The sequence below is a fragment of the Luteibacter sp. RCC_6_2 genome (assembly GCF_041360655.1).
Classification (GTDB): Bacteria; Pseudomonadota; Gammaproteobacteria; order Xanthomonadales; family Rhodanobacteraceae; genus Luteibacter.
In genome coordinates this window covers 1-57671 of sequence record NZ_JBFUPQ010000018.1, presented here as the reverse complement: position 1 = coordinate 57671, position 57671 = coordinate 1, and the positions used below count along the sequence as shown (strand labels likewise).

43 protein-coding genes (1 of these 43 running past the window's edge) are annotated in these 57671 nt (G+C 66.3%); 15 read left to right on the top strand and 28 right to left on the bottom strand.

All coding sequences use genetic code 11. The features are described from left to right. From AB6730_RS17190 to ispA, 5 genes are all read left to right on the top strand, one after another. Window positions 1-764, top strand: the 3' portion of a protein-coding gene (locus tag AB6730_RS17190; protein WP_371024825.1) for an acetyl-CoA carboxylase carboxyltransferase subunit alpha. The gene continues 196 nt to the left of window position 1, outside the view; 764 of the gene's 960 nt are visible here — the last part of the coding sequence; its start codon lies beyond the left edge, outside the window; the stop codon is at window positions 762-764. 78 nt (window positions 765-842) lie between these two features. Next, a complete protein-coding gene (locus AB6730_RS17185; protein ID WP_371024824.1) occupies window positions 843-1586 on the top strand; it encodes an NYN domain-containing protein in 744 nt (247 codons plus the stop codon). After that, on the top strand, window positions 1583-2872 hold the full coding sequence (tilS, locus tag AB6730_RS17180) for a tRNA lysidine(34) synthetase TilS (protein ID WP_371024823.1): 1290 nt from the start codon (window positions 1583-1585) through the stop codon (window positions 2870-2872). The genes AB6730_RS17185 and tilS overlap by 4 nt, the downstream gene beginning before the upstream one ends. 32 nt (window positions 2873-2904) lie before the next feature. Continuing rightward, the gene (locus AB6730_RS17175) at window positions 2905-3165 is read left to right on the top strand and encodes an exodeoxyribonuclease VII small subunit (protein WP_371024822.1); all 261 of its coding nucleotides are present in this window, start codon (window positions 2905-2907) and stop codon (window positions 3163-3165) included. After that, entirely contained in the window at window positions 3146-4051 is a 906-nt protein-coding gene (gene ispA, locus AB6730_RS17170; RefSeq protein ID WP_371024821.1) for a (2E,6E)-farnesyl diphosphate synthase, read from the top strand. The genes AB6730_RS17175 and ispA overlap by 20 nt, the downstream gene beginning before the upstream one ends. Before the next feature lie 164 nt (window positions 4052-4215). On the opposite strand, the gene AB6730_RS17165 is transcribed toward ispA, so the two are convergent. Together AB6730_RS17165 and pmbA are read right to left on the bottom strand one after the other, a co-directional pair. Next, window positions 4216-4620 carry a DUF4870 domain-containing protein gene (locus AB6730_RS17165; RefSeq protein WP_371024820.1) on the bottom strand — a complete coding sequence of 135 codons (405 nt, stop codon included), beginning with the start codon at window positions 4618-4620 and terminating at the stop codon, window positions 4216-4218. 98 nt (window positions 4621-4718) lie between these two features. After that, window positions 4719-6068 (bottom strand): metalloprotease PmbA, encoded by a 1350-nt coding sequence (gene pmbA / locus AB6730_RS17160; RefSeq protein WP_371024819.1) that lies wholly within the window; start codon window positions 6066-6068, stop codon window positions 4719-4721. Window positions 6069-6188: 120 nt separating this feature from the next. Here pmbA and AB6730_RS17155 point away from each other — a divergent pair, with 120 nt between their 5' ends. Next, window positions 6189-6434: a DUF1653 domain-containing protein gene (locus AB6730_RS17155; protein ID WP_371024818.1), complete on the top strand. Its 246-nt coding sequence runs from the start codon at window positions 6189-6191 to the stop codon at window positions 6432-6434. Then, window positions 6431-6973, top strand: a complete 543-nt coding sequence (gene yjgA, locus AB6730_RS17150) for a ribosome biogenesis factor YjgA (RefSeq protein WP_371024817.1) — start codon at window positions 6431-6433, stop codon at window positions 6971-6973. The genes AB6730_RS17155 and yjgA overlap by 4 nt, the downstream gene beginning before the upstream one ends. Window positions 6974-7196: 223 nt before the next feature. Here yjgA and AB6730_RS17145 read toward each other — a convergent pair whose 3' ends face one another. Together AB6730_RS17145 and tldD are read right to left on the bottom strand one after the other, a co-directional pair. Beyond that, window positions 7197-14081, bottom strand: a complete 6885-nt coding sequence (locus AB6730_RS17145) for a beta-1,3-glucanase family protein (protein ID WP_371024816.1) — start codon at window positions 14079-14081, stop codon at window positions 7197-7199. A 532-nt stretch (window positions 14082-14613) separates the two neighbouring features. Further along, the gene (tldD, locus tag AB6730_RS17140; protein WP_371024815.1) at window positions 14614-16053 is read right to left on the bottom strand and encodes a metalloprotease TldD; all 1440 of its coding nucleotides are present in this window, start codon (window positions 16051-16053) and stop codon (window positions 14614-14616) included. 121 nt (window positions 16054-16174) lie between these two features. Between tldD and AB6730_RS17135 the strand changes: the two genes are divergently transcribed. Next, a complete protein-coding gene (locus tag AB6730_RS17135; RefSeq protein ID WP_371024814.1) occupies window positions 16175-17371 on the top strand; it encodes a sterol desaturase family protein in 1197 nt (398 codons plus the stop codon). 6 nt (window positions 17372-17377) lie between these two features. Here the strand turns inward: AB6730_RS17135 and AB6730_RS17130 are convergent, their stop codons facing one another. The 14 genes from AB6730_RS17130 to AB6730_RS17065 all read right to left on the bottom strand — a co-directional run bounded on the left by AB6730_RS17130 (window position 17378) and on the right by AB6730_RS17065 (window position 33650). Next, window positions 17378-17719, bottom strand: coding sequence for a HigA family addiction module antitoxin (locus tag AB6730_RS17130; RefSeq protein ID WP_371024813.1), 342 nt, complete (start codon window positions 17717-17719; stop codon window positions 17378-17380). A 104-nt stretch (window positions 17720-17823) separates the two neighbouring features. Next, on the bottom strand, window positions 17824-21696 hold the full coding sequence (locus AB6730_RS17125; protein ID WP_371024812.1) for a YhdP family protein: 3873 nt from the start codon (window positions 21694-21696) through the stop codon (window positions 17824-17826). A gap of 30 nt (window positions 21697-21726) precedes the next feature. Continuing rightward, window positions 21727-23214 (bottom strand): ribonuclease G, encoded by a 1488-nt coding sequence (gene rng / locus AB6730_RS17120; protein WP_371024811.1) that lies wholly within the window; start codon window positions 23212-23214, stop codon window positions 21727-21729. A gap of 55 nt (window positions 23215-23269) precedes the next feature. Next, entirely contained in the window at window positions 23270-23827 is a 558-nt protein-coding gene (locus AB6730_RS17115; RefSeq protein ID WP_371024810.1) for a nucleoside triphosphate pyrophosphatase, read from the bottom strand. 10 nt (window positions 23828-23837) lie between these two features. Next, entirely contained in the window at window positions 23838-24308 is a 471-nt protein-coding gene (gene rlmH, locus AB6730_RS17110; protein ID WP_371024809.1) for a 23S rRNA (pseudouridine(1915)-N(3))-methyltransferase RlmH, read from the bottom strand. Window positions 24309-24315: 7 nt separating this feature from the next. Next, window positions 24316-24702, bottom strand: a complete 387-nt coding sequence (gene rsfS, locus AB6730_RS17105; RefSeq protein WP_371024808.1) for a ribosome silencing factor — start codon at window positions 24700-24702, stop codon at window positions 24316-24318. Between the two features lie 219 nt (window positions 24703-24921). Beyond that, window positions 24922-25563 carry a nicotinate-nucleotide adenylyltransferase gene (nadD, locus tag AB6730_RS17100; RefSeq protein WP_371024807.1) on the bottom strand — a complete coding sequence of 214 codons (642 nt, stop codon included), beginning with the start codon at window positions 25561-25563 and terminating at the stop codon, window positions 24922-24924. Beyond that, a complete protein-coding gene (holA, locus tag AB6730_RS17095) occupies window positions 25560-26570 on the bottom strand; it encodes a DNA polymerase III subunit delta (RefSeq protein ID WP_371024806.1) in 1011 nt (336 codons plus the stop codon). The genes nadD and holA overlap by 4 nt, the downstream gene beginning before the upstream one ends. A gap of 8 nt (window positions 26571-26578) precedes the next feature. Then, window positions 26579-27130, bottom strand: a complete 552-nt coding sequence (lptE, locus tag AB6730_RS17090; protein ID WP_371024805.1) for an LPS assembly lipoprotein LptE — start codon at window positions 27128-27130, stop codon at window positions 26579-26581. A gap of 2 nt (window positions 27131-27132) precedes the next feature. Further along, on the bottom strand, window positions 27133-29874 hold the full coding sequence (gene leuS / locus AB6730_RS17085; protein ID WP_371024804.1) for a leucine--tRNA ligase: 2742 nt from the start codon (window positions 29872-29874) through the stop codon (window positions 27133-27135). Between the two features lie 281 nt (window positions 29875-30155). Beyond that, the gene (locus AB6730_RS17080) at window positions 30156-30749 is read right to left on the bottom strand and encodes a membrane integrity-associated transporter subunit PqiC (RefSeq protein ID WP_371024803.1); all 594 of its coding nucleotides are present in this window, start codon (window positions 30747-30749) and stop codon (window positions 30156-30158) included. Continuing rightward, a complete protein-coding gene (locus AB6730_RS17075) occupies window positions 30746-32425 on the bottom strand; it encodes an intermembrane transport protein PqiB (RefSeq protein WP_371024802.1) in 1680 nt (559 codons plus the stop codon). Before AB6730_RS17075 ends, AB6730_RS17080 begins: the two co-directional genes overlap by 4 nt. Further along, a complete protein-coding gene (locus AB6730_RS17070) occupies window positions 32422-33042 on the bottom strand; it encodes a paraquat-inducible protein A (RefSeq protein ID WP_371024801.1) in 621 nt (206 codons plus the stop codon). The genes AB6730_RS17075 and AB6730_RS17070 overlap by 4 nt, the downstream gene beginning before the upstream one ends. Further along, window positions 33039-33650: a paraquat-inducible protein A gene (locus AB6730_RS17065; RefSeq protein ID WP_371024800.1), complete on the bottom strand. Its 612-nt coding sequence runs from the start codon at window positions 33648-33650 to the stop codon at window positions 33039-33041. The genes AB6730_RS17070 and AB6730_RS17065 overlap by 4 nt, the downstream gene beginning before the upstream one ends. Window positions 33651-33821: 171 nt before the next feature. Here AB6730_RS17065 and trxA point away from each other — a divergent pair, with 171 nt between their 5' ends. Further along, window positions 33822-34694 (top strand): thioredoxin, encoded by an 873-nt coding sequence (trxA, locus tag AB6730_RS17060; RefSeq protein WP_371024799.1) that lies wholly within the window; start codon window positions 33822-33824, stop codon window positions 34692-34694. Here trxA and AB6730_RS17055 read toward each other — a convergent pair whose 3' ends face one another. Then, window positions 34695-35138, bottom strand: a complete 444-nt coding sequence (locus AB6730_RS17055; protein WP_371024798.1) for a DUF4442 domain-containing protein — start codon at window positions 35136-35138, stop codon at window positions 34695-34697. Between the two features lie 165 nt (window positions 35139-35303). Between AB6730_RS17055 and AB6730_RS17050 the strand changes: the two genes are divergently transcribed. After that, window positions 35304-37187 carry a M61 family metallopeptidase gene (locus AB6730_RS17050; RefSeq protein WP_371024797.1) on the top strand — a complete coding sequence of 628 codons (1884 nt, stop codon included), beginning with the start codon at window positions 35304-35306 and terminating at the stop codon, window positions 37185-37187. 148 nt (window positions 37188-37335) lie between these two features. Here AB6730_RS17050 and AB6730_RS17045 read toward each other — a convergent pair whose 3' ends face one another. The 3 genes from AB6730_RS17045 to AB6730_RS17035 form a co-directional block, all read right to left on the bottom strand. Further along, the gene (locus AB6730_RS17045; RefSeq protein ID WP_371024796.1) at window positions 37336-37857 is read right to left on the bottom strand and encodes a Dps family protein; all 522 of its coding nucleotides are present in this window, start codon (window positions 37855-37857) and stop codon (window positions 37336-37338) included. 82 nt (window positions 37858-37939) lie between these two features. Continuing rightward, window positions 37940-39328, bottom strand: coding sequence for an ATP-binding protein (locus AB6730_RS17040; protein WP_371024795.1), 1389 nt, complete (start codon window positions 39326-39328; stop codon window positions 37940-37942). Further along, window positions 39325-39990 carry a response regulator gene (locus tag AB6730_RS17035; protein WP_371024794.1) on the bottom strand — a complete coding sequence of 222 codons (666 nt, stop codon included), beginning with the start codon at window positions 39988-39990 and terminating at the stop codon, window positions 39325-39327. The genes AB6730_RS17040 and AB6730_RS17035 overlap by 4 nt, the downstream gene beginning before the upstream one ends. A 247-nt stretch (window positions 39991-40237) precedes the next feature. On the opposite strand from AB6730_RS17035, the gene AB6730_RS17030 reads away from it, so the two are divergent. Continuing rightward, a complete protein-coding gene (locus tag AB6730_RS17030; protein WP_371024793.1) occupies window positions 40238-42058 on the top strand; it encodes a M14 family metallopeptidase in 1821 nt (606 codons plus the stop codon). A gap of 22 nt (window positions 42059-42080) precedes the next feature. Here the strand turns inward: AB6730_RS17030 and AB6730_RS17025 are convergent, their stop codons facing one another. Beyond that, window positions 42081-43700 (bottom strand): multicopper oxidase family protein, encoded by a 1620-nt coding sequence (locus AB6730_RS17025; protein WP_371024792.1) that lies wholly within the window; start codon window positions 43698-43700, stop codon window positions 42081-42083. After that, window positions 43693-45399 (bottom strand): phospholipase C, encoded by a 1707-nt coding sequence (locus tag AB6730_RS17020; RefSeq protein WP_371024791.1) that lies wholly within the window; start codon window positions 45397-45399, stop codon window positions 43693-43695. Before AB6730_RS17020 ends, AB6730_RS17025 begins: the two co-directional genes overlap by 8 nt. Before the next feature lie 237 nt (window positions 45400-45636). Between AB6730_RS17020 and AB6730_RS17015 the strand changes: the two genes are divergently transcribed. From AB6730_RS17015 to rapA, 4 genes are all read left to right on the top strand, one after another. Continuing rightward, window positions 45637-47781 carry a M13 family metallopeptidase gene (locus AB6730_RS17015; protein WP_371024790.1) on the top strand — a complete coding sequence of 715 codons (2145 nt, stop codon included), beginning with the start codon at window positions 45637-45639 and terminating at the stop codon, window positions 47779-47781. Window positions 47782-48232: 451 nt separating this feature from the next. After that, window positions 48233-50551, top strand: coding sequence for a catecholate siderophore receptor Fiu (locus tag AB6730_RS17010; protein ID WP_371024789.1), 2319 nt, complete (start codon window positions 48233-48235; stop codon window positions 50549-50551). A 20-nt stretch (window positions 50552-50571) separates the two neighbouring features. Further along, the gene (locus AB6730_RS17005) at window positions 50572-51252 is read left to right on the top strand and encodes a Fe2+-dependent dioxygenase (protein ID WP_371024788.1); all 681 of its coding nucleotides are present in this window, start codon (window positions 50572-50574) and stop codon (window positions 51250-51252) included. Window positions 51253-51335: 83 nt separating this feature from the next. Then, window positions 51336-54167 (top strand): RNA polymerase-associated protein RapA, encoded by a 2832-nt coding sequence (gene rapA / locus AB6730_RS17000; RefSeq protein ID WP_371024787.1) that lies wholly within the window; start codon window positions 51336-51338, stop codon window positions 54165-54167. Window positions 54168-54169: 2 nt separating this feature from the next. Here the strand turns inward: rapA and AB6730_RS16995 are convergent, their stop codons facing one another. The 4 genes from AB6730_RS16995 to AB6730_RS16980 all read right to left on the bottom strand — a co-directional run bounded on the left by AB6730_RS16995 (window position 54170) and on the right by AB6730_RS16980 (window position 57482). Continuing rightward, on the bottom strand, window positions 54170-54826 hold the full coding sequence (locus AB6730_RS16995; protein ID WP_371024786.1) for a rhomboid family intramembrane serine protease: 657 nt from the start codon (window positions 54824-54826) through the stop codon (window positions 54170-54172). Window positions 54827-54836: 10 nt separating this feature from the next. Further along, complete coding sequence (gloA, locus tag AB6730_RS16990) at window positions 54837-55367, bottom strand: lactoylglutathione lyase (RefSeq protein ID WP_371024785.1); 531 nt, start codon at window positions 55365-55367, stop codon at window positions 54837-54839. A gap of 73 nt (window positions 55368-55440) precedes the next feature. After that, window positions 55441-57030, bottom strand: coding sequence for a hypothetical protein (locus AB6730_RS16985; protein ID WP_371024784.1), 1590 nt, complete (start codon window positions 57028-57030; stop codon window positions 55441-55443). Then, a complete protein-coding gene (locus AB6730_RS16980; RefSeq protein WP_371024783.1) occupies window positions 57030-57482 on the bottom strand; it encodes a DUF3574 domain-containing protein in 453 nt (150 codons plus the stop codon). Before AB6730_RS16980 ends, AB6730_RS16985 begins: the two co-directional genes overlap by 1 nt. Window positions 57483-57671: the final 189 nt, after the last annotated feature.

The window sequence follows — 57671 nt, the reverse complement described above, 5'->3', positions numbered from 1 at the left end:
ATCCGGCGCGTCCCTACACGCTGGATTACATCCAGGCGATGTGCGAGGAATTCCACGAGCTCAAGGGCGACCGCATGTTCGCCGACGACCAGGCCATCGTCGGTGGCCTGGGCCGGATCAATGGCCGCTCGATCATGATCGTCGGCCACCAGAAAGGACGCGACACCAAGTCCAAGGTGAAACGCAACTTCGGCATGCCGCGTCCCGAGGGCTACCGGAAGGCGCTGCGCCTGTTCAAGCTCGCGGAACGCTTTCACATCCCCGTGTTCACCTTCATCGATACGGCGGGCGCATGGCCAGGCATCAATGCCGAGGAACGCGGCCAGTCGGAGGCCATCGCGCGCAACCTGCTCGAAATGGCCGACCTTCGCGTTCCGGTCATCTGCACGGTCACGGGTGAAGGCGGTTCCGGTGGCGCGCTGGCCATCGGCGTGGGCGATCGCACGCTGATGCTGCAGTACTCCACCTACTCGGTCATCACGCCGGAAGGCTGCGCTTCCATCCTGTGGAAGAGCGCCGACAAGGCCAAGGACGCCGCCGAGGTCATGGGCCTCACGGCGCCGCGCCTGCTCGAGAACGGCCTGATCGACAAGATCGTCCGTGAACCGCTAGGTGGCGCGCACCGCAATCCCCAATCGATGGCGATCCGCCTGAAGGCCGTCCTGCTCAACGAACTCGACGCGCTGGAAACCCTGTCCACCGACGAACTGCTGGAAAGGCGTTACAAGCGCCTGCGTGCCTACGGTGCTTTCAGCGAGGGCTGAAACAGGGCGGGGAGCCGAAGGGAGCGAGTGGCACGGCTAGCGCGTACCATCGGCTGACCGCCGACACCGGAGCCCGCCATGGCCAATGACGTCACCCAGAAGCTCGCCGTGTTGATCGACGCCGACAACGCGAGGCCGGCCATCGTCGACGGGCTGCTCGCCGAGGTAGCGAAATACGGCACGGCGCACGTCAAGCGCATCTACGGCGACTGGACGGGACCCAACCTCAACGGCTGGAAAACCGCCCTGCTCGATCATTCGATCCAGCCGATCCAGCAGTTCGCGTATACCACGGGCAAGAACGCCACCGACTCGGCGATGATCATCGACGCGATGGACCTGCTCTATGCGGAACGCTTCGACGGTTTCTGCATCGTCTCCAGCGACAGCGATTTCACGCGCCTCGCGTCGCGCATCCGCGAGGCCGGCCTCATCGTCTACGGCTTCGGCGAGCAGAAGACACCGAAGGCCTTCGTTTCCGCGTGCGACAAGTTCATCTACACGGAAGTGCTGGTGGGCACCGAGCAGAACGAGAACGAGGTCGTGTCCGCTCCCAGGAGCGCGCACGAACTTCGCGGCGACACCAAGTTGATGAACCTGCTGCGCAACGCGGTGGAAGCCGCCTCGGACGAAAACGGCTGGGCCGCGCTCGGTGGCATCGGCAGCATCCTCAGCAAGCGCTCGCCCGATTTCGATTCACGCAACTACGGCTATTCGAAACTGAGCGGGCTCATCAACGGCATCGGCCTGTTCGACGTCGAGGAACGCCAGTTCGGTAACGCGAAGCATCTCTACGTGCGCATGCGCGGCAAGGCGAAATGAGCGCATCGCTGGCCGATCATCTCGATCGCTCGCTGCGCGAAGCGGGAAATCAACCACTCGTCGTCGCCTACAGCGGCGGCCCCGATTCCACCGCGCTGCTGCATGCGCTCGCCGCCCGGATGCCCCGCCCGGCGCTGCGCGCCCTCCACATCGACCATGGACTGCATGCGGAGAGCGGTGCGTGGGCGCTGCATTGCCGGCGGTTCTGCGAATCGCTGGAAGTGCCCTGCGACGTGGTTCGCGTGGCGGTCGACCTGACGCGGGGCGAAGGTGTCGAAGCGGCGGCACGTCGTGCGCGGTATGCCGCCTTCGCGGCATCGCTCCGGCCGGGCGAGCGGCTGGCGCTGGCCCATCATCGCGACGACCAGGTGGAAACCGTCCTGTTGAAGCTGCTGCGCGGCGCCGGTCCGGAAGGCCTCGCCGGCATGCGCGAACGACGCGCTCTGGGCGCGGGCATGTTGTGGCGTCCCTTGCTCGACCTGCCGCGTGCCGCCCTGCTCGACCACGTCGCGGAATATCGGCTGGGTGTCATCCACGACCCGTCCAACGACGATCCACGTATCGCGCGCGCCTATCTGCGCGCCACGATCGTTCCCGCGCTGACCGCGCGCTGGCCCCAGGCGGCCACCAGCATCGCGCACGGTGCCCGCTTGTGCCAGGAGGCGGCGGACACCCTCCGCGAGGCCTGGATGGACGCCCTGCTTCGCCTGGGCGACGAGCACGACACGCTGGACGCCAGCGGCTGGCTCGCCCTGCCGCCGGCATGGCGAGCCCCATTGCTGGAACACTGGCTCCACGAGGCGGGACTGTCCGCACCGACCACGGCGCAGCGCGAGGCGCTGGAACGCCAGGTCCGCGAGGCGGCCGCCGAGCGCCTGCCGCTGGTCGCCTGGGGTGGCACCGAAGTGCGCGTCTGGAAGGGCCGCCTCTGGGCCATGCCTCGGCGCGGCGACTTCGACAGCGGCTGGTCGTCCCCATGGCACGGCGAGCCGCTCGCGCTTCCCGGCGGGGGCATGCTCTCCTTGTCCCATGGCAGGCTGGCCCGCGCCGTGACGGTGCGTTACCGGCGCGGAGGCGAAACCCTGCGCCCCCACGGCGACAAGCACACTCGCGAGCTGCGGGACCTCTTCCAGCAAGCGGCCATACCCCCTTGGGAACGTCCCCGAATTCCACTGGTGGAGACCGATGGCCGCCTCGTCGCGGTCGCCGACAAGTGGCTAAGCGATGAAGGAAAAAGCCTGTTCGACGAGGTCGGCGGACGACCGGTGTGGCACCGCGGCGATTGATCGAAACCGCCATGTGAGCTAGCTTTGCGGCCATGCCGAAGTCCCCCGCCACCCCCGTTCCCGCCTCCTCGATTGCCGAATTCGAGCACTCGCTGGACGAGCTCGAACAGCTGGTCACCCGCATGGAAGGCGGCGAGCTCAGCCTCGACGAATCCCTGAAGTCGTTCGAGCGCGGGATCGGTCTCTACCGGCACTGCCAGACCGCGCTGGAACAGGCGGAACTGCGTGTACGCCTGCTGCTCGATCCTGAAGCCCCCGATACCGCCGAACCCTTTGACTCCCACATCGACTGACCTGCCGGCACCGCTGAAGGCGCTGGTCGTCCGGGCGGACGAAGCGCTCGCGCGCGTCCTTCCCGGCGAAGACCTCCCGCCCGTCGACCTGCACAAGGCCATGCGCTACGCCGTGCTCGGCGGCGGCAAGCGCCTGCGCCCCCTGTTCGTCTACACCACCGGACACGCGCTCGGCTGCGACGGCCCGATCCTGGATGCGCCGGCTTGCGCAGTGGAAATCATCCACGCCTATTCGCTGGTGCACGACGATCTGCCCGCGATGGACGATGACGATCTTCGCCGTGGCCGGCCCACGTGCCATATCGTGTTCGGCGAGGCCATGGCGATACTCGCCGGCGACGCCCTGCAAGCCCTCGCCTTCGAGATCCTCGCCGCCTCGTCCGGTGACGACGACGATGCGCCGCGTCGCATCGCGATGCTGCGGGCACTCGGCGCGGCCTGTGGCGCGGAAGGCATGGCGGGCGGCCAGGCGTTCGACCTTTCCGGCGTGGGACGCCGGCTATCGCTCGAAGAACTCGAGCGCATGCATGCCTACAAGACAGGTGCGTTGATCCGGGCGTCGATCCGCCTGGGCGCGCTCGCCGCGGGCTGCGATGACGAGACGACCCTGGAACGGCTCGACCGCTACGGTCACGCCGTCGGGTTGGCTTTCCAGGTCCGCGACGACATCCTGGACATCGAAGGCGAATCGGCCGTGATCGGCAAGACGGCGGGCAAGGACGCGGCCGCCGACAAGCCCACCTTCCCTTCGATCATCGGCCTCGATGCCTCACGCGTGCGCCTCGCCGATCTTGTCGACGAGGCCCTCGAAGCCATCGAGCCGCTGGGTGAACGCGGCGAATACCTGGCCGAACTGGCCCGCTATTCCGCACACCGCGGCCACTGATCTCCGTTTCGCCTGTGGGAGCCGCTCAAGATGGGAAGCCGACCCGTGGTGGGAGCCGACCCTGTCGGCGATCCCGCGGCAGCGGGCCAGATCGAGGCAAGCACCCATCGCCGACAAGGTCGGCTCCCACAAAAGCCTCCCACAAACGCCTCGAGGCACGGCACTCAAGCAATCAAGCGCAACGCGAACGGATACCGATAGGTGCCGTTCTGGCTCACCCGTATCGCCGCGATGATGCAGAACACGAGGTTGAACAACCACAGCAGCGGCGTAAGGAACGCACCGATGATGACGAAGGCGAGCACCCAGCAGATCACATAGCCGATCAGCACGGTGATCTGGAAGTTCAGCGCCTCCTTGGCCTCGGTCACCAGGTAGCTCTTTTCGGCGCGGTCCTTATGAACCAGCCAGACGATGAGGGGCACGATGATGCTGAAGATGATCCCCGAGAGATGGGTCAGCATCGCGATGTTCTTGTCGTCGGTATTGGGCGCCACGGGATCGGTGGACTCGTACGGCGGCGGGGACGGCGGGGGCGACGGCGGGACTTGATCGGACGGCGTACTCATGGCGGAACTCCGTGGGCGATGTCGCGCCCACTGTCCGATTCGGCCGGCCGCCTGTCAAGCCGACTTGCGGCACATGGGCGGCCCGCCCTTCCCGGCGATCACTCGCCGGCGATCGTCATCTTCTCGACCAGCCAGGAACCGGTGAGGATATGCGAACGGCGGTCGACATCCGCGCCCACCGCCACCAGGTTCGCGTACATGTCGCGCAGGTTGGCGGCGATGGTGATCTCCTCGACCGGATAGGCGATCTGGCCGTTCTCGACCCAGAAGCCCGATGCGCCGCGCGAGTAATCGCCGGTGACGATGGACACGCCCTGCCCCATCACCTCGGTCACCAGCAGGCCGGTGCCCAGCTTGCGCAGCATGCCGGCGAAGTCGTCGTCACCCGTTTTCACGAAGAGGTTGTGCACGCCGCCCGCGTTGCCGGTGGACTTCAGGCCCAGCTTGCGCGCGGAGTAGCTGCCGAGGATGTAGCGCTGCAGCACGCCGTCGACCACGAGGGGTGCGTCGAGCGTGGCCACGCCTTCGGCATCGAACACCGACGATCCCAGGCCACGCGGAATCAAGGGCTTTTCGTCGATGCGGAACCACGACGGCAGGATCTGCTTGCCTTCGTGATCCACCAGGAAGCTCGAGCGGCGATACAGCGAACCCCCGCTCACGGCGCCCAGCAGATGGCCGAGCAGCGATCGCGCCACCTCCGGTGCGAACAGGACCGGCGCCTGACGGGTACCGATGCGCCGTGAACCGAGGCGCGACAGCGTGCGTTCGGCGGCCTTGCGGCCGATCGCGGCGGCGTCCATGAAATCGCCCGCATGGCGCACGCTGTCGTACCAATAATCGCGCTGCATGCCATCGTCGTCGCCCGCGATCAGGGCCACCGAGAGCGAATGCCGCGTGCCACGCTCGCGGCCGAGGAAGCCGTGGGAATTGGCGTACACCGAGAGACTTTGTCCCGCATTCACGCTGGAACCATCGGAATTCGTGATGCCGGCGACGGCGCGGCCGGCCTCCTCGATCTCCTGGCCCAGGGCGATGGCCCCGTCGACGTCGATGTCCCATGGATGCCAGAGGTCGAGGTCGGGGAACGACGTGGCCATGCGATCGGCGTCCGCAAGGCCGGAAGCAGGGTCTTCTTCGGTGAACCGGGCGATGGCGCAGGCTTGGTCGATGGTGGCCTGGATCGAATCCAGGTTGAGGTCGGCGGTGCTGGCCGAGCCCTTGCGCTGGCCGAAGTACACGGTCAGGGCAAAACCCCGGTCGCGCGTGTGTTCCACCGTCTCCACCTCGCCCAGGCGCACGTTCACGTTCAGGCCCACGTCGACACTGGCGGAAACCTCGGCCTGGGTCGCTCCCGCGGCGCGGGCACGGCGGATCGTGTCCTCGGCCAGGCTGGCAAGGCGATTGAGGTCCTGGTGGCTGGTGTCGAGGGTGGAAACTTGGCTCACGTGGGCATCCCGGGGGCTGGCGGTTAGAATGGCAGGCCGCACGCGGCCAACCCGATACAGATGGGGTCGCGTCACCCGATCAAAAGCAACGCACCGCGCATGGTGCCATGGAAATACCGTATGAGCGTCCGTGTCGGCTATTACCGCCACTTCAAGGGCATGCCCTACCGAGTGCTGGGTACCGCCCTGCACAGTGAGTCGATGGAGGAAATGGTCGTCTACCAGGACCTCTACGACCAGCACCGCCTGTGGGTGCGTCCCGCCGCGATGTTCGCCGAGACGGTGGAGCGCGACGGCAAGACCTTTCCCCGTTTCACGTTCGAGCGCGAAGCGGATTTCAAGCCCATCACGGATGCCCAGCCATGAAGCCTGTCGACGACCGCCCGCACGACGGGGACGAAGAGGACTTCGGTCCGAGCCGTAGCGAAAAGCGCCGCAATGCCCTGGACATCCTGAAGCTGGCCGGCCAGCTCATGGAATTGCCACCGAGCCGCATTCCGAAATTGAACCTGCCCGACGACATCGTCGAGGAGATCGGGCGGACGCGGAAGATCACCGCGCATATCGCACGCAAGCGCCAGCTGGCCTTCCTCGCCAAGCAGATGCGCCGGCATGGCGACGAGGCCTTCACCGATGCACGTGCCGCGTTGGGCGAGGATCGCGACCGCCAGCGGCAGGAAGCCGCGCACATGCATCGTCTCGAAGCGCGGCGCGAACGCCTGATGGAAGGTGGCGATGTCGCCCTCGGCGAATTGTTCGACCAGTACCCGGATCTCGACCGCCAGCACCTGCGCTCGCTGGTCCGCCAGGCCAAGGCGGAGCGTGAGGCGAACAAGCCGCTGCACGCGTTTCGCGAGTTGTACCGGATATTGAAAGAGCTGGAAGCCGCCTCCCCAGAGGAATAAGGGCCCGATGGAAAGGCTCTGTTGGAATGATCTGGTGGGAAGCCGCTTCAGCGGCGATGGGTGCTTGCCTTAACCCGGCCCGCTGCCGCGGGATCGCCGACAAGTCGGCTCCCACAGGTCTCTACCGGCTACCACCGGGTTATTGGCTCTCGCCGGGTCATGAAAAAGGGCGGTGGATTTCTCCACCGCCCTTTCCTTTTCGCCGGATTTTACCGCTTATCGCTTAGAAGCCGATCCCGAGTTCGAGATGCTCCGGTTGGGTCTCGATCAGCGTCGAGCTCTGGTCGGAAACGTCGTCGTACGCGAAACCGTAAGCCTTGCCATTCACGCCGTGCAGGTGCCAGAAGCGTGAATAGTAGTTGGCCGGCGACTGCTGGTAGAACGAACCGGCATCTTTCCATAGCGTGGTGTCTTCCATCACATGACGGTTGAACGCGGCACAGATCTGCGCTTCGAGCTGTCCTTCCACTCCCCAGGGATCGCTCGACCGGGCCAGCGCGCCCTTGCCTTCGAGTACGTCCTGCGTGTTGGGCTTGGCCACCTTGAACAGCATGCCTTCCGGCTCGTCCTGTTCGTGCGTGTCCGCCCAATTGGCGTGGGTGAAGGTCAATACGCCATCGATCACGGTGCCTTCGAACTGCTTGTTGCCGATCGTCATCTGCAGCACGTGGTCCTGGTAATACGTCCACGACCGGTCGATGTAGTCGTCGAAGTAGTGGCCCTGCGGCTGCCCGGCATCGAACGCCGCCTTGCCCGGTGCGAGGATGCGGATCGGGTCGGCTTCCGCCAGCTGGAACTCGGCCGGCACCTCCTGGTTGTACTGGGCGAAGATCTGCGCGCGCGTCTGCGTGATGCCCGACGACTCGTGCCTTGTCTTGTCCCCGCCATACACATCGAGTGACAACGGGATCGAGAACTGGTCGACCTGCGTCGTGTTGATGAAGATGGCGTTGTCGTTCCAGGTGAACTCATACCAGTCGTAGTACACGCCGATGTTCGGGTCGGTACCGTTGAGCGGGTTCGGACCCGCGAAGCCGATCGAACCGTCGGCCGCCTTCAGGATCTTGATGTACATCGGCTCGCCGACCGACACGAAGATCCGTCCCGAGTCCATCTTCGGCAGCTTGAGCAACTTGGCCTGCGCCAGGGTGAAGAAGTAGTTCGGATAGTTCTGGCCGTTCTTGGTCAGATGCCCCGGACCATCGTTGTCCTCCACCGCGGCGGCGGTCAGCGTGCCGTCCGGCTTGACCCACGAGAACACCTGCGAGGCCGGATCGCGGCCGATCACGGCGACGTAGATCTGGTCGTCGCGATATTTGCCGTTGGTCGTGTTGCGCAGCTGCGTACCGATGAAGCCCGGGTACGTCTCGTAGTTGAAGCCCTGCGACGGATCGTTGGCCTGCGGGTTCTCCGGCGGCGTGCCGGTGTCGCCGCTTCCATCGGCTGCATAGACGCCCATTTCCCACAGCGAGTACCCATAGGGGCTCGAACGCTTCAGGCCCGTCATGCGCACGTACTGTGCCGACCTGGCCGGGAAGGTGACGGTTTCCACACCACCCTGGCTGTTCTCGTTGTCGTAAGCCGGCGTCCAGGTCTTGCCATCGATCGAGGTGTCGATGCGGTAGGCGAGCGCATGCGCGTTCTCCCACGACAACACCACCTTGCCGATCACCTGCACCGAACCGAGGTCGACCTGGATCCACTGGTCGTCGGTGAAGCCCGACGACCAACGCGTGCCAGCGTCGCCGTCATTGACGTTCCCGGGCTTGAAGGCGACCGGGTTCTCGCTGTCGGACGCGAGCACCGTTTTCTTCAGGGCGAGATTGCCCGTGGCGGGAACGCCTACGTCGGGCTGCTGCGGCTGGGTCTGCTGCGGCTGGTCGTTCACCGGCTGCTGAGGCTGCGACGTGGCAGCCGCCTGGTAGACCTCGAACTCGAACAGCGAGTTGCCGTAGCCGGTGGCGCGCGCCGTGCTGTTGATGCGCACGTACTGGGCGGTCACCGCCGTGAACGTCTGCGTGTCCACGCCACCCTTGCCGGCGATCGGGTCCTTGAACACCGGCGTCCAGGTGGTGCCGTCGTTGGACGTATCGAGCGTGTACGAACTCGAATACGCGTTCTCCCAGCGCAGGATCACGTGGTCGAAGGTCTTCGGGGCACCGAGGTTCAGCACCAGGTCGGTCGGGTCGATATCCGGCGCGGAGCTCCAGCGGGTCGTGAAATCGCCATCGACCGCCTTGGACGCATCCAGGTCGCCTCGCTCGGGATCGACGTGCGACGACGCGATGGCGCCGAGGGCGATGTTCACGCCACCCTTGCCGTCGCCCGGCGTACCCGGACTCGGCGGGTTGCTGCCGCCACCATCACCCGGTTGTTGCGGTTGTTGCGGCGCCGGGCCAGCCCATGCCGGCGGGTCGAAGCCGTCGGTGGAGTTGTCGACGGTCAACGTCACATCGTCGCTCGCCGTTGTGATCCCCTGGGCGCTGACCACGTTCACACGCAGGACGCTGCCGTTCTGCGCGGCCGTGAGGGCACGCGTCGCGTAGCTGCCATCGGCCGTGCTCGACAGCAGGGACAGGACGTCCTGGTCGTTGGCGTCCTTGGTCACGGTGTACCAGTCGTACGTCAGCGGACCCACGCCCGTCGCGGTCACCGCGAAGTGCGCCGAACGGCCCACGCCCGCCTTCTGGGAGGACGGCTGCCCGGTGATCACCGGAGCGATCGCCTTGGTCCCCTTCACGCACAACACGTGGCCCGGGTTGTTCTCCGCCACTTCGCGATGCACGTCGCCGGTCGAGTTCACCTGGAAGGCGAACGTCGAATCCTTCGGGTCCTTGCCTTCCGTCCAGGTGGTCCAGGCACCCGGGAACGCCGCCGTCGAATAGTTCTGGCCGGCGATGGCCAACGCCTCGGCGACGGTCGGCAAGCGCATGCTCGCCGCGGTGCAGGTCGAGATCGCCACGGACTGCGTGAACTGCGCGCCCTGGTCGGAGAAGCCGCGCTGGATGCGGTCCCACTGCAGGCCACTCAGGGTGTCGGTCACGAGGTTGGAGCCGGTCGTCGTCGTGTAACGGTCGGCCAGGTTGCAGCAGGTGGGTGAGTTGTAAACCTCGAATTCGTACAGCGAGTACCCATAATCCGTCGCACGGGCGAGGCCCTGCATGCGGACATACCGCCCCGTGACGGGCTTGTCGAAGGTGACATCCTCGGTGCCGCCGATGCTCGTGTCGGTGTGGTACGCGACATGGGTATCGAAACCGGTGTTCGGGTCATCCGAGTACTGGATTTCGTACGCGCTGGCGTGCGCGTTCTCCCACTTCAACACGACGCGGTTGAACGTGCGCGAGGCGCCGAGGTCGACCGTGATGAACGCCTTGTCGTCGCCGATCTTCGAACCCCAGCGCGTGGTCTCGTCCCCGTCGACGGCTTGCCACGCCGCCGTGCCCTGCGGATTTTCCACTTCCGAGGCGAGCGTCGCCTTTTCACGCGCCAGGTTCGCACCCGGCGGAGCCAGCGTGAGCTTGGCGGAGGTGGTCGCCGCCGTGCCGGTGATGTTGCTCACCGAGACGGTGTACGTGCCGATATCGCCGGGCTGCACCGACGGAATCGTCAGCGTCGGCAGGTCGTCGCCGACCGGCGTTCCGTCGTGCGACCACTTGTAGTGGAACGGCGAGGTACCGGCCACCAGCGTGGATGCATCGAAGATGGCCGGCTGGCCGGGGTTGGCGCGAACGTCGGCCATCGTTCCGGTGATCACCGGCGGACGCGCCGCGTTCACGGTGAGCGGAGCGGTGATCGACGGCACGGAACTGCCGAAATTGCTGACGACCACGGAGTAACCGACGTTGTTATCGGCCACGCTCAGCGTCGGCGTGTCATAGGTCGGGTTCGTCGCACCCGGAATAGGCGCGTTGTTCTTCATCCACTGATAGGCGAGCGTCGGCGATCCCGATGCCGCGACCTGGAAGCGGGCGCTCTGACCCTCGTCCACGTTTTGCGGCTGCGGCTGGGCCGAGATCACGACCTGGCTGAAGGGAAACACCTTGAGCGTGGCCGGCGCCGATGCCTGGTCCGGCCCCTGGCCGTGGACGACGACGGAATACGTGGAACCGTCATCCGCCAGCGTCGTCGCTGGCGTGGTGTAGCTCGCACCCGTCGCACCCGGGATCTCGACGCCATTCTTCTTCCAGGTGAAGGTCAGCGGCGGAGCGCCCGAGGCCGTCACGGAGAAACGCCCGGAGTCGCCGACGGTGATCTGCTGGCCGATGGGTTGCGCGATGATGGCCGGCGGACCGGAGACGGTCGGCGCGGCGGGCACATCGACGATGTCGAACGTCGCGGAGCCCGCCAGGAGACCCGGTGCCGAGGCGGTCACCGTGACCTGGCCAGCCGCGAACTTCGAACGCAACGCGATCTTCTGCAAGCCGCCTTCGAACTGCAGTTCATGCGAACCCGGCGAGTGGTAGCTGTGCAGCGGCTCCGGAATGTAGACGCCCGGGTTGGCCGGCTGCTCGCCCGGCTGGAGACCGGCGCTGTAGTCGACGTACTGCTGTGTGCCACCTTGATACGTGACGATGCTCGCACCCGATACCACGTCGAACGTCACCTTCTGCGACGCGTCCGGCACGACGACGCCGTTGGCATCGACCACCTTGGCGACGACGAAGGCGGCGTCCGAACCGTTCGCGGTCACCTGGAAGCGGGTGCCGTCCGGCCTGACCACCGCCGGCACGACATCCAGTTCGATATGGTCGGCCGCACCCGCGGTCGTCACCGTATCGGCCACCGGGTGGCCGCTGTCGTCGGTACGCACGTTGCCCACCGCGTCAAGGCACTGTGCGGTCGCGCTGCCCTGCTGCCACGTCACGTTCCAATGGACCTGGCCCGGCAGCTTCGTGGTCGTCTGCGCCTTGTCGGAGCCGACGATCTTGCCGGTCAGTTCGTCCGTCGCGCCGTTCTCGGCGTTATAGGACGCCTCGTCGATCGTGTCCCAGGTGTTGGGGGTCTGGTCGAGCCCCTGCGGCACGCCGTTGATCAGCAGGCGAACCTTCGGGCAATTGCTGAACGCATTGACCTGGATGTCGCCAGCGCGGTTCCAGTGGTGCGCCAGCTTGACGACCGGACGGAGCTCGTAAGGAACCCAGACCGATTCGTAGATGTAGTACAGCATGCGTGGGAAACGGTTCGCGTCGGTCATCGACGCGTTGTTGCCACGAACGTTGTGACGGAACGCCTTGATGGGATTTCCATCGGGATGGTTCGCGATGTTGCCGTTCGCATCACGCTGGTACACCCAGTGCGTGTTGTCCTCGAGGCCTTCCACCATCTCGATGACTTCGCCCGGGGTATCGGACATGTACCACTGCGCCATGCCGAAGGTACCGACCTTGCGCGCCTGCGAATACGGCACGAGGTAGTTCAAGGCGAACGCGAGTTCGTGGTCGTACGAATGGCGCAGCGTGCCCGGCCCCCAGTATTCCGCGCCCCATGCGGGCTTGTTCGGGAACTCCGTGGAATGCAGGTAGGTCTCACAACCCGCCTTCGAGCAGCTGAGGATGTCGCCGTTGGCGGCATCGGGCGTGCGGTCGGCGGCGGCGCGCGGGGCGATGTTGTCCCACGCGCGCGCGAGCGCCCGCAGCTCCACCGCGAAGGGCGTGAACATCGCGCCGTTATCGTGTTCCCAGGCCAGGATCGACGGATGGCTGCGATCGCGGATCACGATGTCGCGATGGACCTCGCGCTTGATCGTCCACATGTCGTTGCAGGCCTTGTCACCGGCCGCGCAGGGATTGGCGAAACCGTTCTCGCCGTCGCCGCTGGGCTGCACGATGAACACGCCCAGGGCGTCGGCGGCCTCGACGAACTCGGGGCTCGACGGCGAGTGGCCGGGACGCCAGAGATTGCCACCACCGGCGGCAAGCTGCTGCAGGTCGCGCCACTGCTGTTCCTCGGGCACCGAGGAACCGAGCGCCGGATAGTCGTAGCGACCCGAGCCACCCCACATGTACTGCTTCTTGCCATTGACGTAGGGGAAGTCCTTGTCCCACGTGATGGTGCGAATACCGAGCGTGCTCTGCTTCGCATCCACCACGACGCCATCGATGCTGACCGTGTGCAACACCTTGTAGAGGTACGGCTTGCCGTCCAGGCTGTTGTTCGGATACCAGAGCGTGGGATGCGGGACCGTCAGCGTCTCGTCGAAGACTGGGGTCTGGTCGCTGGGAACGAAGTTCGGCGCAAGCGTCTTCTGCTGCTGGTCCGATACGACGACGTTGCCCTGGGCGTCGACGATCTGCGTGGTCAGGATGACGGACTTCGGGTCCTTCGTCTCGTTCACGACATTGGTCTGTACGCGAACGGTGGCGGTGCTGTGGTCGGCGGCGATGCTCTGCGTGCCGACGTACGTACCCCACGTGTTCTGGCCTGCGTACACGTTCTCCGGAATATGCACGAAGTTCGTCACGTGCAGTTTTACCGGACGGAACAAGCCGGCCTCGGCTTGGCCGAAGCGGAACGAGCCGGAGAAACCGGGGTCCTCGAAGAAGCCGCCGCCACCGCGGCTGACCTTGACCGCCAACACGTCGGTACCGTCGAACTTCATGAGCGGCGTCAGGTCGACGATATGCGGCAGGAAGCCGATGACGTGGGTGGCGTTTTCATTGGGCTGGCCGGCCTGGTTGAGCACGCCGGTGCCGTGGATGAACTGGCCGTTGAGGTAGACACGGTCACCCGTATGCGCACCCTCGAACTCGACCATCACCTTCTTGCCGGCGAACTTCGCCGAGTCGGTCAGCTTGACGCGATACCAGCTGGTCTCGCCGTCCAGGCTACCCTGGCCGCCACCCGACTCCTGGTTGATGAAGGTGGTGAAGTCGTTGGCCGCGTGCGGGATGCCGACGGTCAGCCAACTGCTGTCGTTGAACGTCGGACTGGCTCCGTCGTCGCCATTGGGCACCGGTGCGTACACCACCGGGTCGTTCGGGTTGACGATGGCCTGCTTGGTGTACTTCCAGGGCCGTGCGCCGAGGTTGATGTCCTGTCGGTCCGACGGCGCGAGCGTGACGGCCTGGGCCGTCGCGGTTACGCCGACGAACGTCAGGGCGAGCAAGGCGCAGAGCCTCGCTCGCCTTTGCGTACTGCCGGGTGATGTGGGTTGTCGTGTCATTGGAGCGGGGTCCCCTGTTTGTGCCGCGTGGGAACAGCGCGATGCTCGACGCGCACGACGCCATGAGCCGGCGAACATGCCGCCGGCTGCCTGGTCGTTCTGCGGTGAGTGGACTGTGAACCCTGATGCCGGTCTGTGCGAGCCCCTGCTGCGCTGCCGGGTTTAGCCATCCATACGCTGTCTTCGCGGATCATCCGCCTGCGGAATGACAGTCACAATACCAAATAGGGTTACCGACCCCGGAACGTCGACCATACGCTCGCGTTCCGTGACATGCGTCCGGTTTAGCGCAAGTGGATAGGTTTGGACAAGACGGCTTTTCAGCGTCGAGGCAGGGGAGCCGTCGGGTGCCGTTCTCTGAGCGATTCCGCAAGGAGGCGAAGGCCGGACGAGGACTTAGCGAACGAGAACGGCACCCGACGGCTCCCCCACCTCGACACGCAAAACGCGATGGCGAAGCCGAGCCAAACTAAGATCAGGCCGCGGTGCCGCCGACGGTCATGCCGTCGACCCGCAGGGTCGGCTGACCCACGCCCACCGGCACGCTCTGACCATCCTTGCCGCACACGCCCACGCCTTCGTCGAGCGCGAGGTCGTTGCCGATCATCGACACGCGCGTGAGCACCTCGGGGCCCGAGCCGACCAGCGTGGCGCCCTTCACCGGTCGGGTGACCTTGCCATCCTCGATGAGGTACGCCTCGCTCGCAGAGAAGACGAACTTGCCGTTGGTGATGTCCACCTGCCCGCCACCGAAGTTCACCGCGTAGATGCCGCGCTTCACCGAGCGGATGATCTCCTCCGGCTCACGGTTGCCTGCGAGCATGTACGTGTTGGTCATGCGCGGCATCGGCAATTGCGCGAACGATTCGCGGCGGCCGTTACCCGTGGACTTCACGCCCATGAGGCGCGCATTGAGCTTGTCCTGCATGTAGCCCTTGAGGATGCCGTTCTCGATCAGCGTGGTGCATTCGGTGGGCGTGCCTTCGTCGTCGATGCTGAGCGATCCGCGCCTGCCCGGCAGCGTGCCGTCGTCGACCACGGTGACGCCCTCGGCCGCCACGCGCTGGCCGATGCGGCCCGCGAACGCGGAACTGCCCTTGCGGTTGAAGTCGCCCTCGAGTCCATGACCGATGGCCTCGTGCAGCAGGATGCCGGGCCAGCCCGGGCCGAGCACGACCGTCATGCTGCCCGCCGGGGCGTCCACGGCCTCGAGGTTGACCAGCGCCTGGCGCACGGCTTCGGCGGCGAACGCATGCGCGCGGCCGTTCTCGATCAGCTCACGGTAGCCATAGCGACCGCCACCTCCCGCGTGGCCCTGCTCGCGGCGTCCGCCCTGTTCGGCGATCACCTGCACGTTCAGGCGCACCAGCGGACGCACGTCGGCGGCGAGCGTGCCATCGGAACCGGCGACCAGGATCGTGTCCATCGTCGCCGCCAGGCTTACCACCACCTGCTTCACCCGCGGGTCCCGCGAACGCGCGTAGGCGTCCACCTCGCGCAGGAGCGCGATCTTTTCCTCGTTCGGAAGGCTTTCCACCGGATCGATGGCCGGATACAGGCCACGTCCCGTGGCGATCGCCAGCGGCTTGCCCGCCCCCGCACCACCCTGGGCGATGGCACGCGCGGCGCGCGACGCCTCCAGCAGCTGCGGCAGGACGATTTCATCCGAGTACGAGAAGCCGGTCTTCTCCCCGGATATCGCCCGTACACCGACGCCCTGCTCGATCGAATGGCTACCATCCTTCACGATGCCTTCCTCCAGCACCCAGGACTCGCTGCGCGAGTGCTGGAAATACAGGTCCGCGGCGTCGATCGAGGGGCCCATCAGCTGGGAAAACACCCGGTCCAGGTCGTTAGAGGCAAGGCCGCCCGGCGTGAGCAGGCGACGTTCGGCGAGGGAAATCAGGGAATCCATCTGGGCAGCCGGTAGGGAAAGCGGGAGGCCCTTTATCTGGGGCCGAGGGTGTCCAGCTTAAACCCCGCCGCCTTTGTCGTGAATGGTAGGATGTGGTGGGCTTGACGGATAAGGATGCTCCATGAGCGAGGGAAGAAAGCGGGCATTCGCCCGGCGGTTGGCCAAGGCGCCAATAGACCGCGCCGAGTCCGTGGTCGACGAGACGCGCGACTTGCTGAAGCGGAGCGGCGAACTGGATCCTCGCAAGGCGATGGTCAGTACGGCTATCGCGCTCTCACTCGGCGTGCTGTCCCTGCTGGCCGTCCTGGCCTTTCACTTTCCGCAGTACCTCACGACACCGGACCTCAGGCACAAGTACTCCGTGGACGTGCTGCGCCAGATACTTCTGGGTGGCCTCCTGGTGGCGGGAGGCCTGTCGCTGGCCAACGTCGTGCTGGGACGCAAACGCAATCTGAACATCGCCGCGTTCCTGCTGGTGCTCGTCGCCGTCGTGCTGGGTGGGTCCCGCGTGCCCGTGGGCAATTTCCCTGCGCACACGCCTTATATCGGGCTCGACTGGTTCATCCTCGACCTGCTCGGGTCGACGGTACTGTTCGTGATCATCGAGAAACTGTTCCCGTTGTATCGCGGGCAGACGCTGTTCCGGTTCGAATGGCAAACCGACATGAAGCACTTCGCCGTGAACCATTTCATCGTCGGCCTCGCGCTGCTGATCGTGAACTTCCTTATTCACCACGCCTTCGGCTGGCTGGTGAACAGCGAGTTCCAACGCATGATCGCGAGCATCTGGTTCGTGCCACAGCTGCTGCTATGCGTATTGGTGGCGGACCTGGCCCAGTACTGGACACACCGCGCTTATCACGAAGTCCCTTTCCTCTGGCGGTTTCATGCCGTGCACCACAGCGTGAAGACGATGGACTGGCTGGCGGGGTCGCGCCAACACATGCTGGAATTGATCGTCACGCGCGTGCTCGTTCTTGCGCCCCTCTATGTTCTCGGCTTCAGCGAGGCGGTGATGAATGCATACATCATCGTCGTAGGCTTCCAGGCCGTGTTCAATCATGCCAACGTCCACCTGCCATGGGGACCTTTGAAATTCGTCCTCGTCACCCCGGACTTCCACCATTGGCATCACGCGTCGGATGACGAGGCGATCGACAAGAACTACGCGGCGCACTATGCCTTCCTCGATCACATCTTCGGCACCGCTGTGAGATCGACGAAGCGGTTTCCGGAGAAATATGGCGTCGTCGGCGATTACATGCCCGACGGCTTCGTTTCCCAACAGTTATTTCCGTTCCGGCGGCAGAAGCGTTGAGGACGATCAGGTCCTTTCGGAAGAAGGACGACGTTTCGATGAAGGGGCCTCCACGGAAAGCTCCGCCCACGGCACGATCGCCGCGAGTGCTTCCGCCATTCGTGGCCTGGTCATCTCACGATCGTAGTCAGCCTGCAGTCCTGTCCAGAATTCGTCGGACATGCCGAAGAAGCGCGAAAGGCGAAGTCCCGTGTCCGCGGTGACGGCACGTTTGCCCGCGATGATTTCACCGATCCTCACGGCCGGAACGCCGATGGACTTGGCCAGCCGATATTTGGTGATACCCATGGGTTTCAGGAACTCCTCGAGCAGAATCTCTCCCGGGTGCGGGTAGGGAACCTCACGCATCTCGTGCTCTCCTTTCATGGATAGTAACGCCGCTCGATAATAACGAGCTACGATACTATTCGCAATGATTTTACCGATCTGCCAGCGCGCGGCGCTGGCTGGCGTCAGCGCGCTTCAGTCGAGGTCGAGGGGCCGCCCTTGTCGATGGGCGTGAAGACAGGTTTATCCCAACTGCCGGTGACGTGGTAACGCTTGCGCGCCGCCTGGTTGAGGCCCCTGCCCAGGATGCCTTGCACGGCCAGGCCCGCCGCCGCACCCACCGGGCCGCCCGCGAGGGCGCCCACGACCGGAAGGCTGCTACCGAGGTGCGGAACGACCAGCACCTCCTGGTCGTAGTCGCGCGCCTTGAGGCCGGCGCGGCCGGTGATCGTGATCTCCGCGGCGGGTGCGCGGATCTTCAGGTTCTGCGTCGTGGCGTTGCCGTCGGCGAAACGGAAATCGCCCGTGATCGAGTCGAAGGCGAAGCCCTTGCCCAGGACATCGCCGAAATCCAGCGACAGGCGCCGTGGGAGTTCGGTGACCGAGACGAGGCCGAACAGCCGGCCCACGCCGGGCTGTACTTCGAGGATGCGTCCGTTGGCGACGTCGACCCTCAGGGTGCCATCCATGTTCGCCAGCGCCAGCGCGGAAGGGCCGCCGGGCCACGCCGCATCCAGCCGTGCTTCGGCACGGCCACCCTGCAAGATACCGGCGAAGCCGAGCGCATCGAACATGCGTGCGACGTCCTCGGAAGCGAAGTCCATCGACAGGTGGGTGCGGCTGCGCTTCTCGTCACCGTTCCAGTCGCCCGTGGCGGTGATCTGGATGTTCTTCGACTGCGCCCGCAGCTGGTCGATGTGCATGCCTTCGTCGGTCGGCCAGGTTTCCAGCCGTGCCTCGCCGAGGCGCGCCTTGCCCAGCCGCATGTCGGTCACTTGCAGATGCAACGGCGGCAGGCTGGCGGGAGCCACGCCGGCTTCGTTCGCATCCGGCGGCTTCTGCGCCTGCGGGGGTATTGCTTTCGCCTCGTCCGCCTTGGCCACCGTGGCGGCGGTGACCGTGGCGGCACCCGCCGCCGTCTTGCCTTTCTTCGCGGCATCGGCCGCGTCGTCGGCGGCGGGCCACCACAGGCGATCCATGCGCGCGGTGATGCCACGGCGGCGCAGTTCATCGTTCGGCACGGTCATCTGGCCGACCATGGCGTCGCTGTCCACGCGCAATGACAGTGCTTGCGGACCGGGACGGGCGACGAGGTGCATGTTGGCGAAATGCTGGCCGAAGACTTCGCCGTCGTCCGCGCTCACGTCCAACGCCGACAAGCCGGGCCCGCTGCCGCCGGTGGAAAGACCGACCACGTACTGGACCCAGCCGGACACATCGAGCCTTGGAGCGTGCCCGCCGATCAGGTAACCCTGCGCGGGCATCGTCGCGGGCACCGTGCTGCCGAGATTGAACGCCGCGGCGATAGGAGCCGTGTCGGTCGGCAGCCGCAGGCGTCCACGCACCACGTCGCCCAGGGCGACATCCAGGCGCGCGCCATCCACGGGAAGCCCGACACGTACCGAGAGCGGCGTGGCGGTGTTCGCCGGCTTCTTCACCGGCGTGGGCATCGTCAGTTCCACGCCTCGCAGGTCGGAATCGACGCGCAGCATCTGCGCGGTGGTGTCGCCCTGCCCCGTCTTGCTCAGGTCGAAGCCGATGCGGAACGTGCCGCGTCCCTTCGCGACGTCACCCAACCATTTCAGGTTTTCGAAACCGCCGACCATCTCGTCGACCGTGAAGGCGCCCGTGAGCGATGCATCGACGATCTTCGCCGGATCACCCGTCGCACCCGCGATGGCGACGTCGAGATCGGCTGGCTGGCCGCGATAGGCGGTCTTCAGGCCTTTCGCGGAGAAGCCCGTGCCGTCGAACGTCATGGGCCCGGTGATCTTGTCGAGACGCAGCTTCCACGCGTCGGCGACGAGATCCGCGTCCTTGATGGTGGCCTTGCCTTCCAGCGTGAAGTCCTTCGCGCTCTTCAGGGGCATCAGCAGGTTGAAGCCGAATTCGCCGGTGCCGCCGAGCTTCATCGCGTCGAGCGCCTCGCGGCTGCGACTGGCGACCGGGCTGTTCTTGATGAAGTCGAGGTAGCTGCCACCCGTTCCCGCGCCACTCACCTTGAGATCGAGGATGCCATCGGCGAAGTCGGGAATGGCCGCCGACGCGGAACTCACGGCGTTGCCGAGCGAGTGGCCTTCGGTCGCCTCGACGTACATGCCGTTGCCGATGAAGTTGGCGACGGCGGCGACGCCCTCGGCGCGCGGCCATCCCGTGCCGTATTCGAGCACCAGGTCGGCGATCGCGGCGCGTGCCTCGAAGCGCCCTTCCTGGTTCTTGAACGGAAACTCGCGCAGGTTGCCGCGTAGCAACGCCGAGCCTCCCTCGATGCGACCGGACACGAGGCCGCGGTTGAGCCAGTTCTGGGCGCCTTCGGACATCGAGTGGATCGGCCAGAAGAGTTTGGCGGCCGGCACCTCGCCTTCGCCGAGCGCGACATATATGTCCATGAACGGGCCGGTGTCGGCCGCCGGCAGGACGAGCTCGCCACGCATCTGGCCGCCATATCCCTCGCCGCGGAAATCGAGCGGGTCGACACCGACGTGCCAGTCACCTTCGTCCTTGTACACCGCGATGTCGCCGCCGAGGGAGGCCATGACGAATGGTTTGCGGAACACCCCCGTGGCGTCGATCGTGGTGGGCTGCTTCGGCAGGCTGAGCGCCAGTGCCTCGCCATCGCCGAACACCTCGCCTTTCAACGAGGACACGCCAGGCAAGCCGCCACTGGCGTCGATGCCCACGCCGGAAAAGGTGCCGTGAGCGAAGCTCACGCCGTCGACGGAGTTCCAGTCGGCGCGTAGCTGGTCGAAGCGTCCATGCGGATGCCCTTCGCCGAGCCAGCGCGCCAGCGATGGCGACACCTGCGGCAAGACGCCTGCCCAGGGCAGCAAGGGCGCCAGGTCGAGCGTGCGTCCGACCAGCGTACCGTCGCTGCGCTCCCCGGACTTGCGCAGCACGAGGGCGAGGTCGCTGCCATCATTCCCTGCCCAGTCGATACGTTGCCCATCCGCGGTACGGTGCAAATCGACGATGCCATGCAAGCCCGCGGTGCTGACCGTGCGTGCGGGACCGCGGATGGCGAGGTTGTCGAGGTCGAGCCGCGACGTCGCGCGCACCACGTGCGCATCGCGCCAATCCAGCCACGTTTCGAAACGCCCCTTGCCGCCTGCCAGGGCATAGCCGTCGGCGTCGAAATCGCCGGTGAGCGCCGCGAAATCGACGTCGGCGCCCTTCACGTAGACGCGTCCGTTCGAGCCGTCGTCGGCGAACCGGCCCGCGGCGCTGAGCAGACCGCCGACATGTTCGCGACGCAAGGTGCCTCCAAAACGGATGGTCCGGCCTTGCAGGCTGATCCGCAGTTTGTCGGCCACCAGGCCGTAGTGCCGCTGGCTGGTGTCGTCGGCGATGTCCAGGTGCAGGTTGCCGAGCCAGAGGTCGGCCGACAGGTTGCCCAGGGAGACCTTCTGGGTGCCGCCTCCCGCACCGAAGCCGTCGATGCTCCAGCGGCCGTCGACGGCCCGGCGCAAGCCGAGGCGAAGATCGCTCAGGCGCAGGTTGATGAGATGTCGCGATGGCAGCACGAACGCACCGAAATCGAGCTTCACCGCCGCCTGCGGCAGGTGCAGCGGTTCACCGCCCTCCACGGGCGCGATGGTCACGTCGCGCATCACGAACAGTGGGCCGGACGGTCGCCAGAAGCCTTCCAGCGAGGCGAAACGCACCGGACGATGCAGGCGCTCGCTGAGCATGGCGGCCACGCGTTCCGGATAGCGTGCCGCCAGGGGCAGCAACAACTGGCCGAGCGCCATCACGATCGCGAGGGCGACCAGGAGGCTCGCGACCAGACCCAGGAAGAAGAACCGCAGGCGTCGTGCGCGATGGCGCCAGTGCGGATTCACCGGCCTGGGTTCCGGCGGTGCGCGCCGGGTTCAGAGGAGGACGACATCGAACTGTTCCTGCGAATAATGCTCTTCCGCCTGGAAGCGGATGCTCTTGGCGATGAATTCTTCCAGTTCCGCGACAGCCGCCGATTCCTCCTCGAGGATGCGGCCGACCACCTTGGGGCTGGCCATCACCAGGAGTTTCTGCGCGTTGAACTGGCGCACCGCACGCGTGATCTCACGGAATATCTCGTAGATCACCGTCTCGGCGGTCTTCAGCGTGCCGCGGCCGCTGCACGCGGGGCACGGTTCGCACAACTGGCGTTCCAGGCTTTCGGTGGTGCGCTTGCGGGTCATCTCGACCAGGCCCAGGGCCGACATCGGATAGACCGTGGTCTTCGCGTGATCCTTCGCCAGGCCCTTCTCGAGCATGCGCAATACCTGGCGCTTGTGCTCGTCGTCGATCATGTCGATGAAGTCGATGATGATGATGCCGCCGAGGTTGCGCAGCCGCAGCTGGCGAGCCGCCGCCTGCGCGGCCTCGAGGTTCGTGCGGTACACGGTTTCCTCGAGGTTGCGGGTACCGAGGTAACCGCCCGTGTTGACGTCGATGGTGGTCATCGCTTCGGTCTGGTCGACGATCAGGTAGCCGCCCGATTTCAGCGGCACTTCCTTGCGCAGCGCACGCTGGATCTCGTCCTCCACGCCATAGAGGTCGAAGATCGGCCGTTCGCCCGCGTAGTGCTCGATGCGGTCGGACAGCACCGGCATGAACTTGTGCACGAACTTGACCGTTTTCTCGTAGGTTTCGCGTGAATCCACGCGAACCTTCTCGATGCCGTCGTTGAGCGAATCGCGCAGGGAGCGCAGCGGCAGCGAGAGTTCCTCGTACACGCGTTCGCCGACCTTGGCCTTCTGGATGTTCTCCTGCACCACGCGCCAGACCTTGCCGAGGTAGGTCACGTCGAACGCGAGCGATTCCTCCGACTGGCCTTCCGCGTTGGTGCGCACGATATAGCCCAGGTGGTTCTCGCCGATCAGCGGGTTGAGGATGTCCTTGAGCCGCTGGCGCTCGGTTTCTTCCTCGATGCGCACCGACACGCCCAACGTGCGCGAATGCGGCAGCAGGACGAGGTAGCGCGACGGGATCGACAGGTGCGTGGAAAGCCGCGCGCCCTTGCTGCCGATCGGGTCCTTGACCACCTGCACGACGATTTCCTGTCCCTCGTGCACCAATTCGGAGATCGACGGCACCGGCCCATGGCCGTTGCCCTTGCCGTCCACGGGCGCATCGGTCGGCGGCAACGGCGGACGCACGATGTCGGAGGCGTGCAGGAACGCGGCACGCTCCAGCCCGATCTCCACGAACACGGCCTGCATGCCGGGCATCACGCGCTGGACGCGGCCTTTGTACACGTTGCCCACGTAGCCACGCTTCTGCGCACGCTCCACGTGGACTTCCTGGAGCATGCCGTTCTCGACGATCGCCACCCGCGTCTCACGCGGCGTGACATTGATCAGTATTTCCTCGCTCACCGGCGCCCCTTTTCCTTGAGTCATCGTGCTTTATAGCCCGCGCGTCGACAGCCTGTCACTGACCGTGGAGGAGCTGGAAGGTTTCGAACAAGGGCAGGCCCATGACGCCGGAGTAGCTGCCCGAAAGATGTTCCACGAAGGCCGCCGCGGCTCCCTGGATCGCATAGGCGCCCGCCTTGCCGAAACATTCGCCGGTGGCCACGTAGGACGCGATGGCGCGCTCGGAGAGGGGCGCGAAGCGCACTGTCGATACCGATACCGCCTGTCGTTCCCCGCCGGCCTCCACCAGCCATACGGTCGAGAGCACGCGATGCTCGCGTCCGGCAAGGCGGCCGAGCATGGCCACGGCGTCCGCGGCATCACGGGGTTTGCCGAAGACCTCGTCGCCGAGTACCACCTCGGTGTCGGCCCCCAGCACCCGTGCGCCCGCTTCGCCCGTCACGCGCGCGAATCCCGCCCGCGCCTTGTCCCGCGCCACGCGTGACACATAGGCGTCCGCCGGCTCGCCGGGTTCGCGGATCTCCTCCACGTCCACCTCGATGATCCGGTGGTCTTCGCCGATCTGGGCCAGGAGTTCGCGGCGGCGGGGCGATTGCGAGGCCAGGTACAGCACGGCGGTTCCTTCAGGCGCGGTGATAGGGATGGCCGGCCACGAGGGTCGTGGCGCGGTACAACTGCTCGGCCAGCACGAGGCGAACGAGCATGTGCGGCAACGTCAACGGCCCCAGCGACCAGGTCTGGTCCGCCCGCGCCAGTACGTCGGGCGCGTGGCCGTCAGGGCCGCCGATGAGGAAGGCGACATCACGCCCACCCATGCGCCATTGCTCCAGCTGCCGGGCGAGATCTTCGCTGGACCATGTCTTGCCACGCCCATCGAGGGCGACGACGTGGATGTCGCGTGGCAGCGTCGCCAGGATGGCGACGCCCTCGTCGAGGGTCGCCCGCGCGTCGTCGCGGCCCTTGCCGCGTACACCGGGCTTTATCTCGACCAGTTCGAGGGGAAAATCGTGGGACAGCCGCTTCCGGTATTCGGCGAAGCCTTCGGCCACCCAGGCCGGCATGCGTTCGCCGACCGCGATGAGGCGAGCCCGCACGGCGGGCTCAGGCGTTCGCGGCTTCGGCGCCGTCGTCGCCGACGGTCCAGAGACGCTCCAGGCCGTAGAACTCGCGGATGCGCGGCATCATCACGTGGACGATGATGTCGCCGAGGTCGACCAGCACCCATTCGGCTTCGGTCTGTCCTTCGACGCCGAGCGGCATCACGCCCGCTTCCTTGGCGAACTTGATGACTTCGTCGGCGATCGACTTGACGTGACGGGCGGAGGTGCCCGATGCGATGAACAGGATGTCGGCGATGGAGGTCTTGCCGCGGACATCGATTTCACGGACGTCCTTGGCCTTGAGGTCTTCGAGGGCGGCAACCACGCGCTGACGCAGGTGTTCGTTGGTGGCGGCGGACTTGGCCTTGCGGGATGCGGTCGAACTCAAGATACGGAAACCTCATGCGGCGGAATGCCGGGGTTGTGGCGAGTATAACCCCCGGGGGTCTGGGGTGCGTCAAATGCCTGGACAGGTAAAACCATCGCCGACAGGGTCGGGGTGCCTGCCGCCGGGCAAGAGCATCGCCGATGGAATCGGCTCCCACCAGAGCAGGCAGCGCCGCCCCGGTGGGAGCGATGCCCTGGTGGGAAGCCGACTTGTCGGCGATCAGCGCCCGAGGGCGCGATACGGCGCCAGCAGGGCCTCGTCCGCGAAGCACGCCGTGGGCATCAGGAAGCGCGGTTCGCCGCCCGCCGCGAACGACTCGCGGATCGCCGTGGCGGCGATGTCGAGCGGCGTGATCGCGATGTCGACCACCTGCCCGGCCGGCCCCTGCAAACGCTCCACCCGGCGCCCGGCGATGAAAGCGGCCAGTTCACCCGACAACGGATGGGTCGTCCCGGGCCGCGTCAACACGCCCACGTGGGCGAACGCGAACAGATCACGCCAGAGGTGCCAGGACGCCAGTCCGGCGAACGCATCGGCGCCCACCAGGAGCACCAGCGACCGGTCCGGCCCGATGTCGGCACGCAGCGAGGCCAGCGTATCGACCGTATAGGAGGGGCCATCGCGGTCCAGTTCACGGGTATCCAGGGCGAGGCGATCCTGCCCCGCGAGCGCCGCGCGCAGCAAGGCGACACGGCCGCTGGCGTCGGCGACCGGCGGCGGCCGGTGCGGCGGCGTGCGCGCGGGTACCAGGCGCACCTCGGCGTCGAGCGCCTCGGCCGCCTCCCAGGCGGCCCGCAGGTGCCCGTGATGGACCGGATCGAAGGTGCCACCGAGGATGGCGAGCGGGCGCGGCCGGCTCATGCGAACACGGTGGCCGCGCGCGGCTCGGCGATGGCGGCGACCAGGCGCTCGGCTTCCAGCCAGGGATCGCCCTGCTCGCGGCCCTTCGCCATGCGGTCGATGCGCGCGGCCCGGGCAAGGCAAGCCATCCAGTGCTCGCGCGGCGCGCGGCGCAGCGCCTTGCGGAAGAGTTGCTCACGCGCGGGCCAGAGACGTTCGGCCTTGGCCTGCGCGCCGAAATCACGGGCATTGGCCAGGCGCATGGCGAGTTGCAACTGGTTGACCAGCCAACCCATCAACGCGATGAGTTCGTCGCCTTCCGCGCGCAGGCCGGCGAGGATGCGCAAGGCGCGTCCTCCCTCACCCGCGAAGGCGGCGTCGGTGAGCTTGAATGCGTCGTAGCGGGCACTGTCGGCGACCAGACCTTCCAGTGTCGCGGCGTCGAGGCGCTGATCGCCGGCGAGGACGACGAGCTTGTCCACCTCCTGGGCGGCGGCCAACAGGTTGCCTTCCACGCGCTCGGCCAGCATCGCCACGGCGTCGGGGGTGGCCTTGACGCCGCGCGAGGCGAGCCGCGCGCCGATCCACTGTGTCCATTCATGCGGCCGTGGGGCGTTGAACACCACCTGGATGCCGCCCTGGTCGACCGTCTTGGTCCACACCGCCTCGTGCTTGCTGCTCCACTCGGTGGCGGTGATCAACAAGGTCGTATCCGGCGGCGGATTGGCCACGAATTCAGAGATCGCCGCGCCGCCGTCCTTCCCCGCACGGCCGCCGGCGAGACGCAGGTCGAGCAGGCGTTGGGTGGCGAACAGCGACAACCCCGCCGAAGCACGGGCCAGGTCGTCCCAGTCGAAGCGGCTGTCCGCCTCCAGCACCTCGCGCTCGGAGTAACCGAGCCGGCGCGCCATGGCGCGCACGGCATCGGCCGCTTCCAGCACGAGCAGTTCCTCGCCGACCAGCAGGTACACCGGCGCCATGCGGTCGCCCGCGAGATGCTTCTGCCACTGGCTCGGGTTGAAGGGCACGCGCCGGCTCAGTTCGAGGTGGCGGGCGCCTGCGCGGGCGCCACCATGGCCGGATGCGCGCCAGCCGCCTGCAAGCGGAACAGGATCGCCTGGACCATGTCGCCGATGAGGCTGCGCTGCAGCTCTTCGGTCTGGCTCGCGGTACCGATGGTGTTGGTCGCGTCGTAGCTGAACTCGCGCGACATATCGACCGCCTGCGACGGAATGATGACCGTGCCGTCGCCCGCCTTCGCGTTGAAGTCGACGTGGTAGCGCACCGCGTATTCCGTGACGCGGGCGGTGCCGCTGACGGTCAGCGAATCGGTGCGGAACGTGTTCGAGGTGACGGCCAGTTCGGCCGCGTCGATCGAGGGCTTGTCCACGATCGTCACGTCGGAATTTTCCAGCGCCCGGGTGAGTTCGCGTTCCAGCTTGCCGCCGCCGGACACCGTGAGGTGGATCTTCTTCATCCCCGGGGGCAACGCCGCGCTCTGGCGCAGATGGAAGCCGCAGGCACTGACCAGGGCCGCGATGGAGACCAGCGCGGCGATGCGAAGCGAACGAAGGAGGTTCGGGCTCATGGTTATCCTGCGACGATGTTGACGATCTTGCCGGGCACGACGATCACCTTGCGCACGGTCTGGCCTTCGAGCATGCGGGCCACGTTGGGTTCGGCCCGCGCCATGGCTTCCGCCTCGTCCTTCGAGGCCGATGCCGGCACGTCGATGGTAGCGCGAAGTTTGCCGTTCACCTGCACCGCGTAGGTGAGCGAGTCGCGGACCAGCGCCGCCGGGTCCACTTGCGGCCAGCCTGCGTCCTCGACCAGGGTCTCGCCATGGCCGAGCACCTGCCACAGCGCGTGCGAGACATGGGGGGTGAACGGGTTGATCAGCTGGACGATGGCCGTGAAGGCCTCCTGGCGCAGCGCCTTGCCCTGGGTGCTGGCGTCGTCGAACTTGCCCAGCGCGTTCAGCAACTCCATCAGCGCGGCGATGGCGGTGTTGAAGGACTGGCGACGGCCGATGTCGTCGCTCACCTTCTGGATCGTCTCGTGCAACTGGCGGCGCAGCGTCTTGCGCGCGGCCGCGCCCGCTCCGCCCTCGCCCGAAGCGACGGACGTGGCGTGCGTATGGATATCGCGCCAGAGGCGGCGCAGGAACCGCGCCATGCCTTCGACGCCGGCTTCGTTCCACTCCAGCGACTGGTCCGCCGGCGCGGCGAACATCGAGAACAGGCGCACGGTGTCCGCGCCGTACTTCTCGACCATCGACTGCGGGTCCACGCCGTTGTTCTTCGACTTGGACATCTTCTCGACACCACCGATTTCCACCGGCTTGCCGTCCGCGCGCAGCACCGCGCCGACGATGCGTGCGCGTTCGTCGCGCTGCACGTCGACGTCGGCCGGGTTGAACCAGGTGCTGGACCCGTCGGCTTCCTTACGGAAATACGTCTCGGCGATCACCATGCCCTGGCAGAGCAGGTTCGTCGCCGGCTCGTCGCTATCCACCAGCCCCTCGTCGCGCATGAGCTTGTGGTAGAAGCGGAAATACAGCAGGTGCAGGATCGCGTGCTCGATGCCGCCGATGTACTGGTCGACCGGGGTCCAGTAGTTGGCGCGTTCGTCCACCTGCCCGTTCGCACCGGGGCTCGTGTAGCGCGCGTAGTACCAGCTCGATTCCATGAAGGTATCGAAGGTGTCGGTTTCACGCTCCGCGGCGCCACCACAGTCCGGGCAGGTGGTCTTGCGCCACGCCGGATCGGCCTTGATCGGCGACTGCACGCCGGAGAAGGCCACGTCTTCCGGCAGCACCACCGGCAACTGGTCTTCGGGCACCGGCACGGCGCCGCACGCCGGGCAATGGATCACCGGGATCGGACAGCCCCAGTAGCGCTGGCGGCTGACGCCCCAATCGCGGATGCGCCAGTTGACCCGGCGTTCGCCGCGCCCGGCGGCCTCGAGCTTCGCGGCGATGGCGTCGAACGCCGCCTTGAATTCCAGTCCGTCGAACTCGCCCGAGTTGATCAGGGTGCCGTAGTCGGTGTACGCGCCGGCGGTCTGGATGCCGTTCTCGAAGGTCTTGATCGTCTCGACCGCCGCCGACGACTGGTAGGCGTCGGACGAACCGCCCTCCAGCGCGTTCTGTACCGTGTCGGTGCCTTCGGCGGCGAGATCGCGCTTCAGTTCCGCCACGGCGTCGACGACGCCACGGTCGACCACGACCATCTTGATCGGCAGGGAATATTTCTGGGCGAACTCCCAATCGCGCTGGTCATGGCCGGGCACGGCCATGACGGCACCGGTGCCGTAACCCATGAGCACGAAGTTGGCGACCCATACGGGCACCTTTTCGCCGGTGAGCGGATGCGTGGCATCGATGCCGGTGTAGTAACCGCGCTTCTCCTGCGTTTCCAGTTCGGCCTCGGACACGCCGCCGGCCTTGCAGCTCTCGATGAACTCCGAGAGGCCCGGGTTACCCTCGGCCGCGCGCGTGGCGATCGGGTGCTCGGCGGCCACGGCCACGTAGGACACGCCCATGAGCGTGTCCGGCCGCGTGGTGAACACGGTGAGCGGCTCGTCCTGGCCGTCCACGTCGAAGGTGATCTCCAGGCCTTCGGAACGGCCCAGCCAGTTGCGCTGCATGGTCTTGACCGCTTCGGGCCAGCCCGGCAACGCGTCGAGGCCATCGAGCAATTCCTGCGCGTAGGCGGTGATCTTCAGGAACCACTGCGGGATCTCGCGCTTCTCGACCACCGCGCCGGAGCGCCAGCCCCGGCCGTCGATCACCTGTTCGTTGGCCAGCACGGTCTGGTCGACCGGGTCCCAGTTCACGACGCTGTTCTTGCGGTACACCAGCCCCTTCTTCATCAGCCGGGTGAACATCTGCTGTTCCCAGCGGTAGTACTCCGGCTTGCAGGTGGTGACCTCACGGGTCCAGTCGTACGCGAAGCCCATGCGCTTCAACTGCTCGCGCATGTGCTCGATGTTCTTGTAGGTCCACTTCGCCGGCGCCGTGTTGTTCTTGATCGCGGCGTTCTCGGCGGGCAGGCCGAAGGCGTCCCAGCCCATCGGCTGGAGCACGTTCTTGCCTTGCTGGCGCTGGAAGCGGCTGATCACGTCGCCGATGGTGTAGTTGCGCACGTGGCCCATGTGCAGGGCACCCGAGGGGTACGGCAGCATCGAGAGGCAGTAATACTTCGGCCTGGACGTGTCTTCCGTGACCTCGAAGGCGCGGGTTTCGTTCCAGAAGCGCTGGGCGGCCGTCTCGACGACGTCCGGGGCGTAACCGCCCTGCTCGCGCGTGCCCTGATCGTGGGTGTCCTGCATGGAGTTCGGTACCAATGGAATGCTCGGTTGGCCGCAGGGGAAAACGCGGCGGTCAATCGCGGGAGACTATCCCACGGGGCCCTTCGGGCCAAGTGTTGAGGCCACCCCGGGCCGGGGCAGAGCCGCTCCGGCACCCCGGCGAAGCACTTGTGAGAGCACTTGGGGAGGCCGCCCTTGTGGGAGCCGCTTCAGCGGCGATGGGTGCTTGCCCAGGACTGGCCCGCTGCCGCGGGATCGCCGCTGAAGCGGCTCCCACACATACGCACCAGGGCCCCGCGAAGCTACTGGCAAGGGGCGGTCTGCCCGGCGGCCACGGCGCGCACGGCCACGGCGACCTGGTCGGCCACCTTGCCGAGGGCACGCTGGTGGGCCTCCACGAGGCTGTCGTACGTCGACCCTGCCGGCTCGGTCACGCGCGACGCGCAGTTCGCGGCGGCACCCTCGGCGCCACGCACCGACCAGGAGGCTTCGAGCGTGGCGTTGCCACCCACCTCCGAATCGAACCGGCGGACATCGAGCCGCACGCTCACCACCTTGCTGTCCTTCGCCCGTGGCAAGCCGTGGACGTCGTGCGTCCCTAGCCGCGCCGCCAGGTCGGCCGATAGCGCGCCGCGGATCTCGTCGCCCAGCGGCGAGGCCCAGCGTTCGCCATCGAGCACGGCGATGCCACTGGCGCCCTGGCGCAGCACCAGTGCCGGCTGGTCGACCTGGGGCGGCACGGCCACCGGCTGCACGTCGATGACGAAGGCCGCGGAGGCCGCCGCCATCGGCGCCGACGGCGGAACCAGCGTGTGGAAATGCGTCGGCGCAGAGGTGCAGGCGGCCAGCGAGCCGATCAGGATGGCGGCACCGGCGAGGCGGAGGGTGTGCGTCATGGCTGTACTTCCTTGCCCTGCTTCGTGGACGGCGGGGTACTGATCTTCGGCGGCGCGTCGGCGCCGCGACCGCGCAGCAGCGCTTCCGGATGCCGCCCCAGGTAATCGGTGAAGGCGCGGACCGAACGCACGGTGCGCTGCAGTTCCTCCAGCGTGTTGGCGATGTTCTGCTGCAACGGCGAATTCTCGGACAGGGCGTCGTTGGCGGTGCCCACCGTCCTGTTCACGCCCTGCAAGGTCTTCTTCGCTTCGGGCAGGAGGTCGCCGTTGACCTGCTTCAAGGTGCCCTGGAGTTCCTTGAGGCTGCCATCGAGGTTCTTGCCGATCGAGTCGAACGGAATCTTCTCGACCTTGTCGACGATGCTGGAAAGCTGTTCCTGCAGGTGGTCGAAATCACCCGGCGTCGTCGGCACCTCCACCGGCTTGGCCTTTTCGTCGAAAGCGACCTTGGGCGCCTTCGGATCGAAATCCAGCGCGATATAGAGCTGGCCGGTGAGCAGGTTGCCGGTGCGCGCCTGTGCACGCAGTCCGTGCGCGACCAGGCCACCCATGATCCGTGGGAACAGGCTGTCTTCGTCACCACCGACCGCCTTGGCCAGCTTCTCGTTGGCTTGGCCCAGGCGCTGCGGATAGACCAGCGCGCCCACGATGACCGGGAAGGTCTGCGTCTTGGGATCGTAGTCGAGGTTCACCGAGACCACGCGGCCGACCTTCACGCCGAGCAGTTCGACGGGCGCGTCGACGGTCAACCCGCGCAGCGAGTGCTCGAAGCGCATGCGGATGTAGCGCGGCTTGCCATCCGGTGGCGCCAGCGCCGTGGCCTGGTCGTTGAAGAGGGTGTATTCCGCCATTTCCGGTGCGGGCGCTTCGTCGTGCGGCCCCGGCGGGTCCTGGAAGGCGACGCCTCCGGCGATCACCGTGGCCAGCGACTGCGTGTTCATCTTCAGGCCGTCGGCACCGAGCGACACGTCGACGCCGCTGGCGTTCCAGAAGCGCGTTTCCTTCCCTACGAAGCGATCGTTGGGCCCGTCGATGAAAAGCTGCAACGAGACGCCCTTGCCGTCCTTGTCCAACTCGTACGAGACGATCCGGCCGACCTGGATGCGCCGGTAGTACACCGGCGAGCCGATATCCAGCGAGCCCAGGTCCGTGGAATGCAGCACGAAACGCCGGCCGGGCGCGCCGTGGGTCACCGCCGGTGGTGTTTCCAGGCCCGTGAAGTCGCTTTGCTCCTCGTCCGAATCGCCGGCGTCCGCGCCGATGAAGGCGCCCGAGAGCAAGGTGTCGATACCGGATACGCCGCTGGCACCGATGCGCGGGCGCACCACCCAGTAGCGGGTGCCCTTGGTGGCGAAGGCGCTGGCGTCCTTCTCCAGGTCGATCATCACCGTGATGTGCGTGCGGTCGCGCGAGAGGCGCATCGTCGTGACCTTGCCGATCACCACGTTCTTGAACTTGACCTGGGTCTTGCCCGCCTCGATGCCCTCGGCGGTGAGGAAAGTCACGGTGATCCGCGGCCCGGCCGACATGTAGTGGTTGACCAGCAGCGAGATGCCCACCAGCGCGGCCACGATCGGCACCAGCCAGATCAGCGAGAAGCCCATCTTCGACCGGCGTACGACCGGTTGCGGGAGGTCCTCCGGCGGAGGCGTGTTTCCTACGTTGGTGTCGCTCATTGCGATTTCCTGTTGTCCCAGATCAGGCGGGGATCGAAGCTCATGGCCGATAGCATCGTCAGTACGACGACCACGCCGAAATAGACCACGCCGGGCAAGGGCTCGACGCGGCTGAGGATCTTGAAGTGGACCAGGGCCGAGAGGATCGCCACGACGAACACGTCGAGCATCGACCAATAACCGACCAGTTCCACGAAGCGGTACAACCGTGCCCGCTGCTTCGCCACGAACCCGCTGGAACGCTGCACGGACACCAGCAGGTAACCCATGATGACGAACTTCAGCACGGGCACGATGATGCTCGCCGTGAAGACGATGACCGCGAGACCGGGGGAGCCCGCGCGCCAGAGCTCCGCGATCCCGCTGAGGATCGTGTTGTCGTCCTTCGACGATAGGCTCTGCGTGCGCATGATCGGGAACACGTTCGCCGGGATGTAGAAGATCGCCGCCGCCGCGAGCAAGGCCCATGCGCGTGCGATGCTGCCGCGCTTGCGCACGTGCAGCGCATTGCCGCAGCGTGGGCAGTGCGCATGCGGGTCTTCCGTGTATGCCGTGACCAAGCGGCATACATGGCAGGACATCATGCCCAGTTCGCTGGCCCGCGGCGGCGCGTTCATGCCCTCGCCTCCCGCGTGATGTCCCAGAGCTGGCGCGGGTCGTGGCTGGAGAACAGGGTGACCAGCAAGGTGAGGAACCCGAAGGCCCAGATGCCCGGTCCCGGAACCACGTCGAAATAAGTGTGCGCCTTGACCACCGCGACGAGCGTGCCGAGCATGAACACCTCGATCATGCTCCACGGCTTCACCCTGACCAGGGTCGACATGGCCTGGGCGAAGCCCGGCGCCCGGCGCCCGTCGCGGGCGAACCAGAGCACCCAGCCGAAGATCAGGATCTGGCTGAGCGGGAAGAAGAACAGGGTCATCGCGCTGAGGAAGGCCACCACCTGGGCGCCGTCGTTCCACATGGCGATCACCGCGCCCCACAGGGTGGTGGCCGCGGTCATCCCGGACAGGCCGAGGGTGACGATGGGCGAGACGTTGGCGATGACGAAGACGATGAAGGCGGCGACGATCAGGGCGAACTGCGCTTCCACGCCGAGCCACTGGTGCCGCTCGAGCACGGCGCCGCAAACCGTGCAGTCGGCGACTTCGCCACGGGCGAGCGGGCGCCTCCGGTAGACGGAGTCGCAGTGTTCGCAGACGATCAGTTCCTGGGCGTTATGCATGCCTTCCCGGCGCTTCGAGGCCGCACCGGCCCGTGCCATATGATCGCAAATCCGCGTAAACGGCGCATGACGCGGCGGATAGGAGTAGTCCTAAAAGGCCCCGGGGGCTTGATATGCTCCCGCCCTTCCCCGACTTACCGGGGCATCGACACCTTGTCCCAGGAGCCTTCCGTGAGCAGCGCCCAGACCCGCAGTGAACATGTCTTCGACGCGACCACGGCCGGTTTCGAGAACGACGTCATCAACGCGTCGCTCGAAACCCCCGTCCTGGTCGACCTCTGGGCCGAATGGTGCGGCCCCTGCAAGTCGCTCGGCCCGATCCTGGAGAAGCTGGCCGCCGAGTACAACGGCGGCTTCCGCCTGGCCAAGATCGACGTCGACGCCGAGCAGCAACTGGCCGCCATGTTCGGCGTCCGCAGCATCCCCACCGTGGTCCTGATCAGCGGCGGCCAGGTGGTCGACGGCTTCGCCGGCGCCCTGCCGGAGGGCCAGATCCGCGAGTTCCTCACCCGTCACGGCGTGCAGCCTGCCGATGCGGCCAACGACGAGGACGCCACGCCGTCGCCGGCTGAAACCCCCGAGGAGGCCATCAACCGCCTCCAGCAGGCCATCGCCGCCGAACCGGACCGCACCGAACTGAAGCTCGACCTCGCCCTGGCCCTGATGCGCGCCGGACAGGTCGAACCCGCCCAGGCCGAACTCGACGCCCTGCCCGCCAACCTCGCGACCGACGCCCGCGCGGTACGCCTGCGCAGCCAGCTGGAACTGGCCCGTGCGCTGGCGGGTGCCCCGTCGCTGGCCGAGCTCCAGGCCCGCGTTCAGGCCAATGATTCCGATTGGGAGGCTCGCGACCTGCTCGGCGTGCGCCTGCTGATCGAAGGCGATGTGGCGGCGGGTCTCGACCAGTTCATCGATGTGCTCAAGCGCCAGCGCGACTGGAACGACGGACAGGCGAAGAAGCGCCTGCTCGCGGCCTTCGCGACGATCGACGACGCGGAACTGGTGGGTACGTATCGCCGCAAGATGGCGTCGCTGCTGTTCTGATCAGCGGCGCTTGCGCCGCACGTAGAGTTGCTTGCGCACCGTGGCCACGAGCTCGCCCGACGCGGTGCGGATATCGGTATCGAACCAGCGCAGGCATTTCTCACCGTTCGCGGTGGCGGCTCGCAGTTCGTCGAGCAGGGATTCCTCGACGCGGAACTCCGCGTAGACATCCTCGCGACCGGGCGCGACGAAACGGATTTCGCCCGCCTGGTCCCACACGATGTATTCGTTGCCGAGGCTCTTGAGCACCATGATCATCCAGAACGGATCGGTCATGGAAAACAGGTTGCCGCCGAACTGCGTGCGCACGTAGTTGCGGTTGTACCAGGCGAGCTTCAGGCGCACCTTCGCGTAACGGTAATCGTCCATCCGCACCACGCGGATTCCGGTGAACAGGAACGGTGGCCAGGCGTTGAGGATGCGGCGCAGGGTGGATGCTTTCATGGGGTTTCGCAGAGGGATTCCAGGCGAATCCATGCTACCGGCGCGCCTCCGGCGCGCGAAGTCCCCCGTTTCAAACACGCCATCCCATGCATGACCTATGGCACAGGCCACCTGTCGGCGCGCCGCCGACCATCGAAGGCTGACACTCGCCAGGGGATCCGAGCCATGCGCCAATCGCTCCGCCGCGCCACCCTCGCCGCCGCCGTCGCTTCCGCGATGGCCTTTTCCGTGTCCCAGGCCATCGCCGCGGACCTCCCCGTGGCCGCCGACCAGCCCTACCCCGGCAACCTGACGCTGCATGTCGATCTCTCCGATGCGTCGAGGCACCTCTATCACGTACGCGAGACCATTCCGGTCAGCGCGGGCCACGCGATCCTCTACTACCCCAAGTGGATTCCCGGCGTGCATGGGCCCTCCGGTCCGCTCTCCAACGTGGCGGGCTTCGTCATCACGGCGAACGGCAAACGCATCCCCTGGCGCCGCGACCTGAAGGAAATGTACGCCTTCCACGTGGACGTACCCGACGGCGTGGACAAGCTCGAACTCGCCTTCGAATACCTCGCCCCCGCCACGCCGAACTACATACCGCTCTCGTTCAATGAAGTGGCCTTCTATCCGGCCGGTCACTACACCAGCCGGATCACGATCGAGCCGAGCGTGAAGCTGCCTTCGGGATGGAAGTTCGCCTCCGCCCTGGAAACGGCCTCGCAATCGGGCGACGAGGTGACATTCAAGCCGGTGAGTTTCGAGAACCTCGTGGATTCGCCGCTGATGACGGGCAAGTACTTCACCCGCATCGACCTCGCACCGGGGCAGGACACGAAGGTGCACCTCAATATCACCGGCGATACGGCCGCCGGCGTCAAGGCCACCGAGGAACAGATCGCGAAGCAGCGTGCGCTCGTGGTGCAGGCGAACAAGCTCTTCGGCGCGCACCATTACGCGCACTACGATTTCCTGCTGGTGACCTCGGATCACACGAATCACTTCGGCCTGGAGCATCACCAGTCCAGTGACGACCGTCTCTTCGCTAACTTTCTCACCGATCCCGACGTGAACGTGGCGGCGGGGACCCTCCTGCCGCACGAGTACATCCATTCGTGGAACGGCAAGTTCCGCCGCCCCGCCGACCTGTGGACACCGACCTTCACCGAACCGATGCAGGACGACCTGCTCTGGGTTTACGAAGGGCTCACTGATTACTGGGCTGGCGTGCTCACCGCGCGCTCGGGCATCTGGACCACCGACCAGTGGCGCGATTCGCTGGCCGCGATCGCCGCCGACATGTCGGCGCGCACGGGTCGCTCGTGGCGCTCGTTGCAGGACACCGCGGACGGTATTCCGCTGTCGTCGCGCGGCGGCAGCCAGGGCTGGGGCAACCTGCGCCGCGGTTCCGACTATTACCCGGAAGGCCAGATGCTCTGGCTCGACGTCGATACGAAGATCCGCGACCTTTCCGGCGGAAAACACACGCTGGACGAGTTCGCCCGCGCGTTCTACGGCATGGACAACGGCAGCTACGTTCCCAAGACCTATACCTTCGACGACGTGGTCGCCACCCTCAACGGCATCCAGCCCTACGACTGGGCGAGCTTCCTGCGCCAGCGTCTGGACTACACGGGTGACACCCTCCCCGAGCACGGCATCGAGGGCGGCGGCTGGAAGCTGGTGTACGACGACAAGCCCACCGCATTTGCGAAGACGGGGGAGAAACTCCGCAAGACGGTCAACCTCGCGTACTCACTGGGTATCCAGGTGTCGGACAAGGGTGTGGTGACGGATTCGCAGTGGGATGGCGTCGCCGCGAAGGCGGGCATCGTTCCCGGCGTCACGCTGGTCGCGGTGAACGGCAAGGATTATTCGGCCCAGGTGTTGAAGGATGCGGTGGCCGAGGCCAAGTCCGGCACCGCTCCGATCCAGTTCCTGATCAAGGATATCGACGATTACCGCACCGTCGGCGTCGACTATCACGGCGGATTGAAATATCCGCACCTGGTGCGCGGTGAAGGCAAGGACCTCATCGGGGCGATCGCCACGCCGAAGAAGTAAAACATTGTGGGAGCCGCTTCAGCGGCGATGGGTGCTTACCGCAACCTGGCCCGCTACCGCGGGATCGCCGACAAAGTCGGCTCCCACAAAATCGGCACCCTCAAGGTGGCCTTCCTTGAGGGTGGCTCCCACAACGGCGCTTCCTTAGTCAGTCCGCTTCGCGTGCGGTCTCGAACAGGAACCACACGCGACGCTCGGTCTCGTCGATCCAGTTCTCGATCAGGCTCGCCGTCGCGACATCGGAATACTCGTCGCACACGCCATGCGTCTCCCGCAGCGAGGCGGCCAGGGTGAGGTTGTCCTCACGCAGTTCCGCGAGCATGTCCTGCGGCGTGACGAAGTCGGCGTCGTTGTCGGAAATGCGCTGCAGACGCGCGATGTGTCCGATCGAACGGATGGTGGTGCCGCCGATCTTGCGCACGCGCTCGGCGATGTCGTCGGTGGTGGCGAAGATCTGCGACGCCTGCTCGTCGAGCAACAGGTGGAGGTCGCGGAAACGCGGGCCGGACATGTGCCAATGGAAATTCTTCGTCTTCAGGTACAGCGCGAACGTGTCGGCGAGCAACGCATTCAACGCGCCGGAGATGTCGCGCGTCGCGTCGGCACCCAGACCGGTGCGCGTGTTCAAGGCGGCCTTGCGCAGCTTCTTGGTCGCTTCGGGGTTCTTCATCGTGGCTGACTCCGCGTGGTTGGGGACCTTCCAAGGATGCTCCGATCGCGTCCGTCGCGCTTGAATGAAACGCGCTCGCGATTCAGGCCAGGGGCAGGGTCACCACCACCCTCAGCCCGGGCCCGCCCTCGCGGTCCAGGAGCTCGATGACGGCCCCGTGCAACTCGACGGCCCGCTTCACGATCGACAATCCCAGGCCATAACCCTCTCCCTGCGTGTCCACGCCGCGCTGGAACCGGGTGAACATGGCGGTGCGGCGTTCCGCCGGAATGCCGGGGCCATCGTCGGTCACCTCGATGAGGGCACCTCGTTCGACATGCCGAATCGACAATTCGACGTGCCCGCCGTGTGGCACGTGGCGGAAGGCGTTTTCCAGCAGGTTACGGATCAGCGCGCCGAGGGCGACGCCGTACCCGTTCACGAAGAGATGATCGGGCAACTCGATGCTCAATTCCGCGCCACCGGTGCCGATCACCGGTGACATTTCCTCGACCACTTCCAGCGCGAGCTCCCTGAGATCCACGCGGCTTCGCGGCCCAGACGCCGCACCGGCTTCGAGCCGGGCCAGCGCCAGCAACTGCTCGGTACGCCGTGCCAGGGAGACCAGGCATTCGCGAGCCGCTTCCAGCGCGGCCTGTGCCTCGTCCGGCTGCGCCGAGGCCATCGCATCCTCGAGGTTGATCATGGTCGAGGCCAGGGGCGTGCGCAGCTCATGGGCCACGTCCGCGCTGAACTGCCGTTCGCGCTCCAGCGCACCTTCCAGCCGTTCGATCTGGTCGTTCAACGCCAGCAGCACGGGCCTCAGTTCGAGGGGCGCGTCCGGCAGGTGGATCGGTTCGCGGCTGCCCGGCTCGCGCCGGGCCAGCGCCCCGGCCAGCGACTCGAGCGGACGCAGGCCACGTCGGATCGCCCAACCGACCAGGAGCGCCAGCACGGGCAGGCCGAGGAAGGTCGGCAGGCCGTGTTCGAGCCATAGCGCACGGGTTATCTCGTGCCGGCTGTCATAGCGCTCACCGGCCCGGATGGTCACCCCTTCCTGCTCCATGATCAGGGTGAACATGCGCCATTTGTATTTGCCTTTGTGGATGTCCTCGAAGGCGCCGTCGGCGGCGCGCGTGTTCGGTACGGCCGCCAGGTTTTCCGTGGCGAGCAGCAACGTGCCGTCCCGGTCGAACACCTGGAATCCCACCTCCGATTCGAAGGTGCGTCCCTGTACGGTCAGTTCCTGCGGGTGGTTGGACACGCTCGGAACGAGCAGGCGGGCCGAACGTTGTTCGCGCAGCTGCTCGATGCCGATGCGGCCGACCAGGACTTCCAGCGTGCGCGCGGCCTGGGCGAGCCTGCCGTCGGACAGCTCGTCCACTTCCTCGAGCGTGTGTTTCGCGCTGAGAATGCCCAGCGGCAACAACACCGCCGCCAGCACCAGGACGATCAGCACCAGCAGGCGCGAGCGCAGGCTCGGCAGGGTCATTGCGGCTCCCGCGGCACCATGTAGCCGAAACCGCGCACCGTCTGGATCGCGCCATGACTCAGCTTGCGCCGCAACGAGTGCACCAGCACCTCGAGCGCGCTGGTGCTCATCACGTTGTCCGGGCCGTAGAGCGAGTTCTCCAGCGACTCGCGGCGGACGATCCGCCCTGCCCGTTCCATCAAGGCTTGCAGCAGGGCGAACTCGCGCCGGGTGAGGTCCACGCGTTCGCCATGCCAGGTGACGTCGAAGGTGCCCAGGTCGAGGCTCAGCGCCCCGGCCTCGAGCCGGTTCACGGCCTCGCCACGCACGCGGCGCGCCAGCGAGCGGATGCGCGCGGCCAACTCGTCCAGGTGGAACGGCTTGATCAGGTAATCGTCGGCTCCCGCGTCGAGCACGCGGATGCGCGAATCCAGGGCGTCCCGCGCGGACATCACGATGACCGGCGTCTTCACCCGCAGGCGGCGCGCCTCGGTCAACACGTCCATGCCGTCCTTGCCGGGCAGGCCCAGGTCGAGCAGGACCAGGTCGGCATCGTGGTCGCGCAAGGCCCGCAGCGCCTCGTTGCCCTCGCGGAACCAGCTGACCGAATAGGCCAGCCGCTCCAGGGCCCGGCGGATGGCTTCGCCAAGCTGGACGTCGTCTTCGACAAGGATGATGTGCAAGGCGCAGCCCCGGTATCCGATAGGTGCCGATTATCCTTGCGGCGAGCTTAGCGGGTCCTTAGCCATCATGGTGGGAGCCGTTTTTGTGGGAGCCGACTTGTCGGCGATGGGTGCTTGCCTCACCCTGGCCCGCTGCCGCGGGATCGCCGACAAGTCGGCTCCCACCTCTCCATGGTCCACCCGCCTCGATCTTCCGTGACGATGCGAAAAAATCACACAATGCGGAATTCCCCCGCCGGACGGTTCCATGCTCGCGATGCCTGCACGCCTCCTCATCCTCGCCCTGATCGCGGTGACCCCGATGACGATCCACGCGAAAGACACCTGGACCACGCCCGCCGAGGCCTCCTCATTCCGCACCACGCCGTCCTACGCGGAGACCCAGGCCTTCCTGCGGCGGCTCGCCCGGGCCGCCCCGGACACGATCCGGCTGGAGACCTTCGGCACGACGCCCGAGGGCCGGCCGATGACGGTGGTGATCGCGGCGAAGGACGGCGACCTCACGCCGGAGCGGGCCCGCGCGGCGGGCAAACCGATCGTACTGCTCCAGGCGGGCATCCATCCCGGTGAGATCGAGGGCAAGGACGCCGGCCTGATGTTGCTGCGCGACTTCGCCACGATGAACCGTCTGCCCCACCTGCTCGACCATGCGGTGCTGGTCTACATCCCCGTCTACAGCGTGGACGGCCACGAGAATTCCGGGCCGTACTTCCGCATCAACCAGAACGGCCCCGCCGAGATGGGTTTCCGCGGCCAGTCGCAATACCTCAACCTCAATCGCGACTACGTCAAGGCCGACGCCCCGGAAACGCGGGCCTGGCTCACCTTGTGGAACACCTGGCGGCCCGACCTGCTGATCGACATCCACACCACCGATGGCGCCGACTACCAGTACGACCTCACCTGGTATGCCGAGGACCCGCACAAGCTCCCGCCATCGATCGCCGCCTGGCAGAAAACCGCCTACGAGGAAGGCGCGATCCCCGCCTATGAACGACTCGGTCACCTCGCTGCGCCCTATCTCGAATTCCGCGACGGGCGCGACATCACCAAGGGCATCGAGAATTTCGGCTCCGGCCCGCGCTTCTCCACCGGCTATGCCGCAATCCGCAATCGCGCCGGGCTGTTGATCGAGACGCACATGTTGAAGTCCTATGAGGTGCGTGTCCGCGCGACTTACGATGTCGTGCGCAGCGTGCTCGATCACGTGAACAAGGACCCGGCCGCCCTGCTGAAGGCATCGAGGGATGCCGACGCCTGGGCCGCCTCGCTCTCGGCGAAACCGGGCGCGACGCTGCCGGTGACCTTCAAGGAAGATCCGACACCGAAGCCATTCACGTTGAAAGGCTATGCATTCACGCAGACCCGGAGCGAGATCTCCGGTGACCTCTGGGTGCGCTACGACCCGACGGTGAAGAAGGATTACGCCATCCAGAGCTGGAACGGCCTGTTACCCGACGTGGTCGCGCCGCTGCCCGCCGCGTGGGCGATACCCGCCCAGTGGACCGACGTGATCGAACGCCTGGACGTCCATGGCATTCCGTATACCCGCACCACGACCGCCGTCCGCGTGGACGCCGAGGCGGACCAGCTCTCGCAACCGAAGTGGGCGGACAAGCCTTTCGAAGGCCATCACATGCTCAGGGACGTCGGCATCTCAACAGAGAGGGAACCCGTCGAGTTGCCCGCAGGCACCGTCATCGTCCGCTCCGACAACGCCGATGCGGTCCTCGCGCTCAACCTGCTCGACGCCCGCGCGCCAGACTCCGTGCTGCGCTGGGGCTATCTCAACGCGATTTTCGAACCGAAGGAATACGGCGAACCGCGTGTCGTGGAAGCGCTGGCGCGAAAGATGATCGCGGAAGACCCGGCGCTGAAGACAGCATTCGAAACGAGGCTCAAGAACGATCCCGCCTTCGCCGCGAGCCCGCGCGCGCGTCTCGCCTTCTTCTTCGAACGCAGCCCGTGGTACACGGCGCAGAAGGTCGGGGCGTATCCCGTGCTTCGCCTCGACGACGCGGCGTTGAAGGCGCTGGATGCCGCGCCTCCGGCGAAAACCGGAACCTGACCCCGGCAAACGGACGGCCGGGTCAGCCCACCACCTCGAAGGGACGCATCATTTCGTTGGCCTCGTGCTCGGCGAGATGGCAATGCCATGCATAACGGCCTGCGTATCCGTCGAAGGTCGCGACGATGCGCGTGACCATGCCCGGATACACCTGCACCACGTCCTTCCAGCCGCGCTCGTGCACCGGAGGCTCCTGTGCTGGTCCCACGTAGCGGATGGTCTTCTTTGCCACGTACTCGTCCACGTCGAAGGGCCGGCGGTCGAGGATCTGGAAGCGCACCAGGTGCAGGTGGATCGGGTGCGTGTCCTCGGTGAGGTTCACCAGGTTCCACGACTCCGTCGCGCCAAGCTTCACCGATTCCGTCACCGGGTCGTGCCATCGCTTGCCGTTGAGCAACATCAGCATCGGCGTGGCCACGCAATCGCTGTATTCGTCCAGCGTGAGTTCGCGGGATTTCGATGCCGACGCCTCGGTCACGCGTGGCAGGTCGCGCAGCACATCGGGAACGCGGCTGTCGTCACGCACCTGGCCTTGCCCCACCGCGAAGCGCATCAGCGGCAGCGCATCGTTCATCAGTTCCACCGAGCCACCACGCAGCGTCGCGAAATCCACGACCACGTCCATCCGTTCGCCGGGCGCCATGAAGACCGATGTCACGGTGGCCGGCGCGGCGAGCAAGCCCTGGTCGGAGCCGATGACCTGGAACGGCCGTCCATCGCGGAAGCGAAGGTGATAGAAGCGCCCGTTCGCCGCGTTCAGCACGCGCAGGCGATAACGGCGCGGCTGCACCTCCGCGCGGGGCAGGATGGCGCCGTTGACCAGGGTGAGGTTGCCGAATACTTCCGGTACCCATGGGGCCTTCGCGTCGCCGGAATCGGGGTAGTAGAGACGGCCGTCGGTGCGCAACAGGCGATCCGCGAGCACCAGCGGCAATTCCTGTTCACCCGATGGCAATCCCAGCGAGAGCTCGTGCTCGTCGCGCAACAGGTACAGGCCCATCAATCCGGCATACATGTTGAGCCGGTTGATGCCCATCGCATGGTCGTGATACCAGAGCGTCGCCGCATCCTGCGCATTCGGGTAATGGTGACGGCGGGACTTCCCGGGCACGTACCAGTCCTCTGGATAGCCATCGTCCTTGCGCGGCACCTTCGCGCCGTGGAGGTGCACGATGGCGCGTACGTCGGGCTTGTCCGCCTCCGCGCCGCAGATCGCGTGATCCACCGGGAGGAAGTGACGCGCCGGCAACGCGTTCTCCCACACCACGTCGAACGCCTGGCCACGGTGCGCTTCGATGGTGGGCCCGGGATAGTGCCCTCCATAAGTCCACAGCGTGGTCGGCGGCAGGTCGCGATGCAGCGCCTGCGTGGTCTCGGCCATGCGCACCCGCAGCGGCTTGCCGGGCTCCGGACGCAACACGGGAGGGATCGGCAACACGTCGACGAAGGGTGCGAGCCGGGTGGGATCGACCAGGCCCGGCATGCGGGTGGCATCGCCCATGGCGTGCATGCACAGGCTGTTGCCTACCTGCCCCGCCGTCGCCTGCATCGCGTGCATGTCGTGCGCGAACAGCCGCGACGGGATCCAACCCGCCGCGGCCATCCACCCCGCCGTCGTCAGGAAACGACGGCGATCAACCATGCCCACCGTTCCCGAACGGCCAGTACGGCCAGCCACCCGGATGCTTCGGCTGGCCCGTCGACTCGTCGAGGATCAGCTTGCGTTCGAACAGGCGCGGCAGGAAGAAGTCGAACATGCCGTCGAGACGGCCGGCCTGCGCATCCGTCGAGCCACCGCCGATGCGCTGGCTGGCGAGCCAGTTGTCCTCGATGAAACGGGTGATCGAACTCTGGTCGGTCACCGAATGGTCGACCATGTTCTCGCGCGCCCACGGCGAGATCACGACCAGCGGCAGGCGCGGACCGAAGCCGCAACGACCCTGTGCCGGCGTCTTGCCGTCGAGTCCCGGCAAGGTGCCGCGACCGTTGCACACGCCCGCCCCGTCGAGCGCATCGGCGCTGCCCGTGGAGGCGTTCATGCGCGGCGGTTCCTGATGGTCGTACCAGCCATCCGAATCGTCGTATGCGATCACGACCGCCGTGTCACGCCACTCGCCGCTTTGCTGGAGCGCGTTGATCACGTGCACGAGGAAGGCCTGCTCGTCGATCGGATCGGAATAACCCGCGTGACCATCCTGGTAGGCGGGTGCCTTGAGGAAGCTCACCGCAGGCAGGTTGTCCGCGTCGAGGGCGTCGTAGAAGTCCTCGATGTCGTACTGGTGGTTGGCCTGGTCGGTCTTGCCGATGGCCGCGACGGAGGAAGGACGCGCGTGCGTGGGATTGGCCGTCGAGGGGTAGTACTGGAACGGCGCGTGATGCGGACTGTAGTCGTTGGAGCTGGCGTTGGTGATCTTCGACAGCGTCCGGCGCGTGCAGCCGGTGCTGCCGTCGGTGTTGGTGCGGGTGACGTCGAAGCCGCCCTGGAACCAACCCCACGTGATATGACGGTCGTTGAGCAGGTCGCCGATGTTGCGGCCGCCCATGGTCGCCTGGTTGGCCGTGGGTGAAGAGCAGATGTCGCCGATCGGGTCGGGGTCGCCGATCATCGTGAGGCCGCCATGGCCGTCGTCGGTCTCGGCGCCGGTGCCGTTGAGGGTGGCGACGACGCCGGCGGTCTGGCCGGCGATGAGGTTCACCGCGCCCGGCGAAGACGGGCCGAAACCCGTGCCGTAGCTGTTGTCGCTCATGGCGAAGTTCTGCGCATAGTTCCACAGCGCGGTGACGGTGTTGCCGTCGTAGTAGCCCATCACCTGGCCCTTGCCTTCCTGCGAGGCATCGCCGCCCGGCAGCGCTTCGCCGCGACCGGTGTACTGCGGAAAGAGATCCATCTTGCCGCCGTCGAAGGCGCGTTGTTCCGAGGTGTACCCGTGGTCCTGATCGGCGGTGGCGGCCTGCGCGCGGGCGAGGCGGAACGGATTGATCGCGGCGTCGCCGTTGCCGGGGTTGCTCGCGGTCGGATTGGCCGTGAGCAAGGCGTGGCTGAGACCGTTCACCGGCGGCGTGAACGGCCGCGCGTAGAAGGCCGGTTCACCGCTGGGATTGGCCGCGAAGGGATAGGTACCGAAGTAGTGATCGAAGGAGACGTTCTCCTGGAAGATCACCACCAGGTGCTTGATCGGCGTGGCGGTACGCGGGTCCTTGTCGCCGTGACCGCCATGACCGAAGCCGAGTGCGCTGGACGCAGCCTCGGCGGGGGTACTGACGGCCTGCTGCGCCGCGACGATCGACGCGGCCGAAAGGGTGAGCACGCAGGCGATGCCCGCGGCCAGTAACTTGCGCATGACGGATGCTCCTCGGAGGTGGATCGACCGATTGCCTTGGGCCGCATCCCCTGTCATGCGGTCGCCGCAGCGTAGGAAGCCGGTATGACAATCCGGGGACATTCGCCGTGAGTTATTGCGAAATGTAGGGAACCATGACTTTCGTCACAGTCGGCCCTGCGTGGGGGCCGCAGCGGATATGCTGGGGAGCAACGGTGCCGGGGGCACCGTCATCGACACCATGAAAGAGGGAAATCCATGACCAAGCAGTATCTGAAGCCGCTCGCGCTGGCCCTGGCCGTCGCGCTCGCCGGCACGGCGTGCAGCAAGCACAACGATGCCGACACGGCGGTGCCCGGTGGCAACCAGCCCGCCACGCCCAGCAGCGCGGCTCCTGCCGCCGCCGGCACCACCGCGGCGGCCAAGCCTGCCGGTCCGACGTTCAATATCGCCGACCTGGACACCGGCATCGACGCGTGCAGCGACTTCAACGGCTTCGTCAACGCCAAGTGGGTCGCGGCCAATCCGATTCCCGAGGACCGCACCCGCTGGGGCGCTTTCGACCAGCTGGCCGAGAACAGCCTCAACACGCAGCACGACATCGTCGATGCCATGGACAAGGGCGCGGCCAACGCCAAGGCCGGCTCGATCGAGCAGAAGATCGGCCTGCTCTACCGTTCGGGCATGAACGAAGATGCCATCGAGAAGGCCGGCGTCGAACCGCTGAAGCCTGAACTGGCCAAGATCGACGCCCTGAAGACCTCGCAGGACATCGTCGATTTCCTCGACGCCAGCTTCAACGACGGCAATGGCTATGTGTTCGGCTTCGGCTCGGGCGCCGATTTCCAGAACGCGAAGATCCAGATCGGCTATGCGCAGCAGGACGGCCTCGGCCTGCCGACCAAGGACTACTACACCGACCCGAAGCAGGCCGAGAACCGCAAGGCCTACGTCGCGTACATCGCCAAGACCCTGACCCTCGCCGGCGTGCCGGAAGACCAGGCGAAGAAGCAGGCCGACGAGGTGATGAAGTTCGAGACCCAGCTCGCCGCCGCGTCGCTCGCGCCGGTGGAACTGCGCGCCCCGGAAAACCAGTACCACTTCGTGACCGTCGCCGAGGCCAACAAGGCCACGCCGCACTTCGACTGGCAGAAGTTCTTCGCCGCCCAGGGCGTCAACGTCGACAAGGGCTTCTCGCTGTCGCAGCCGAAGTTCTTCAAGGAGTTCGACAAGATGCTGGCCACCACGCCGGTGTCGACCTGGCAGGCCTACCTGCGTTTCCATGCCATCGACAGCGCGTCGCCTTACCTGTCCAAGGCGTTCCAGGACAACAAGTTCGACTTCTACGGCAAGACCCTCTCCGGGCAGCCGCAGCAGAAGCCGCGCTGGAAGCGCGTGCTGGGCTCGGTCAACTCGTCGATGGGCGAGGCGCTTGGCCAGCTCTACGTGGCCAAGGTGTTCCAGCCGGAAGCCAAGCAGCGTGCGAACGAACTGGTCGACAACGTGCGTAACGCCCTCAAGGCGCGCATCGAGAAGCTCGACTGGATGAGCGACGAGACCAAGCAGAAGGCCATCCAGAAGTGGAACACCTTCCTGCCCAAGATCGGCTACCCGGACAAGTGGCGCGACTGGTCGGGCCTCGACGTGAACGGTGAGAACTACTACGGCAACGTGGAAGCCGCGAGCAAGTTCAACTACCACTACGACATCGCCAAGATCGGCCAGCCGACCGACCGCCTGGAATGGGGCATGACGCCGCAGACGGTCAACGCTTACTACAACCCGACCGACAACACGATCAACTTCCCGGCCGCCATCCTGCAGCCGCCGTTCTTCGACGCCCATGGCGACGACGCGATCAACTACGGCGGCATCGGCGCGGTGATCGGCCACGAGGCCAGCCACGGCTTCGACGACGAAGGCAGCCAGTTCGACGGCGACGGCAACAACAAGAACTGGTGGACCAAGGAAGACCGCGCGAAGTTCGACGAGCGAGCCGGCAAGCTGGTGGCCCAGTTCAACGAGTACGCGCCGATCAAGGACCACCCGGACCTGCACGTCAACGGCAAGCTCACCCTGGGCGAGAACATCGCCGACCTGGGTGGCCTGAACGTGGCCTACGACGCGCTCCAGGAAGCCCTGAAGAAGAATCCGCAGGAAGCCCAGGAGAAAATCGACGGCTACACGCAGGACCAGCGCTTCTTCCTCAACTGGGCGCGCGTGTGGCGCAGCAACGTCCGCGAGAAGCAGGCGATGCTCTACCTCAACGTCGATCCGCACGCTCCCGCGTCGCTGCGCGCCATCGGCGCACCGTCGAACATGGAAGCCTTCGCCTCGGCGTTCCAGTGCAAGCCTGATGCGAAGATGATCCGTGCCGCCGACAAGCAGGTGAAGATCTGGTAACGGCGACACGCCATCGCTGATGGTGCCCAAGGCGCCGCACGCAAGTGCGGCGCCTTTTTCGTGGCGGGAGCCGACTACAACCCATTTCAATGGAAGCCTTCTGTTTCAATGAAGCCTTCTGTTGGGGGCCGACTTTGTCGGCGATCCCGCGGCAGCGGGCCAGGTCGAGTCAAGCACCCATCGCCGACAAGTCGGCTCCCACATAAGGCCGGCTCCCACACTGAACCGCCCGCTCCCACCGGGACATCTGCGGCACCTTGCATTCATGTAATTGCAAATCGTTCTCATTAAACTTACGATGTGCGTTCAGACGGGTCCCGTACCCGCGTGCGTCTCGTTCCAGGGAACGACCAGAACCCAGCCCAGCGCGTCCTGAAAGGCCGTGCGACGTTGGCGCGCGCGCGGACGAAGGCCGTTCCTCATTCGTCTTCAGACACGCAAGGGAATCTCCATGGCCTTCATCAAGAGCCGCAAGCACGCCGCCCCCGCGGTGCGCACCGTCGGTGCCGCCGTCCTGCTCAGCCTCGCCCACGGCGCCGCCGCCAGCGACGTTCCCGCCGATATCGCGGCACCGCCCCAGCAGGCCAAGGTCAACGATGCGCAGGCCCTGCCCGGCATGCAGGTGGATGCCGACCGCGGTAGCGACTACCGCGTCGACAAGGTCTCCTCGCCGAAATTCACCCAATCCCTGCTCGACACCACGCAGACCATCCAGGTGATCGGCAAGGCGCTCATCCAGCAGCAAGGCGCCACCACGTTGACCGAGGCGCTGCGCAACAGCCCGGGCGTGGGCACCTTCTTCGTCGGCGAGAACGGCTCGACCAACACCGGCGATTCGATCTACATGCGCGGTTTCGATACCTCCGGCAGCATCTTCGTCGACGGCGTGCGCGATATCGGTACCGTCTCGCGCGACGTGTTCAACATCGAGCAGGTGGAAGTGACCAAGGGCCCGGACGGCACCGAATACGGCCGCACCGCGCCGACCGGCGCCGTGAACCTGGTGACCAAGCAGCCGCTGCTGGGCAACGGCATTTCCGGGTCCGTACAGGTCGGCAGCGGCCAGCGCCGCCGCGCCACCGCCGACTGGAACCAGTCGATGGGCAACGATGCCGCGTTCCGCCTCAACGTGATGGGCCAGGACAGCGGCGTCTACGGCCGCGACCAGGTGGAAACCAATCGCTGGGGCGTGGCACCTTCGCTCGCCTTCGGCCTGGGCACGCCGACCCGGGTGTACCTGAATTACCTGCACATCAAGCAGAACAACGTGCCCGACGGCGGCGTGCCGACCATCGGCCTTCCCGGCTACAGCAGCCCTGATGCACGCGCCTTCCTCAACGACGCGGGCAAGGTCGATCCGGACAACTTCTATGGCACCGGCCAGGACCACGACCATGTCACCCAGGACATGTTCACGGTCATCGTCGAGCACGATTTCAACGAGAACCTGGCGCTGCACAACACCGCGCGCTGGGGCCGTACCACGCAGGATTACCTGCTCACGTCCTTCATGGGCTCCGCCGCGAACCTGCACACGCCCGATCCCGCCGATCCCTCGACGTGGACCATCGCGCGCAGCACGCCGACCTTCAAGCACCAGTCCAACCGCATCGCCACCAACCAGACCAACCTCACGGCGACGGTCGAATCCGGTGCGGTCACGCAGAACATCAGCACGGGCATCGAGTTGACGCAGGAGCAGGCGCGCACGATCGGCCTGGGCGCGCTCGGTGGCAGCACTTGGCCGGCTGCCAACCTCTATCATCCGTACTCCGACGTCGGCGGCCTGCGCTATGGCGAGACGGGAGCCAAGAGCGAAGGCAAGACCAACACCGCCGCGGCTTATTTCTTCGACACGCTGAAGTTCGGTGAGCATTGGCAGGTGAACGCCGGCGTGCGCCTCGACCATTACAAGACCGACTTCAACAGCCTCGTGGTCTGCGGCGCCCGCAACGGCCCCGCATGCGGACGCCTTCCCGCCGGAAGCATCGTTCCCGGCGTCGACACGAGCATCAGCGACAACCTGGTCAACTACAAGATCGGCGTGCTGTACAAGCCGACGGCGAACGGCAGCATCTACGTCAACTTCGCGCAGTCGCAGGAGCCACCGGGTGGCAACACGCTCACGCTGTCTTCCTCGGCCAACAGCGCGGACAACCCGAACTTCGATCCGCAGAAGGCACGCACCGCCGAGATCGGCACGAAATGGGATCTTCTCGGCGAGAAGCTGCTCCTCACCGCCGCGCTGTATCGCACGACGGTCACCAACGAATTGACCCAGGACCCGACCGACCTCCTCTACTACCAGGTCGGCAAGAAGCGCGTGCAAGGCATCGAGATCTCGGCCCTGGGCAAGCTCACCGAAAACTGGGCGGTCAGCGCCGGCTTCACCACCATGGATGCCACGGTGGAAAAGGGCACGGGCGTCACGGCCAACGGCTCCGACGACCTGGCCTATACGCCTAAGAAGGCGTTCACCGCCTGGACCACCTACCACCTGCCCTTCGACCTCACCATCGGTGGCGGTGCGCGTTATTCCGGCGAATTGCAGCGCGGGACCGATGGCGCGATCGGCACGCCGGCCTACACCAAGGCGTACTGGGTGTTCGATGCGATGGCGAGCTACCCGGTGAACAAGCACTTCGACATCCAGCTCAACGTCTACAACCTGTTCGACAAGGAATACGTCGCCGCCATCAACAAGAGCGGCTACCGCTACACTCCGGGTACGCCGCGATCGGCGATGCTGACCGCCAACGTGCGTTTCTGATCGACCGGAGGAAGGCCACCATGCTGATGCACATCCCGGAAGTCCTGGACAAGGAACAGGTCGCCGGGATACGCGCGGCACTGGAAGGCGCCGAGTGGACCGACGGGCGACAGACCGTCGGTCCACAAGGTGCGAAGGTCAAGCGCAACCTGCAACTGCCCGACGCGTCGCCGTTACGGCGCGAGCTGGGCGACAAGGTGGTGGCCGCATTGAATCGCCATCCGCTTTACCACGCCGCCGCACTGCCGCTGCGCACGCTGTCGCCGCGCTTCAACCGCTACGAAGGTGGCGGCGAATATGGCTTCCATATCGATGGCGCCGTCATGTCGACCGGTGCCGGCGACACGCATGTCCGCAGCGATATCTCCTGCACGCTCTTCCTCAGCGAGCCGGAGGAATACGACGGCGGTGAGTTGATCGTCAGCGACACCTACGGCGAGCACGAGGTGAAGCTGCCGGCCGGCGACGCGATCGTCTACCCCTCCTCCAGCCTGCATCGGGTCACCCCCGTCACGCGCGGCGCACGCATCGCCTCCTTCTTCTGGGTGCAGAGCATGGTGCGCGACGATGGTGGGCGGCGTCTGCTGCTGGAACTGGACACCGCCATCCGCACGCTTTCGGCCAGCGGTGCCGACCAGGCGTCGATCCTGCAATTGACGGGCGTCTACCACAACTTGTTGCGGCGCTGGGCGGAGACCTGAGCCCCGGTTTCACGACGAGGTAGGCACGGGGGCCTCGCGGGCGGATAATTGGCGCCCCCTCGATGTCTCGGCTTCCCAAACGCATGTTCCAACCCGGTCAACGCTGGATATCCACCGCCGAGCCTGAGCTCGGACTCGGCACCATTCTCCGCGTCGAAGGACGCAGCGTGCAGGTACTCTTCGCCAAGTCGGGCGTCCTGCGTCCTTATGCGGCGGATAGTGCGCCCCTGATCCGCGCGGAGTTCCGGGCCGGTCAACGTGTTTCCGGCAAGGGCATCGCCTTCCTCGTCGAGCGCATCGAGGAACGCGAGGGCCTGTTCATCTATCGTGGCGAAGGCCGCGAACTGGAAGAAGGCCAACTCGACGACGAACAAGCGTTGTCCCAGGCGGATGACCGCCTGATCGGCGGCCGCACCGATCCCAACGACCGCTTCGACCTGCGCCTGGAAGCCTTGCGCCGGCGCGCCGATGCGCGCCGTTCCGCCGCATGGGGCCTGGAGTCCGCCCGCATCGGGCTGGTCCCGCACCAGCTGCGCGTGGCCGGCATCGCCTCCGCACGACGTCCGCCCCGTGTCCTGCTCGCCGATGAAGTAGGCCTGGGCAAGACGATCGAGGCCGGCATGATCCTGGCCCGGCAACTCGCCGCCGGACGCGCCGGACGCGTGCTCGTCCTGCTGCCTGAAACCCTGGTCTACCAGTGGTTCGTGGAACTGCTTCGCCGCTTCAACCTCTCGTTCTCGATCTTCGACGAAGAACGCTGCGAAGCCATCGAGCAGGCCAGCGACGGCCGCAATCCGTTCGAGGACGAACAGCTGGTCATTTCCGATTTCGCCTTCCTCGAATCGTCGCCGCGCCGTGCCGCCCAGCTCGTGGAAGCGGGATGGGACCTCGTCGTGGTCGACGAGGCGCACCATCTCGAATGGACGCCGGAAGGCGCCAGCCCGCGCTATCGCCTGGTGGAGGAACTGGCCTCGGCGACGCCGGGAGTGATCCTGCTCACCGCCACGCCGGAACAGTTGGGCCGGGCCGGTCATTTCGCCCGCTTGCGCCTGCTCGATCCGCAGCGCTACGCCAACCTCGAGGCCTACCTCGCCGAATCGGCGGGTTATGGCCCCTTGTCCGACGCCGCCAGCGCGCTGGCGGAAGGCAAGCCGTTGAACGACGAACAGCGCGCCTTGCTCGCCGACCGCTTCAAGGGCGACCGCGAACTGCTCGCCCTGCTCGGCCGCGCCGACGCGACCGGTGAGCTTCTCGCCGCCCTGATCGACCGCCATGGCACCGGCCGCGCGATGTTCCGCAACCGGCGAGCCGGCATCGGCGGCTTTCCCCGCCGCACGCCCGAGTTGCTGGTCATCGATCCGGACACGCTCGACGCGGGCCGTCGCGATGCCCTGCTGGCGGAATTCCGTTCGGATATCCAGCAACCGCCCGCCGCGCTGGAGTTCGACTATGCCGACGATCCGCGCCTTACGGCGCTGATCGGCCTGCTCGAATCGCATCCCGCGGACAAATTCCTGCTCATCTGCCGCAGCCAGGCCAAGGTGATGGCGATCGAGGACGCGTTGCGCACCCGGAGTGGTGTCGGCGTGGCCCGGTTCCACGAGGGCCTGGGTATCGTCCAGCGCGACCGCAATGCCGCCTTCTTCGCCCAACCCGATGGCGCGCGCCTGCTGCTCTGCTCGGAAATCGGTTCGGAAGGACGCAATTTCCAGTTCGCCCATCGCCTGGTCATGTGGGACCTGCCGCTGGACCCGGACCTGCTCGAACAACGCATCGGCCGCCTCGACCGCATCGGCCAGAAACACGACATCGTCGTTCATGTCCCCGTCGTGGGACAGAGCGCGCAACATGTACTCGCACGCTGGTACGACGAAGGCCTCGACGCATTCCGCAGCAGCCCCGCCGACGGGCGCGAACTGCTCCGCCGCTTCGGCCCCCTGCTGGCGACGCTCGCCGACGAACATGCCCGGGAAGACGACGACCGCGACCAGGAACTGGACGCGCTGGTCGCCGAGACGCGCGGTGCGCACGAAGAACTTTCCGCGTTGATCCACGCGGGGCGCGACCACCTGCTCGAACTCGCCGCCAGCCGCGACCCGCACGCCGATGACCTCGCGACCAGCTTCGCCGCCGAGGACAAGGACCCGGCGCGCGACGCGTTCATCCAGCGCCTGTTCGAAACCTATGGCGTGCACGCCGAGGAACTGGCCGCCGACATCGTGCTGCTCGATCCGCAATACCTCTCCACCGACGGCCTTCCCGGCTTCGCCGATGGTCCGGTCTCGGTGACGTTCTCCCGCGAGCTGGCGCTCGCGCGCGAAGAGCTCCCCCTGCTACGCCTGGACCACCCGATGGTGCTGGCCGCGGTGGACCTGCTCGTCTCCGGCGAGGATGGCAACGCCGCTTTCCTCGTCGACGATGCCCTGCCCGTGCGAACCGCGTTGCTGCAAACGGTGTTCGTGCTGGAGATCGTGGCCGAACGCACGCTCGATGCAGGTCGCTTCCTGCCGGCGACGCCGCTGATGCTCACCGTGGACACCAAGCTGGGTGAACGCGCGTCGTTCCGGCCGAGCGACGTCGCGCTACGTCGCGCCTCGGACCGGAACATCGAGGTGCCACGCTACCGCAAGTTCCTGTCCAAACTCGTCCCGCCGATGCTCGAACGCGCGCAGGACCTGGCGGAGGCGCGTGCGGAAGTGCTCAAGGCCGAGGCGCTCGAGGCCGCGCGGCACGAACTGGATGCGGAACACGCCCGCCTGGTCGCGTTGCACGCGGTGAATCCGTCGATCAAGGATGAGGAGGTCGACGCCATCGCCACCGAACGCGACGCCCTGCTCGCCGCGATACCCGAAGCGAGATTGCGCCTGGACGCCGTCCGCTTCGTGGTCAGTCCGGATTTCCTCGCGCTGCGCTGAACCTAGAACCGATGGCGTGGCGGCGGCCTGACGCCCCACGCCCAGAGCAGCACCAGCCCGGCCGCGAGACCACCCAGGTGGGCGAAATGAGCGACACCGGACAACGTGCCGGTGACGCCGAAAACCAATTCGGCGACACCGTAAAGGGTGACGAAGAGCCAGGCCGGGATACCGATCGGGATCGGGATCAACATCAGCTTCTCGCGCGGGAACAGCATCGCGAACGCACCGAGCAAGCCGAACACGGCACCGGACGCACCCACCGTCGGATACATGCGGTCGGGCTCGAACAGGTACACCACCGCCAGCTGCGCCACCGCGGCGGCGACCAGGCACACGAAGTAATAGATCGTGAAACGCCGCGTGCCCATCACCCGCTCGATCAGGCCGCCGAACATGTACAAGGCGTACATGTTCAACACGATGTGCATCACGTTGCCATGCATGAAGCCGTAGGTGATCAGCTGCCACGGCCGGAAACCGATACCCGCCACGCCGCCCGCGCCGAGGTCGACGGCGATGTCGTGGCCGACCGGCCACAAGGCGAACCAGCGCGTCAGCGCAAGCGTGTCCTGGTCTTGCAAGAGGTATTGCAGGGCGAACACCAGCACGTTCGCGATCAGCAGGTTCCGGGTCACCGGTGGCAGGTTGGTCGGCATCGGCGCGGCGTCAGGAAGCGAACGGCGTGGGTTGGAGGATCTCGATCCAGTACTGGTCGGGATCGCGGATGAAGGCGATATGGCGCATGCGACCGTCGCTCAGCCGCTTCTGGAAGGTGACGCCGAGCGCCTCGAAGCGCGCGCACGCGGCTTCCACGTCGGGCACGCTCACGCAGAGGTGGCCGAATCCGCGCGGCTCGCTGTTTCCGTTGTGGTACGCGAAGGACGGGTCGTTTTCCGTGCCATGGTTGTGCGTCAACTCGAGCACGCCCGGCTGCCGCAGCACCCACTCCTTTCGCGCATCGTCGTCATCGGGAATCACACCCTGGTCGCCGACCAGCACGAGATAGACGATGGTGAACGCCGCCTCCGCGAACACGCTCTTGTACACGGGGGTGAAGCCCAGCACGCGGGTGTAGAAATCCAGCGACACGTCGAGGTCGCGCACGCGGATCATCGTATGGTTGAACACATAGCCATGGGTCGCCGCGTCGGGCGTGGCGGTAACGCCGGGGAGCGACGTGAGGTCGGAGAGCGGCATGAGGGGATTCCTTGGGACAGGTCCCAAGGGTGGCTGCGCCGGCGCCGCAATTCAAGCGGCGGAGCGGGCGGTGTCAGACGCTCCGCAGGTTCCGGCGGTCCAGCGAGAGCAAGAGCAGCACCGCCGCGAGCGCCGCGTAGGCCGCAACGAACTGCCACACCAATGATCGCGACGCCGCATCCAGCGTCCACGGCAGGTAGACCGACCCGATCGGCTGCACCGAATGGATCAATCCGCATGCGGTGAGCAAGCCACCCAGAGCGACGATGCCCGCCGCCTTGCGCACATGCCCGTCGATCATCGCCACCACGAAGCTGGCCCAGATCATCGAGGTGATGATGAAGCCGTTGCCGAGGATCACGATCACCGCCATGGCCGATACCCCGTGCGTGCCGTCGGCATACAAGGCGGCGAAATGCGCCGGATCGACGATGGAAGGATCGCCGAGCTTGATCGCGACCATGCGTGCGATCGCCGGAAAGAAGCTGAAGACCACGGCGCCGGCATAGCGCAACGGCGTCGCTTCGAAGGCCTGCGTGGTGATGCCGATCGAGACGAAGACGAGGATCGGCGCCAGCACGGCCACAGGCAGCAACTCGACGAGATTGGAGAGGTACCCGAATACCCCGCCCAACCCGATGACCAGGCCGGTGACCAGGGTATATCCGGTGCGTGCACCCATCGCCTTGTATGCGGGCTGCCCGATGTACGGCGTGGTTTGCGCCACGCCGCCGCAGATGCCCGCCACGAGCGTGGCGAGCGCCTCGACCAGCAGGATGTCGCGCGTGGGATAGTCGTCACCCGCCGCACGGGCGCTCTCGGTGACATTGATGCCACCGACCACCATCAATAGCCCGAACGGCAGGATCAACGGCAGGTACGGCAGCGTCGCCGGCAGGCCCTGCACGAAGCCCAGGTTCGGCAACGGGAAGCCCAGGCGCCATTGCCATCCGGCGGGCGCGTGGTAGCCGGTTCCAAGCAACCCGGCGGGACCCAGCCCGTAGTAGAGGATCACGCCAACCAGGAATGCGCCGAGCACGCCGGGCATGCCGAACGGCAACCGCCGTTTCGCGATCAGGGCATAGAGCACGATACCGAGGCCGGCGAATCCCACCACCGGCACGCGCAGGATCTCCACCAGCGGCAGGAAACCCATCAGCACCAGCGCGATACCCGCGATCGATCCGAGCAAGCCAGCTCGTGGCACCGTCCGCTGCACCCACGCACCGAAGAACGAGAGGACGAACTTGAGCACGCCCATCACGACCAGCGAGGCCATGCCCAGGCGCCAGGTAGCCTCCCCCGCCGCCACTGCATCCATGCCCGCCTGCCGGTAGCCGGCGAATGCCGGTCCCAGCACGAGCAGGGCCATGCCGATCGTGGTGGGCGCGTCGATACCCAGCGGCATGGCGGTGACATCCTGCCGGCCCGTGCGCGCGGCCAGGCGATGCGCCATCCACGTATAGGCCAGGTTGCCAAGCAGCACGCCCAGCGCCGTGCCGGGAAACATTCGGCGGAAGACGAGATCGGCCGGCATGCCGAAGATGCCGATCAGCGCCGTGGCCATGAACGCCAGCAAGGAGAGGTTGTCGACGACCAGGCCGAGGACACCGTTGAGGTCGCCACCACCGAAGCGGCGCCGCGAAGCCATGGGCGCGGCCATCAGAACGACACGTCCGCGGGCTGGGTCACGCGCAGCACCGACTGGTCGCCGGTCTTCGCCTTCCAGGCGGCGCGGATCGCGTCCACCGCCGCGCGTTGCGCGGGAGCGTCGGCGTAAAGGAGGACGACGAGCTTCGAACGCAGGCGTTCCGGCTGCGATTGATTCACACCCTGCCACTGCCCGTAGGCGTCGATAACGGTCAACCCACTCGGGAAGCGCGGCGTCACCTCCTTATCGAGAAAGGCCCGCCAGGCGGCTTCGTCCACGCCATCCTGGCCGCCGGCTCGCCCGAGGCCGAAGTAAAGCTCGGTGCGCACCCATCCCTGCGTGCTTCCCGGATGCGCCGCATCGCCACCGAGCGTGGCGCCGCTCGCATTCGGCCCCATGTGCGTGGCGCAACCCGCCGAAGCGAGCAACGAGGTGGCCAGGAACAAACCGGCAAGCAGCTTCATGCGAACCCCTAGGAATGACATCGAACGGACGTCCATACGGCCAGGCGTCCAGCTAGCGGTACAGCGTACACCAGGGACGGGCTCGGCTTCGCCCTCGCGTTGGGGGGTGGTGGAGCAGAGCCGTCGGCCGCCACCCTCGTCGCTCCGGTTGCACCGTCGCTCGGGAAGGGAAGCCGCTGCGCGGCCGTG

What these genes read in the sequence shown, in the direction of transcription:
- AB6730_RS17185 (WP_371024824.1), top strand. Translation starts at nt 843, where the DNA reads ATGGCCAATGACGTCACCCAGAAGCTCGCCGTGTTGATCGACGCCGAC.
- tilS (WP_371024823.1), top strand. Translation starts at nt 1,583, where the DNA reads ATGAGCGCATCGCTGGCCGATCATCTCGATCGCTCGCTGCGCGAAGCG.
- AB6730_RS17175 (WP_371024822.1), top strand. Translation starts at nt 2,905, where the DNA reads ATGCCGAAGTCCCCCGCCACCCCCGTTCCCGCCTCCTCGATTGCCGAA.
- AB6730_RS17165 (WP_371024820.1), bottom strand. Translation starts at nt 4,620, where the DNA reads ATGAGTACGCCGTCCGATCAAGTCCCGCCGTCGCCCCCGCCGTCCCCG.
- AB6730_RS17155 (WP_371024818.1), top strand. Translation starts at nt 6,189, where the DNA reads ATGAGCGTCCGTGTCGGCTATTACCGCCACTTCAAGGGCATGCCCTAC.
- yjgA (WP_371024817.1), top strand. Translation starts at nt 6,431, where the DNA reads ATGAAGCCTGTCGACGACCGCCCGCACGACGGGGACGAAGAGGACTTC.
- tldD (WP_371024815.1), bottom strand. Translation starts at nt 16,053, where the DNA reads ATGGATTCCCTGATTTCCCTCGCCGAACGTCGCCTGCTCACGCCGGGC.
- AB6730_RS17135 (WP_371024814.1), top strand. Translation starts at nt 16,175, where the DNA reads ATGAGCGAGGGAAGAAAGCGGGCATTCGCCCGGCGGTTGGCCAAGGCG.
- AB6730_RS17130 (WP_371024813.1), bottom strand. Translation starts at nt 17,719, where the DNA reads ATGCGTGAGGTTCCCTACCCGCACCCGGGAGAGATTCTGCTCGAGGAG.
- nadD (WP_371024807.1), bottom strand. Translation starts at nt 25,563, where the DNA reads ATGAGCCGGCCGCGCCCGCTCGCCATCCTCGGTGGCACCTTCGATCCG.
- lptE (WP_371024805.1), bottom strand. Translation starts at nt 27,130, where the DNA reads ATGAGCCCGAACCTCCTTCGTTCGCTTCGCATCGCCGCGCTGGTCTCC.
- leuS (WP_371024804.1), bottom strand. Translation starts at nt 29,874, where the DNA reads ATGCAGGACACCCACGATCAGGGCACGCGCGAGCAGGGCGGTTACGCC.
- AB6730_RS17080 (WP_371024803.1), bottom strand. Translation starts at nt 30,749, where the DNA reads ATGACGCACACCCTCCGCCTCGCCGGTGCCGCCATCCTGATCGGCTCG.
- AB6730_RS17075 (WP_371024802.1), bottom strand. Translation starts at nt 32,425, where the DNA reads ATGAGCGACACCAACGTAGGAAACACGCCTCCGCCGGAGGACCTCCCG.
- AB6730_RS17070 (WP_371024801.1), bottom strand. Translation starts at nt 33,042, where the DNA reads ATGAACGCGCCGCCGCGGGCCAGCGAACTGGGCATGATGTCCTGCCAT.
- AB6730_RS17065 (WP_371024800.1), bottom strand. Translation starts at nt 33,650, where the DNA reads ATGCATAACGCCCAGGAACTGATCGTCTGCGAACACTGCGACTCCGTC.
- AB6730_RS17055 (WP_371024798.1), bottom strand. Translation starts at nt 35,138, where the DNA reads ATGAAAGCATCCACCCTGCGCCGCATCCTCAACGCCTGGCCACCGTTC.
- AB6730_RS17050 (WP_371024797.1), top strand. Translation starts at nt 35,304, where the DNA reads ATGCGCCAATCGCTCCGCCGCGCCACCCTCGCCGCCGCCGTCGCTTCC.
- AB6730_RS17045 (WP_371024796.1), bottom strand. Translation starts at nt 37,857, where the DNA reads ATGAAGAACCCCGAAGCGACCAAGAAGCTGCGCAAGGCCGCCTTGAAC.
- AB6730_RS17040 (WP_371024795.1), bottom strand. Translation starts at nt 39,328, where the DNA reads ATGACCCTGCCGAGCCTGCGCTCGCGCCTGCTGGTGCTGATCGTCCTG.
- AB6730_RS17030 (WP_371024793.1), top strand. Translation starts at nt 40,238, where the DNA reads ATGCTCGCGATGCCTGCACGCCTCCTCATCCTCGCCCTGATCGCGGTG.
- AB6730_RS17025 (WP_371024792.1), bottom strand. Translation starts at nt 43,700, where the DNA reads ATGGTTGATCGCCGTCGTTTCCTGACGACGGCGGGGTGGATGGCCGCG.
- AB6730_RS17020 (WP_371024791.1), bottom strand. Translation starts at nt 45,399, where the DNA reads ATGCGCAAGTTACTGGCCGCGGGCATCGCCTGCGTGCTCACCCTTTCG.
- AB6730_RS17015 (WP_371024790.1), top strand. Translation starts at nt 45,637, where the DNA reads ATGACCAAGCAGTATCTGAAGCCGCTCGCGCTGGCCCTGGCCGTCGCG.
- AB6730_RS17010 (WP_371024789.1), top strand. Translation starts at nt 48,233, where the DNA reads ATGGCCTTCATCAAGAGCCGCAAGCACGCCGCCCCCGCGGTGCGCACC.
- AB6730_RS17005 (WP_371024788.1), top strand. Translation starts at nt 50,572, where the DNA reads ATGCTGATGCACATCCCGGAAGTCCTGGACAAGGAACAGGTCGCCGGG.
- rapA (WP_371024787.1), top strand. Translation starts at nt 51,336, where the DNA reads ATGTTCCAACCCGGTCAACGCTGGATATCCACCGCCGAGCCTGAGCTC.
- AB6730_RS16995 (WP_371024786.1), bottom strand. Translation starts at nt 54,826, where the DNA reads ATGCCGACCAACCTGCCACCGGTGACCCGGAACCTGCTGATCGCGAAC.
- gloA (WP_371024785.1), bottom strand. Translation starts at nt 55,367, where the DNA reads ATGCCGCTCTCCGACCTCACGTCGCTCCCCGGCGTTACCGCCACGCCC.
- AB6730_RS16985 (WP_371024784.1), bottom strand. Translation starts at nt 57,030, where the DNA reads ATGGCCGCGCCCATGGCTTCGCGGCGCCGCTTCGGTGGTGGCGACCTC.
- AB6730_RS16980 (WP_371024783.1), bottom strand. Translation starts at nt 57,482, where the DNA reads ATGAAGCTGCTTGCCGGTTTGTTCCTGGCCACCTCGTTGCTCGCTTCG.